This is a genomic window from Rhizobium sp. LARHSG275 (genome assembly GCF_052871115.1).
In genome coordinates this window covers 56,268-110,930 of sequence record NZ_JBIXJN010000007.1, presented here as the reverse complement: position 1 = coordinate 110,930, position 54,663 = coordinate 56,268, and the positions used below count along the sequence as shown (strand labels likewise).

The following is a 54,663-nucleotide window of genomic DNA, read 5'->3' as shown; positions in this document are numbered from 1 at the left end:
GCAAGTTCATCGACGACGGCGGCATCGGCCGGGTGACCTCGGGCGCCTGTTACGTGATGAGCCCCGGCATGGAAATGTGGCATCCGAACCCGGATTTCTTCTTCCTGGCGGGCGGTGGCCCGATCCTCGATCTCGGCCCTTATTACATCGCCAATCTGATCAACCTGATCGGACCGGTGAAGCGGGTCGGCGGCATGACCTCGATGGCGTCGCCCACCCGCACGATCACCAGCGCGCCGCGCAATGGCGAGATCATCCCAGTCAAGACGCCGACGACGATCCAGGCGCTGCTCGAATTCGTCAACGGCGCCACGGTGACGCTGACGGCGAGCTGGGACGTCTGGTCGCACCGCCATGCCAATATGGAGCTCTACGGCACCGACGGTTCGCTCTACGTGCCGGATCCGAACTTCTTCGGCGGCGTGGTCGAGGCAAGCGGCCGTGACAAGGACATCAAGCCGCTCGATGCCTGGGAGCATCCATTCGGCAAGATCAATCAGGAAAACCCGAGCGGATCGCGCGCCAACTACCGCACCGCCGGCTTGGCCGACATGGCGATGTCGTTGATCGAGGGCCGCGATGCGCGCTGCTCGCTCGACCGCACGCTGCACGGCGTCGACGTCATGACATCGATCCTGAAATCGGGCGAAGAGGGCCGTTTCATCGACCTGACCACGACCTGCACGCAGCCGGCCGCCCTCGGCATCGAAGAAGCGCAGGCGCTTTTGAAGTAAGGTGAGGCTTGATTTGGGCTTGGCTAAAGCCGGTCCCGGATCATCATGGCACCACGCTAGTGTCGTCATCCTCGGGCTTGTCCCGAGGATCTACTGATGGCGCGGCAGATCCTCGGGACAAGCCCGAGGATGACGGTGTTTGAGGGCAGGGCCTGCCATCAGGCAATGTCAGTATGCGAAGTCGTCGAGAACACGCGCCATATGCTTGCCGTACGGATGCGCTTGATCCAATAGTGCCGGCGCGCTTGGCCTGACATGAGGGCGGCGACGTTTTTAGCTTTCGACCGCCGCTCTAGGCGGATACGAAAGAGAAGCAATTTTTATAAGTTGAGGAGACATTCAGATGAGCTGGCAACCGGCCGCAGACCGCTATTCGAAAATGAAATATAACCGCACGGGCCGTTCCGGCCTGAAGCTGCCGGCCGTCTCGCTCGGCCTCTGGCACAATTTCGGCGGCGACACGCCGCATGACCGAAAGATCGACATGTGCCGCACGGCCTTCGACCTCGGCATCACCCATTTCGACCTCGCCAACAATTACGGCCCGCCGCCCGGCAGTGCCGAAACTGCCTTCGGCGAAATCCTGCGCACCGAATTCGTCGGGCTTCGCGACGAGTTGATCATATCATCCAAGGCCGGCTACGACATGTGGCCTGGCCCTTACGGCGAATGGGGCAGCCGCAAGTATCTGATCGCCTCCTGCGACCAGAGCCTGAAGCGGATGGGCCTCGATTATGTCGACATCTTCTATTCGCACCGCTTCGACCCGGAAACGCCGCTGGAAGAAACCTGCGGCGCGCTCGATCATATCGTCCGTTCCGGCCGAGCGCTCTATGTCGGCATTTCCTCCTACAATTCGCAGCGCTCGCGAGAAGCCGCCGCAATCCTCAAGGAGCTTGGTACGCCGTGCCTGATCCACCAGCCGAGCTATTCGATGCTCAACCGCTGGGTCGAGGACGACAGGCTGCTCGATACGCTGGATGAGATCGGCATGGGCTCGATCGTCTTCTCGCCGCTTGCCCAGGGCATGCTGACAACGAAATATCTCGGCGGCATTCCCGAAGACAGCCGCGCGGCGCAGAACCACTTTCTCAAGCGCGACTACATCCGCCCCTCGATCATCGACAATATCCGCAAGCTCAACGAGATCGCCGAAAGGCGCGGCCAGACGCTGGCGCAGATGGCGATCGCCTGGGTACTGCGCGGCGGCCGCGTGACCTCGGCGCTGATCGGCGCCAGCCGCTCGTCGCAGATCGTCGATTGCGTCAAGGCGCTCGACAATCTCGATTTCAGCGTCGAGGAACTTGCCGAGATCGACGTTTATGCCCGCGAGGCCGACATTAACCTCTGGGCCAAGTCGGCCGAACGCGACTAGTCATCTCAGGCCCGGAGGCAAGTCTTCCAGGCCTTTTTCTGCTATAATCTGACGTACGTACAGCAAAAAGCACCGCTGGTCGGAGGAGACCCTGTCATGATCCGCAACCCCATCCTGCCCGGGTTCAACCCCGATCCGTCGATCTGCCGCGTCGGTGCGGATTATTACATCGCCACCTCGACCTTCGAATGGTATCCCGGCGTGCAGATCCACCATTCGCGCGACCTGGTGAACTGGACGCTGGTGCGCCGGCCGCTGGAGCGGCGATCACAGCTCGACATGCGCGGCAATCCGGATAGCTGCGGCATTTGGGCGCCGTGCCTGTCCTATGCCGACGGGCAGTTCTGGCTGGTCTATACCGACGTCAAACGCTACGACGGCAATTTCAAGGATGCGCCGAACTACATCGTCACGGCACCTACGATCGAGGCCGATTGGTCCGAGCCGGTCTATGTCAATTCCTCCGGCTTCGATCCCTCGCTCTTCCACGACGATGACGGCCGGAAATGGTTCGTCAACATGCAGTGGAACCACCGCACCGAAAGCTATGGCGGCTCGCCGAAATCGCCGGCCTTTGACGGCATCCTGCTGCAGGAATGGGATCCGGCGACAAAGGCGCTGAAGGGTCCGATCAAGAACATCTTCGCCGGCAGCCCGCTCGGCCTCGTCGAAGGACCGCATCTCTTCAAGCGCAACGGTTGGTATTACCTGACCACCGCCGAGGGCGGCACCGGCTACGACCACGCCGTCACCATGGCGCGGTCGCGTGATATCGATGGGCCCTATGAGATGCATCCGAACATGCATCTCATCACCTCCAAGGATCATCCGGGCGCAGTGCTGCAGCGAGCAGGGCATGGCCAATATGTCGAGACGCCGGAGGGGGAGGCCTATCACACCCATCTTTGCGGCCGGCCGCTGCCACCGAAACGGCGCTGTACGCTGGGGCGCGAGACGTCCTTACAGAAATGCGTCTGGCGCGACGATGACTGGCTCTATCTTGAAAACGGCACCTCAGTGCCCGATGTCGATGTGCCGGGCCTCTTTGGCGCGGTGCCGGTGGAAAAGCCGATGCGCAGCGAATACAGCTTCGATGGCGGCACGCTGCCCGCCGATTTCCAATGGCTGCGGACGCCAGAGCCCGCGCGCATCTTCAACCTGACGGATCGTCCCGGCCATCTGCGCCTGATTGCGCGCGAAAGCATCGGCTCCTGGTTCGAACAGTCGCTGGTTGCCCGCCGCCAAGAGCATCACAGTTTCCGTGCCGAGACCGTGATCGAATTCTCGCCCGACACCTACCAGCAGGTGGCGGGGCTGACGCATTACTACAACCGTCACAAATTCCACGCCGTCGCCGTGACGCTGCACGAAACACTCGGTCGCTGTGTGACGATCCTCTCCTGCAACGGCGACTACCCGAACGGACGCCTGAGCTTTCCCGCCGAAAGCGGCGTGGCGATTGCCGCCGAGGGCCGTGTCCAGCTCGCCATGGAAATCCGCGAGAACGACCTGCAATTCTTCTGGCAGACCGAAGGCAAGGGCGCTTGGCAGCCGATCGGTCCGGTCCTCGACGCCGGTGTGATCTCAGACGAGGGCGGACGCGGCGAACATGGCTCCTTCACCGGCGCTTTCGCCGGCGTGTTTGCCTTCGATACGTCAGGCCGGGCGAAGATCGCGGATTTTGACTGGTTCAATTACGACGAGCTGTGAGGCGCGCCCCCTGTTGCATTCACCCGCGGTGGACCACGGAAAGAACGAGGTGCTGAACAAAAAAAGAAAGCCGGCGCAAGGCCGGCTAAGACGAACGCGGCTGAACAGGGGATACTGGCCGGTTCCAAGCACTTCGTGACTGAACAATAACTCTCACTACATGCCGAGGCAGCAAAAATGGGGCGCAACGAGAACACCCGGAGACGGCTCCGCAAAGGGGTGGGCGGCGGGGCGGATGCCGGTGCTGACCTCGGCTCTCTTATCGGGCACGAAGATCACCGGATGATGACATCTGAAGCCGGTCGCTGCCTTTCTTTCGCCGGCCAACCGCTTCGGCGGGCCAACTGTGTTGGCAGCGCGCGAATGCAGTGTTCATAGGCTTAAGGATGTTAAAGCGTTACAAAGGGACTATATAGCGGGCCGAAGTAACCTCCGAGAATCCACAAGAGTCCTGTATGACCCCCATCATTTCCGTTCAGAACCTCACCAAGACCTATGCCAATGGGTTCGAGGCCCTGAAGGGCATCAACCTCGACGTCGAAAAGGGTGAGATTCTGGCGCTGCTCGGGCCGAACGGTGCCGGCAAGACGACGCTGATCTCGATCATTTGCGGCATCGCCAATCCGAGCGGCGGCCGGGTACTGGTCGCCGGCTCCGACGTCGTGAAGGATTTCCGCACCACCCGCGGGATGATCGGGCTGGTGCCGCAGGAGCTGACGACCGATCAGTTCGAAACGGTGTTCAATACGGTGAGCTTTTCGCGCGGTCTGCACGGCAAGAAAGCCAATCCTGCCCATATCGAGAAGGTGCTGCGCGCGCTCTCGCTCTGGGACAAGAAGGACAATATGCTGCGCCAGCTCTCAGGCGGCATGAAGCGGCGGGTGCTGATCGCCAAGGCGCTATCCCATGAGCCGGATATTCTTTTCCTCGACGAGCCGACCGCCGGCGTCGACGTGACGCTGCGCAAGGACATGTGGCATGTCGTCGAAGAGCTTCGGGCCTCCGGCGTCACCATCATCCTGACCACCCATTATATCGAAGAGGCCGAGGAAATCGCTGACCGCGTCGGCGTCATCAATGGCGGCGAATTGCTGCTCGTGGAAGAGAAGGCGGCGTTGATGGCCAAGCTCGGCCGCAAGCAGCTCATCCTCGATCTCACAGAACCGCTCGACCGACTGCCGGATTGTTTTGCCGGCAATGGACTGACGCTGGAGGCAGACGGCAACCGCCTGACCTATGATTTCGACACTGACGACGAGCAGGAAAGCATTGCGGCTCTGCTGACCCGGCTCGGCGAGAACAATATCCATTTCAAGGATCTCTCGACGCGGCAAAGCTCGCTTGAGGACATCTTCGTGGCGCTGGTGGGAGCGAGCAAATGAACGTTGAGGCCGTCAAATCCATCTATTTCTTCGAGATGGCGCGCACGCGCCGCACGCTTCTGCAGAGCGTCATCTCGCCCGTGATCTCAACTTCGCTCTATTTCATCGTCTTCGGTGCCGCTGTGGGATCACGTATTCAGGAGGTGGAGGGCGTGTCCTACGGCGCCTTTATCACGCCCGGCTTGATCATGCTGACGCTGCTCGGCCAGTGCGTCAGCAACGGCTCCTTCGGCATCTATTTCCCGAAATTCACCGGCACGATCTACGAGGTGCTTTCGGCCCCGGTGGCGATGACTGAGATCCTGCTCGGTTATGTCGGGGCGGCGGCGACCAAGGGCATGATCATCGGCTTCATCATCCTCCTGACTGCCAATCTCTTCGTTGATGTCAGGATCGAGCATCCCTTCATGATGATCCTATTTTTCCTGTTAACGGCGATCACCTTCAGCCTGTTCGGCTTCATGATCGGCATCTGGGCCGGTAATTTCGAGCAGCTGAACCTCATTCCCATGCTGGTCGTGCCGCCGCTGACCTTCCTCGGCGGCAGCTTCTATTCCGTCAGCATGCTGCCGCCGTTCTGGCAGGCGGTCAGCCACCTCAACCCGGTGCTCTATCTCGTCAGCGGCTTCCGCTGGAGTTTTTACGGGATCGCCGATGTCAATCCGGCGATCAGCCTGGCGATGATCACGATGTTTCTGGTGATTTGCCTGGGAACACTCGCCTGGATCTTCAAGACAGGTTACCGGCTGCGGAACTGATCCGGCCCTCAGGAAGTGCGGCAATTTCAATATGAAAGATTGCTCAGCAAGACGTTATCGGTCATGGGGCAATCTGATGGTCGGCAGCAGTGTGCTTGGATGCCTCGCAATCGCATCCATCTATTTGCCTAGCCCCGCAGCAAAGTCTCTCGCAGAAGCCGCCGATGATGATCGGCCAGAGTGAATTCATTGCGAAACTCCTGTCGCACCCATGGGTCGAAGGCCTCGCCTCGCGCGAAGGCCGGTCGAACATGCGGTGCCACCAGACTACAGCGCCGCGCGTCTTTTCAGACGCGCAAAGGACGCTGTAGCACTTTGAATTGTTGCATAATTCCGTAAATCGATTCCGATTTAAGGAATTATGCGGCAGGAGTTTCTTTTTGCTCTTTGTGGTCTGTTGTTCTTGGGCTCAAGCTGCCAGATCCCGGTCGTCGCCGTAAAGCGGCGGAGCCGAATTAATCGCGCATGCGGAGTTCGTCGGTCCGCATCTGCAGCGAGCCCAGCGTTTCCAGGAAGCTCATGCCGAGCAGGCTCTGGTCGAGCCGGCCATCCTCGGAGACGCTGGCTGCGACATTGTTGCGGATGATCGGGCCGATCGCCACCTGGTCGAGGGTGACGGGTGCTGCGCGGCCGCGGCCGTTGGCGGTCATGACAGTCATGGAATAGGTGAGGCGGGAGAGGTCGATGCCGATCCTTTCGGCATCTTCGCGCGACAGCGCCACCATGCTGGCGCCGGTATCGACGAGCATCTCGATCGTCTGGCCATTGACCACGACATCGGCTTCGAAATGGCCGTTCAGCAGCTTGTGCAGAATGATTTCCTGGCCGCCCTCGCTTGTCGTGACGACAACGGCACGGCCGGGAACGAGGCCGGCGAGCAGCCTGTTGCCGACGCCGAGTGCTTCCTGGCGATAGAGATAGACGGTCACGAGCGCCAGGATGATGACCAGCCAGATCATCATCTGGCGCATCGTTTCGCCGACGCTGCGCCGGCTCGCCCAGATGCCGGCCGATAGCATCAGCGCGATCGGCAGCAGGTAGACGACACGGCCGAAGTCATCACTCTGCAGGCCGAGGATGCGGCTGTTGTCATTGTTGACGATCAGCACGGCAAGGCCGATGCCGATTACGACGAGGAAGACGGTCAAACGAATCATAAAGGCCGCTCCGGCCCGGCGACGAGGCTTGATTTCATATGGTTCGACACCGTGGCGGCGCTTGCGAGCCTTGGCGGCAGCAGTGCCATGATCCGTCTTCGCTCGGTGTCGGAGTAGCTCGTCCAGCTGCCGATTTCCTCAAGAGTCCGGCCGCATCCGGCGCAAAATCCGGTGGCTGAAACGAGAGTGCAGAGGTGAATGCAGGGTGTTTGCATGAAGGATATATCGGAGTTTCAAAGAGCCGTGGCAAGGGCGCAAAGAGTGGCGATCTCGCAAATCTGCTGCGTCGCGCCCAGCGTATCGCCGGTGTGGCCGGCAAGCTTGCGGCGGATGAAAGCGGTGAAGGCAAGACCTGCGATGCCGGTGGCGAGCAGGCTTGCGATGAGCGGCCGCAGGCCGAAAGCCGGCCAGATCAGAAGCGTTGCGACGAGGCCGGCCGAGGCGAGCGCAAACTGCATCGCCGCCTCGTCCGGCTGGCCGGTCGAAGCGGCTACGCCATCGGCCTTTGCCGGCGGCAGCCGTTGCCAGTGCCAGGCGATGGCGCCGCGACTGAGTGCCGCAACGGCGGGAATGGCAAGGGCGGCAGCTAGCGGCGAGGAATGGCCGGCGATAGCGGCAAGCGCGGCTGCGCGGATCGCGAAGGAGAGGATCAGCGCTATCGCGCCATAGGTGCCGATCCGGCTGTCCTTCATGATGAGGAGGCTCTGCTCGCGGCTCTTGCCGCCGCCAATGCCATCGGCCGCATCGGCCAGGCCGTCCTCGTGCAGCGCCCCGGTCACGATGACCTGAACGGAAAGCGCGATCAGGGCCGCCATCAGCGGATCGGCGCGCAGCCCCAAAAGCAGGAGCAGGGCGAGTGCGGGGACGAAGCCGATGACGATGCCTGCGAGGGGAAAGGCGCGCACCAGCCGGCCAAGTCTGCCGTCATAGCTTTTGAACAGCGATTGCGGCAGGGGAATGCGGCTGAGGAAGGCGACGGCGCGGGCGGTATCGACCGCATGATCCTTGATCTTCATTCTACTTCGTTCCGGCCGGAGGCCTCGGCTTATGGTCGCGGCGGCGCTTTTGGAGTTGTTCGCCTCGTCCGCCCGCTTTAAGAGAGTTGCCACCCGCAAGGAAGCTGATTTGCGTGGAAAAAACAAGAATACCCGGATTCATAGGAAAACCGCACAAATGAGCGTTTCAGGCCTGCCGTTCGACGATTTCCGTACCTTGCTCCGCGACCTGCCGGGGCCGGATGCCCGCGCGCTGGTGGCTGCCCGCGAACGCGACGCGCAACTGACCAAGCCGCCGGGCGCGCTCGGACGGCTCGAGGAGATCGCCTTCTGGCTTGCAGCCTGGACGGGCCGCACACCCGCCGTCAATCGGCCGCTGGTGGCGATCTTTGCCGGCAATCACGGTGTCACCAAACAGGGCATCACGCCCTTTCCGCCGACGGTGACGCAACAGATGGTCGAGAACTTCGCGGCCGGCGGTGCTGCGATCAACCAGATCTGTGTTGCCTATGATCTCGGGCTGAAAGTCTTCGACCTGGCGCTCGATTATCCCACCGGCGACATTACCGAAGAAGCAGCGCTTTCCGAGCGCGATTGCGCCGCGACCATGGCCTTCGGCATGGAGGCGATCGCCGGCGGCACCGACCTGCTTTGCATCGGCGAGATGGGCATCGGCAATACGACGATTGCGGCGGCGATCAACTATGCGCTCTACGGCGGTTCGGCGCGCGACTGGGTGGGACCCGGCACCGGTTCGGAAGGCGAGATGCTGGAGCGCAAGATCGCGGCGGTGGAAAAGGCAGTTGCACTGCATGGTGACCATCTCGACGATCCGCTCGAGATCATGCGCCGGCTCGGCGGCCGCGAGATCGCGGCGATGGCCGGCGCCATTCTTGCCGCCCGCATGGAGCGCATCCCGGTGCTGATCGACGGTTATGTCGCGACCGCAGCGGCGGCGATCCTGAAAGCCGCCAATCCATCCGCGCTCGATCACTGCCTGATCGGCCATGTCTCCAGCGAGCCCGGACATTTGCGCTCGATCGAGATGCTCGGCAAGACGCCGCTTCTGGCGCTCGGCATGCGGCTCGGCGAAGGCACCGGTGCGGCGCTTGCCGCCGGTATCGTCAAGGCGGCTGCGGCCTGTCATTCCGGCATGGCGACCTTCGCCCAGGCCGGTGTGTCGAATAAGCATTAAGGCCGCGGTGGGCGCCGGTCCGCACGCGTTCGCTTGCGCGTCTCAAGTGGATTCGGTATTTGCGTATTCGCTCATCAAAGAGGAGACGGCAAAGCCTCTCCCGGTCGGCGATGCAACGGGAAGAGGAGAGGGCATCTTGACGAAGCCTGCGGTGACGAAAGAGAGCGGACTTCGGCATTTCATCGCCGCCGCCAGCTACTCTTGGGCGGGCTTCTTGCGGGTGCTGAAAGAGGCGGCCTTCCGCCAGGAACTCGGTTTCTTCGTCGTTTCGATCGCGGCGCTGGCGCTGGTGGGAGCGACTGCGGGCGAGATCGTCGTCGCGGTGCTTCTGTTTCTCGGGCTCTTTTCGATGGAGGCGATGAATACCGCCGTTGAAGAGGTGATCGACCGGATTTCGCCGGAGATTTCAATCGTCGGCAAACATGCCAAGGATCTCGGCTCCTTCGCGGTGACCTGCATGATCGCCGCCTGCAGCCTCTATCTCGGCTTCGTCCTCGGCAAGCACCTGTTCTTCGGATCCTGATGATTTCACACTGGATCGGCCTGAAGTCATCCGGATCCAGGTCTAAAAATTGGAGCATGACGTTGCCCGAAAACCGCTCACGCTTTTCGGCATCATGCTTTAGCTGAATCAGGCAAAGCTTTTGCGTTTGCGCGCGATGGCCTGAGCCTCCTCGACGGCGGGCAGGCTCTGGAGCACGCGCTTGGCGGGCAGGATGGCGATGACTTCGGTGCCCTCGCGCAGCTTCGATTTCAGCAGGAACTGTCCGTCATGTTTGGCAAGGATCGCCTGGACGATCGGCAGGCCGAGGCCTGTACCCTGTTCGGCGCTCTTGATGGCGATCGAGCCCTGGCCAAAGGCCGACAGGACGACGGGAATCTCTTCTTCCGGAATACCGGGGCCGTTGTCCTTGATCGAGATGTACTGTCCGCCGCCAGCTGTCCAGCCGACCTTGACGTGGATCTCGCCGCCCTGCGGCGTGAACTTGACGGCATTGGAGAGTAGGTTGAGAACCACCTGGCGCATCGACTTCTCATCCGCCCAGATGGCCGGCAGCTGCCGCTCGAACTGGTCCGAAATGGCAATGTTCTTGGCGCGGGCGCGCAGCTGGACCATGCCGATGCAATCTTCGGTGATATCGAGCAGCGAAATCGCCTCCTCGCTCAGTTCGTATTTGCCAGCCTCGATGCGCGACAGGTCGAGGATCTCGTTGATGAGATCGAGCAAGTGCTGGCCGGAGCGGTGGATATCGCCGGCATATTCCTTGTAGGTCGGATTGGCGAGCGGTCCCATGACTTCGGCCGACATCACCTCGGAAAAGCCGAGGATGGCGTTGAGTGGGGTCCTGAGCTCGTGCGACATGGAGGCAAGGAAGCGCGACTTGGCGAGGTTTGCCTCCTCAGCGCGGCGGCGAGCCTCGTCCGACATCGATTTCGCCACTTCCAGCTCGGCGATCAGGTCGTCCTTCTCCGACTGATAGGAGAGAATCCTGAGGTTCGACTTGAAGAGCCGATCGCTGATATAATTGAAGAAGACAAGGGTGGTGGTGAAGGCCCCGGTCAGGCTGATCTCGAGGAGGTCGCGTGACAGGCCGCTCTTGGCGGCGAGTGCCAGGACCGCAGGTGAAAAGGCAGCGAGCACGGCCGGCGTCAGCATGAAGTTCGACATCGCCGTGACGGAGAGCGCAATCAGCAACGTCGCGCCCTTATAAAGAATGAAGCTCGACGGCTCGCAGGTGTCGCAGCCCTGCAGCGCAAAGACGGCCCAGCAGCAGCCGAGGAGGAACTGGCCGGAGAGCAGCAGCCGGCGCCATTTGCGGGCGCTGTCGGAGGTAATCTCCTGCCGGCGCGCGCGCCTTGCGAGCAGGATATTGCCAGCGTGACAGGTGAGCGTCAGCAGCGCCCAGAAGAGCAATTGCGTGTTCTGGGTGAAATAGACGCCAAGCGCGGTGATGATGACGACGAAGAGCGGCATGATCGTCGCGCTCTGCAGCACCGACGCCACATACATCTTGAGCACGTCAAGATCGAAGGAGGAATTGGACGCGTGACCGGACTGAAGACGTTCGCGCGTCTGCCGCACGGCCTTGGAAACGGCCTTGTTGCGGTGACTGCGCGACCTGTCGACGATGATCTTGTCGGTCGATGTGCTTACGCCGGTACTCATGTGCACGTTGAAACTTCATCCCAGGGTGGATAAGAGCTTAACCGACAATTCTTAAGAAGATGTTTGCCATCTTTGCCAAGGATTTGTTTTTTAAGGAGGCGAAAGCGTGACAAGGGGCCTGCGCCTGATTCGCGACGGCGTGACCGCTTTTGCTCTGCTGGCGCTCGTGGCGCTGATTGCTGCCAAGCTCAACGATGCAGCAAAAATCGAGCGTACCGGCGCCTTTCATGCTGCCGACGGCGACAGTCTGACATTGGGAGACGAACGTCTGCGCCTCGAAGGCGTCGATGCGCCGGAGCTCAACCAGAGCTGCGAGCGGGCGGGGAAAGCCTGGGCCTGCGGGCACGCGGCGCGCGCGGCGCTGCAGGAGATGGTGCTGGCATCGGGAACACTCTGTCAGGGCAGCCGGCGTGACCGCTACGACAGGCTGCTCGTCATCTGCCGGAGCGGGGCAGGCGGCGACATCAATGCCGCCATGGTGCGCGAGGGCATGGCCATTTCCTATGGCGATTATGGCAAAGAGGAGGCCGAGGCGAGAGCTCGGAAGGCAGGCCTCTGGGCCGGAACTTTCGAGCGGCCGCGCGACGTGCGCGATCATGCGCGCCAGAGGTCTGGTTTCGACGGCGCCTTGCGCTTCATCGCGCAGATCGTCGGATGGGAGTAAAGTCATGACCGACGAAGCCATGCTGGAGACGCTCCGGCGGGAGATCGCCTCCTGTCGGATCTGTCGTGACGCACCGGCGAAAGGCCCCGAACACCGGCTGCCGCACGAGCCGCGGCCGGTGGCGGTGATCTCGTCGAGCGCGCGCATCCTGATCGCCGGGCAGGCGCCGGGGCTTCGGGTGCATGAGAGCGGCCTGCCATTCGACGATGCCTCGGGCGACCGGTTGCGGTCATGGCTTGGTGTTGACAGGGCAAGCTTCTACGACCGCGGGCGATTCGCCATCGTGCCCATGGGCTTCTGCTTTCCTGGCTATGACGACAAGGGCGCCGATCTGCCGCCGCGGCGCGAATGCGCGCCGTTCTGGCGGCAAAGAGTGATCTCAGCCATGCCGCAAATCGAACTGGTGCTGGTCATCGGCCAATATGCGCAGGCCTGGCATATGGCCGGTGAAAGGCGGGACAATATGACCGAGACGGTGCGAGCATGGCGTGACTGTCTTCTGTCCGACCGATCGCCGGCCGTGCTGCCGCTGCCGCATCCGAGCTGGCGCAACAGCGGCTGGCTGAAGCGCAATCCCTGGTTCGAGAAAGAATTGCTCCCGGTCTTGCAGGAACGGGCGAAAACGCTGCTTTCCTGAAACAAAATTCTTTTAGTTGCGCGGAATCGAGTTATACAAAGAAAATAATTCGAAAGGACTGTTGTGCGCATGGACCGCCTCGACCGAAAAATACTGCGTCTTCTGCAAGAAGATTCGACGCTTGCCGTTGCCGATCTTGCCAAGAAAGTGGGTCTCTCGACGACGCCATGCTGGCGGCGCATCCAGAAGATGGAAGAAGACGGCGTCATCAAGCGCCGAGTCGCCATCCTCGATCCGGAAAAGGTCAATACCAAGGTCACCGTCTTCGTGTCGATTCGCACTGCCACCCATTCGATCGAATGGCTGCGCCGCTTTTCCGAGGTGGTCGCCGAATTCCCCGAAGTGGTCGAATTCTACCGGATGAGTGGCGATGTCGATTATCTCTTGCGAGTCGTCGTGCCCGATATTGCCGCCTATGACGCCTTTTATAAGCGGATGATCGCCAAGATCGAGATTCGCGACGTTTCCTCCGCCTTTGCGATGGAGCAGATCAAGTATTCGACGCAGCTGCCGCTCGACTACATGATTCTCGATAATGCCAAATCCAACGAGGATTGAGGCCAAGCGTGCGGCCGTGACCGCACGCGACACTGCAAAGTCCAGCGCGGCCTCATGCCAGGCGTGAGTCTGCGACCTCGGATATGCCCGTTAGAGGCGACTTGTGACATCCAAGCTGCACGTAGGAATGCCAGTTGGCGTGGCCGGGCTTAGGCATGTGCGGTCCCTCGACTGAAAAAAAGCCTCAAAAATAGCGAAAAAACGCTCAAATCGAACCAAATTCCTGGAAAAATGAATAGCCTGGTAAGGATTCTGGGGTTATGGTCGATGAAACCAGTGGGCGATATGTCATAATTTTGTCTCATTGGTATCGAATTCAGAACACCATGATCTAAACCGCCACCTTGTTTGTGCTTGTTAGCCGACGGTAGAGTTTATGCGCTTCACCAGTATGTTCGACGGGGTCGGACGGTGGAGAATTTGACAATGGGGTATAGCGTGTGCGGCTTGCGATGGAAGATTTCCGTCGCGGGGCCGTTTGGCGTGTTTTTCGCCTAATATTTGAAATTGTTGTATAAAAATCACGTTGCCGGGGAAAGTAGCCTGTGAGAACCCATCTGGCGTACATCGAGAATTGCTTGATAGAGCCTTGTATGTGAAGACGGTTTGGCGGTTCGATCGATCCGCACGCCGAGATGGCTGTTCAAACTGGGCCGGCTTCAAATCGACTACCCGATCTGAAGCCAGCCCCGATCGACAAAGGAATGGATTGGTAAATGAACATCAGAATGGTTTTGCTTGCATCAGCAGCAGCATTTGCTGCATCGACGCCGGTTCTTGCAGCTGACGCTATCGTTGCTGCTGAGCCGGAACCGGTTGAATATGTTCGCGTCTGCGACGCTTACGGTACCGGCTACTTCTACATCCCGGGCACCGAAACCTGCCTCAAGATCGAAGGCTACATCCGTTTCCAGGTTAACGTCGGCGAAGATGTCGGCGGCGATTCGGACTGGGATGCCGTCACCCGCGGTCAGGTTCAGTTCACGGCCAAGAGCGACACCGAGTATGGTCCGCTGACCGGCGTCATCGTCATGCAGTTCAATGCTGACAATGCCACCGATCAGGATGCCATCCTCGACTCCGCTTACCTCGACGTCGCGGGCTTCCGCGCCGGTCTGTTCTACAGCTGGTGGGACGATGGTCTCTCTGGCGAAACCGACGACATCGGCTCGGTCGTAACGCTGCACAACTCGATGCGTTACCAGTACGAAAGCGGCACCTTCTACGCCGGCCTCAGCGTCGACGAACTGGAAGACGGCGTTTACAAAGCCGGCGAAGAAGCTAACAACGTTGGCGTTGCCTTCGGCGTTGGCGGCACTGCCGGCGCATTCAGCTACCAGGTCACTGGCGGCTGGGACTTCGACAACGAAGATGGCGCAATCCGCGCAATGGGTACGGTTGACATCGGCCCCGGCACGCTCGGCCTCGCCGGCGTATACTCTTCCGGCCCGAACTCCTACTACTCCTCGGCTGAATGGGCTGTTGCTGCCGAATACGCAATCAAGGCAACCGACAAGCTGAAGATCACGCCGGCCGTTCAGTACTACGGCAACTACTTCGGCGGCTCCAAGGTCGTTCCGGATGACTTCGACGGTCTCGGCGATGCCTGGAAGGTCGGTCTGACGGTTGATTACCAGATCGTCGACAACTTCTACGCCAAGGCTTCGGTTCAGTACCTCGATCCGGATGATGGTGACGACTCCACGACGGGCTACTTCCGTCTGCAGCGTTCGTTCTAATCCACTTGGTGGATATGCTCCCGGTCCTCGGACCGGGAGCAGTTAAATCAGTTTCTGATCCGAGTGACCTCCGATCAGCTACGGGGACGGGTCCGGTCTTCCCTGCCGGACCGTCCTTGCAGCGTTTTTGACGCGCAGTCTTTCAGGATTGTCTTTCAGGTGAGCCGAAAGGTACGTTGCTTATCGCATCGGCATTTTGTTAGCCTCGTTTATTGAGGCATCCCCGTTTTCGATTTTTCAAGCGAGCTGGATCGGCCGAGATATTGCCGTGCGGACGGCCGTCTTCGTCTGGATTGGCTGGCTTTGCGGCAACGGGCCGTGACAAGAAAGTCCAATGCCGATAATGTGATTACAGCTTTTTGGGAGAGAGGATACAACCCTTGCTGGGGGCTGGCATTCATTCTTACTCTCGAATAGCTTGTTCTTATGGACGATCTCAACGATTACTATTATTTCGCCGCTGTCGTCTCCAGCGGCGGTTTCGCTTCTGCAAGTCGCGATCTCAAAATACCACGTTCGAAACTCAGCAGGCGGGTCAGCCGTCTCGAGGATGGGCTTGGCGCAAGGCTTATAGAACGCTCGACGCGTCACTTCCGGGTGACAGAGATCGGCCAAGCTTTTTACGAAAGATGCCAGACCATCCTGCAGGAGGCCGACCGCGCCAAGTCGATCGTCACCGAGGCCCAATCCGATCCGCAAGGCGTGGTGCGGATGGGGTGCCCGCTCGCTCTCGTCGACATCTCGGTCGGGGGCATCCTGCCTGAATTCCTGGAACGTTACCCGAAGATCAAGCTGCAGATCATCGGCTCCGACCGGCGCGCCGACCTCATCAACGAGCGGATCGATCTCGAGGTGAGGGCGACCAACGAGCCGGAGACGCAGACGAGCCTGACGATGCGCAAGCTCGACCGGGCGCGACGTATCCTGGTCGCAAGTCCCTCGCTCGTCGAGCGTACCGGCAGTTTGAATTGCGTTGACGAGCTCGTCGACCTTCCGACGCTGGCAATGACGTCATGGGTGTCGTTCCACACCTGGGAACTGGTCGGTCCGAATGACGCCAAACAGGTAATTCGTCATCAGCCGCGGCTCACCTGCCGCAGCATGACCGCCATCCTCGACGCGGCCCGGGCCGGTCTCGGCTTCGGGCTTCTGCTCGAAAGCGCCTGCGAGGCCGATCTCCAGGCTGGCAAGCTGGTGCGGGTGCTGCCGGAATGGCAGTCGGAGGAGAGCCAGTTCTACATCGTTTTTACGACTGCCAAGGGCATGCCGCCGGCGGTGCGGGTGCTGATCGATTTCCTGGTCGAAAAATCCAGACAGCATTGACGAAGAGGCGAGCGGCTTCAGCCTGAAGCGCGTCGCAATCTTTCAGAATCGCTCCTTGCGCGCTTTGGGGCTTTATTTTCCGCATTTTGTTGTCGCAACGGCTGCACAGTTTTGCGCGACATGCTTTGGGCGCCGACATCCGCCTTATCTCAAGCGCGCCAGCAGCTTTTCGCCAGCCAGCTCCCGGACGGCATCCTTGCCGATCCAGCGGGCGGTTCTATCGGGGCTTTCCGTCAGGGCCCTTGCGAGTGCCAGCGCCGGCGCATGGCAGGCCAGGTTGCGCTTGCCGACATTGCGTAGCGCCCAATTCACCGCTTTGCGCACGAAGTTTCGGGGGTCGCCGGAATGAGCCTTGATCAGCGGCAGCCAGGCAAGAATGGTGGCGTCGGGGTCCTTTTTCCGGTGGACGGCACCGCCGGCAATCATGGCGAAGGCTGTGCGTCGGACGAATTCGCGCTCGTCGGCAGCGAATTCCCAGATGAGTTCGTCCAACCGGGCATCGACGAAGAGATCGGCGGCGCAATCGACGATCTCCCAGGAGTTGAAATCATCGGCCCAATTTTGGGCTTCTTCCGTCGTCAACCGCTTCGGCTCGGCTGTGTAGAGGGCGAGCAGGCGGGCTTCGCGAATATCGCTTCTCCAGAGCTGCATTGCCCTGACGTGATCCTTCCTCGCCTGTCTGGCGACCGCCCTGATATCGGGATTGGAGATACCGAGGGCGCGATCGGTGACGATGCCGAAGCGCGCCATGCCGGCAACATCCTCCTCCGAGCGCAGCCTTTCGAGATGCGCGATCAATTCGGCCGCATCGGAGGAGGGGCCGATCATTTCTCCAGGCGGGCAAGCAGCGAGGATGTATCCCAGCGATTGCCGCCCATTGCCTGCACGTCGCCATAGAACTGGTCGACGACGGCGGTGACCGGCAGTTTGGCGCCGTTGCGGCGGGCTTCGGTGAGCACGATGCCGAGATCCTTGCGCATCCAGTCGACCGCGAAGCCGAAGTCGTATTTGCCTGCGTTCATGGTCTTGTGGCGGTTTTCCATCTGCCAGGAGCCGGCTGCACCCTTGGAGATCACCTCGACCACCTTTTCTATATCGAGGCCGGCGCGCTTGCCGAAATGCAGCGCTTCGGCAAGTCCCTGGACGAGGCCGGCGATGCAGATCTGGTTGACCATCTTGGTCAACTGGCCCGAGCCTGCCGGCCCCATCAGACCGACCATGCGGGCATAGGCTTCGATGACAGGCCTGGCGCGTTCGAAGACGACCTCGTCGCCGCCGCACATGACGGTCAGGACGCCGTTTTCAGCGCCGGCCTGGCCGCCGGAGACGGGTGCGTCGATGAAATCGACACCTTTTTCCTTTGCCGCGGCATAAAGTTCGCGGGCGACTTCAGCGCTGGCGGTGGTGTTGTCGACCAGCACCGAACCGGGCTTCATGCCGTGTAAGGCGCCGTTCTCGCCCAATGTCACCGATCGGAGATCTTCATCGTTGCCGACGCAGACGAAGACGAAATCGGCGCCAGCGGCGGCCTCGGCCGGAGTAGGGGCCGATTTGCCGGAGAATTTCTCGGCCCAGGCGGCGGCTTTTGCCGGCGTGCGGTTATAGACGGTGACATCGTGGCCGCCTTTCGTCTTCAAATGCCCCGCCATGGGGAAACCCATGACGCCGAGACCGATGAACGCGACTTTTGCCATATGTCCTATCCTTTTCCTCAACTGCAGGCCCGAGGATTAACCGAAACGGCGGGAGCAGAAAAGCCCGTGAAGACGGACTTCCTTGCGATTGACGCATATGAGGCTGGCTACCGTTCGGCCCGAGCCTTAGATTGGAGGGAAGGCATTATGTTCCGGGGTGACATGAGCGAAATTCCGACGATCAAGCCGCGGCGCAAAGGCCGCAACGGAATGCAGGCGATGCTTATTCCATCGCAGCAGATGGTCGCAAAGCAGATTCGATCGGCACCGGAAGGTGTCCTCACCGAAGTCAGCCTCCTCCGCCGCCGTCTCGCCGCTCAATATGGGGCGGACGCCTGTTGTCCGGTGACCGTGCAGCGGCATTTGCGTGCGATCGCCGAGCTGTCCTTCGGCGCGCTGGAGAAGGGCGAGCCGGTTTCGACGGTTACGCCCTATTGGCGCATGGTCGATCCCGCAAGCTGCTTGCGAAGCGTCTTGCCGGCGGCCCCACCTTCATCCACGAGCGGCTGGCCGCGGAAGGTCGGGATTGAGCCGGGATAGTCGGCAGTATAGGGGACGCGCGAAAAAATTCCGCTCAAGGGCGATTTCCGGGCCGCAAAATTCCAGCTAGGGCGGAATCTTGCAAATAAAGTTGTCGATAGATTTCATCATCATGGCATTCATCACTGACAGGGTCGACCAGCCGAAAACAGGCCCGGCACCAAAAAAAGGGGAAAGTCATGATTTCACGTCGACAAACGCTCGGGCTTTTCGCAGCCGCTGCGGCCACGGCAATCCTGCCGGCTGTCCGGCCGGCACGCGCTGCCGCCAGCGAATTCCGAATCGGCTGGCAGAAGAACGGCGTGCTGGCGCTCGCCAAGCGTCGCAGCGCACTTGAAAAGCGGCTTGCCGATCACGGCATCACCGTCAGCTGGTCGGAATTCACCTCCGGCCCGCCGCTTCTCGAAGCGCTGGGCGCCGGCGCTCTCGATTTCGGCGCGACCGGCGATGTGCCGCCGCTCTTTGCCCAGGCCGGCGGGCAGCTCTATTATGTCGGTCTCTACACGGGCAGCCCGGCAGCCTCGGCTATCCTCGTGCCCAAGGATTCGTCCATCAAGACGCTTGAAGACCTCAAGGGTAAAAAGGTCGCTTTCAAGCGCGGCTCCAGCGCGCATAATGTAACCGTGAAGGTTTTGCGCAAGGCAGGCCTGAAGCCCGAAGATGTCGAGCAGCTCGATCTTTCGCCGCCGGATGCCGCCGCTGCGTTCAAGAATGGCAGCATCGACGCCTGGTCGATCTGGGATCCTTATCTGGCGATTGCCGAAGCTGATCCGGAGACACGTATCCTGACGACCGCTGAAGGAATTGTCGATTCCTATAGCTTCTTCCTTGCCAATCGCGATTTCACCGATGCCAACGGGCAAGTGGTCGTCGACGTGATCGATGAGCTTGCCAAGGTCGGGAAGTCGGCACAGAGCAATCTCAACGAAACGGTCAAGGAGCTTTCCGAAATTACCGGCGTGCCGGCCGACACGACGCGCGTGACATTGACGCGCAAGGGCGCCGATCTCGGCAGCGTCTCGACCATCACCGATGCCGCCGCCGCCTATCAGCAGGCCCTCGCAGACGAATTCCATGGGCTCGGCATCCTTGCGAAGAAGCTCGTAACCGGCGATATCGTCTGGCGTCCCAAGACGAGCTGATTTTCCGCCCGGTGCCAAGATTTCCGCGAGGCGGCATGGAGAGGGCCTGCATGCCGCTGAACCGGAAAAATATTCTCCAAAACGAATTACAATAGCAAATTGATATTGTCGATCTAATTACTTGTCTATGTCAGTATCCTCTCGATCGGAGCGGACACCGAAAAGTATCGGCCAGCCGCCATCCGATCGACAGGGACATTTCAGATGCTCACGCACAGACAGACAGCCGGCCTTACTACAGCCTCCGCTACCACCACCATGATCCTCCCAAGCATCCGTGCGGCGGCGTTATGCGGGCAGACGGTCTGTGCGTCGTCACGTGCAGAGAGCCATCTCGACCGCGAATTCCGTAGCTAAAGGACCGTCTTCCATGACCACCACCTCCCAAACAGGCACATCTGAGCCCATCAATTTCCTCTGGTTCATCCCGACATCGGGCGACGGCACCTATCTCGGCTCCTCCGAGCTCAACCGCGCGCCGGAAATCGGTTACCTCACGCAGATCGCCCAGGCCGTCGACCGGCTCGGCTATTCCGGCGTGCTGCTGCCGACCGGGGTTGCCTGCGAGGAGTCCTTCGTGACGGCGGCAGCCCTTGCCGCCAAGACCGAGAAGCTGCAGTTCCTGGTGGCAATCCGCCCCGGCACGGCGTCGCCTGCCTATTACGCGCGTCTTGCAACGACGCTCGATCGTATCTCCAATGGCCGGCTGCTGCTCAACATCGTCGTCGGCGGCAGCCCGGCGGAGCTCGCCGGCGATGGCATCCATCTCGAGCATGACGAGCGCTACGCCCATGCCGAAGAGTTCTTCACCGTCTTTGAGGAACTGCTGGAAAAGGGAACGGCAAGCTTCGACGGCAAATACATCAAGGCGACCAATGCGCGTCTCGGCTTTCCCTCGGTGCAGAACCCGCGCCCGCCGCTCTATTTCGGCGGTTCGTCGGATGCCGGCATCGATTTCTCCGTCGGCCGTGTCGACAAGTACCTGACCTGGGGCGAGCCGCCGGCACAGGTTGCCGAGAAGATCGCCTACGTGCGCAAAGCCGCCGGCGAACGCGGCCGCGAGGTGAGCTTCGGTATTCGTCTGCACTTCATCGTGCGCGAAACCGATGATGAGGCATGGGAGGCGGCCGAGCGGCTGATCCGCCATCTCGACGACGATACGATCCGCGAGGCGCAGGAGCGCTTCGTCCAGGAGTCCGACTCGGTCGGCCAGAAGCGCATGGCCGCCCTTCATGGCGGGCGCCGCGACAAGCTCGAAGTCTCGCCGAACCTCTGGGCCGGTGTCGGCCTGGTGCGTGCCGGTGCGGGCACGGCGCTTGTGGGATCGCCGAAGACGGTGGCTGCGCGCCTTCGCGAGTATCAGGAGATCGGCATCGATACGGTGATCGGCTCCGGCTATCCGCATCTCGAAGAGGCCTATCGCGTCGCCGAGCTGCTTTTCCCCGAGCTCGGCATTACCCGCAACCAGCAGCGTCTGGGTTTCAACAACGAGTTCGGCCGCAAGCAAGTCTTCGCAGGCGGAAGCCATGGCGGCAATCTGAAAGTCGTCTCCGGCTCCTGATCTCGAACGAAGACGCAGAGCGTGACGCCGTCGCAAGCCGCTTAGGGCTTGCGGCATCCTTCTCCCGATAAGCGCGAGGACAATGCATGTCGACTTTCGATACTCCGTTCGTACGGTCGGTCACCTCCGAAAAGGCCGGGAAGGCGGGGTTCCGCCTGCCACTGCCCGGCCTGGAGAAGTTGACGCCCTATGTGGTGCCGGTGGCGATCGTGGCGTTCTGGCAGCTTGCCTCCTCGGCCGGCTGGATCTCGTCGCGCATCATGCCGTCTCCGGCGGATGTCGGCCTCGCCTTCTGGTCGACGACGGTTTCCGGCCAGTTGCCGAATGACGTGCTGGTGAGCGCCGGCCGCGCCTTTGCCGGCCTTCTCGTCGGCGGTTCGATCGGCTTCCTGCTCGGTATCGCCAATGGCGTGTCGCGCATTTCCGAGCAACTGACCGATACGACGCTGCAGATGCTGCGCACCATTCCGCACCTGGCAATGATCCCGCTCGTCATCCTGTGGTTCGGGATCGGCGAAGAATCGAAGCTGTTTCTCACCTCGCTCGGCGTGCTCTTCCCCGTTTACCTCAACACCTATCACGGCGTGCGCAATGTCGATCGCGATCTGATCGAGATGGGCAAGGTCTATGGCATGGGCAACTGGACGCTCTTCCGCAAGGTGATCTTTCCAGGCGCGCTGCCGTCGATCTTCGTCGGCCTGAGATATGCGCTCGGCATTATGTGGCTGACGCTGATCGTATCGGAATCGATCGCAGCATCCTCAGGCATCGGCCACATGGCCAACAATGCCCGCGAATTCATGATGACTGACGTCGTCGTGCTCGCCCTCGTCATCTATGCCGTGCTCGGCAAGCTTGCAGATGTCATCGCCCGGGTTCTGGAGAGGCGGCTGCTCGCCTGGAACCCGGTCTATCAGAAATAGGAGAGACGCCATGACATCGATCGCGCATGAGCGTTTTCACGCCGTCGCCGAAGAGCCAGCTTATGCGCGCGAAAGCGCACCCGCGGCCGGTCGTAGTGCGCCCGCGGCGATTAGCCTGACGGGGCTTGAAAAGAGTTTTGGGGCCAACCGCGTGCTGCGCGGCGTCAATCTGCATATTCCGGCCGGCCAGTTCGTCGCCGTGATCGGCGAGAGTGGCTGCGGCAAGAGCACGCTGCTGCGCATCCTGATGGGCCTCGACGAGCCGAGTGCCGGCGCGTTGCATTTCGAGGATGCCGATGGCGCGCAGGCGAGACCGAACGCGCGCATCGTCTTCCAGGAGCCGCGGCTGCTGCCTTGGCTCAGCGTCGCTGACAATGTCGTTGTCGGGCTCGGAGACGGCATCGACAACCGGGCTGCGGCGAAGGCGGCGGAGAACGTGCTTGCCGAAGTCCAGCTCGGCGAAAAGACCGGGGAGTGGCCGGCGCGGCTTTCCGGCGGGCAGCGGCAGCGCGTGGCACTGGCGCGGGCGCTGGTGAGCCGGCCGGGCGTGCTGGCGCTCGACGAACCGCTCGGCGCGCTCGATGCGCTGACGCGGATCAGCATGCAGGAACTCATCAACCGTGTCTGGCGCGAACTCGGCTTCACCGCCGTGCTCGTCACCCATGATGTCAGCGAGGCGGTGCATCTGGCCGACCGGGTCATCGTGCTCGACGACGGGCGGATCGCACTCGATCTTCCCATTCCCTATCCGCATCCGCGCCGGCACGGCCATCCTGGCCTTGCCGAGCTGGAGGGCCGACTGCTTGCCGCGATCCTCGGCACCGACAGCGGCGGTTGATCCCAAGGCTATTGGCGACGCTACATGCCTCGGCATAGGCGAGGCGTGTCCGCGCGAGCATGCATGCCCGATGGCGAAAATGTATAGCCGCTTGGGTATGTGAAATTCACCACCTCTGCTACGCGCACCAGATTCAGCAATACTATTTTGCTCAAGTTGTTTTGCGTCCGGCTTGACACACTCATACCTCCATGGCTATACGTAAATCCATAGCCAACGGGGTATTGATCATAGATGTCGGACACCCAAGACGTGCTCTTCAGGACGCTCGCCGATCCGACCCGGAGGGGTCTTTTCGAACGGCTGTGCCGCGAAGGAGAAAAGACGGTCGGGGCTCTGACGGCTCGGGCCGGGGTCTCGCAACCGGTCGTCTCAAAACATCTCGGAATCCTGAAACAGGCCGGATTGGTGCGTGATCGTCACGAAGGTCGCCAGACGCATTACAGCGCGCAGCTCGGTGCGCTGGCGCCGCTGGTCGACTGGACAAGTGAGATGGCCGGCTTTTGGCAAAATCGATTTGACCAGCTGGAAGATCTACTGAAAAGGATGGACCAATGACCGAAATATCCACCGAGACTCGTTCCGTCGTCGTCGAACGAGAAATCCCCTTTCCGCCGGAAAAGATCTGGCGCGCGCTCACCCAGCCACATCTGATCGCGGACTGGCTGATGAAGAACGACTTCGTGCCGGTCGTGGAACACCGTTTCAAGCTGAGCGCGGATTGGGGCTCTGTCGATTGCCAGGTCCTGGAAGTCGAGCCGAACAAAACCCTATCTTACACCTGGGCTGCCTATGATCTCGCGAGCGTCGTCACCTGGACTCTCACGCCCACAAGCGCGGGCACGCAGCTGCGTATGGAGCAGTCGGGCTTCCGACCGGATCAGCGGCAGGCCTACGGAGGCGCCAGGAGCGGGTGGGAGCGGTTCTTTGCAAATCTCGAGCAGGTCCTGGCGCGAGTAGAGTGAGGCCGCGCCCAAACGGATCACGCCATCCGCTTCGTCTCGTTTTCGCAGGAGGCTCCGTTGAATTGGAATAACCGGCTTCGGCAGATCCACCGTTGGCTGTCCATTGCCTTTACGCTAGCCGTCATAATTAATATCATCGCGATGGTGCAGGAGAAATCATCCGTCTGGGTGGGGATCATGGCGCTGCTGCCGCTGACCTTGCTCCTGCTCACTGGTCTCTACTTGTTCGCGCTGCCGTATGCCACCAAGTGGCGCAGCGCGGGACGCAGCGGAGGGTAAGAGTGAAGGCAATGTCCGGGAAGACATCCAAGACCGCAGCGAAGTTTACGAAGAAGACAGCTGCCACGCCTAATACCGCTGGGCCGACCCTTCTCTCGGGCGGCAACCCTCAGATCGCCAAGGGCTACGGCGACGCTCCCGTGCAAGCCTACATCGCCGCCATGCCGGGCTGGAAAAGCGACATCGGGCATCGCCTCGATGCGCTCATCACGCGCACGGTGCCGGGGGTGTATAAGGCCGTGAAATGGAACTCGCCGCTCTATGGCATGGAAGGGCAGGGCTGGTTCCTCGGTGTCCATTGCTTCGCGAAATACATCAAACTCGCTTTCTTTCGTGGCACGTCGCTCAGTCCCATCCCGCCCGGCGAGTCGAAGCAAAAGGAAGTGCGTTACTTCCACATCCATGAGGAAGACCAACTCGACGAGGCTCAGCTCGCCGCCTGGGTGGAGCAAGCCAGCCAATTGCCCGGTGAACGAATGTAAGCGGATGCGTCGATTTAAAGCGTTAGAGCGTCCTTTGTGCGTCCAAAATGACGCACGGCGCTATAGGTCATCAGCACTTAAGGGATGGAGGAGCGATATTGATGAAGAAAGCCATGGCAACCATGAAGAAGAGCGGCACCAGCGAAGAGAAAGACGGAGACTCTCCTTCTCGTTTGATCGACGCGAGAATCGAGGAGTTGAGTGATTGGCGAGGCGAGACGCTCGCCCGGGTCCGAACTCTGATCCGGCAGGCCGAGCCCGACGTGATCGAGGAATGGAAGTGGAGAGGCGTTCCGGTGTGGGAGCATGCCGGCATCATCTGCACCGGCGAGACCTACAAAAGCGTGGTGAAGCTGACCTTCGCCAAGGGCGCATCGCTGGAGGACCCTTCAGGCCTCTTCAACTCCAGCCTTGACGGCAATACCAGGCGCGCCATCGATTTCCATGAGGGCGATGAGATCAACGAGCAGGCATTGAAGGCGCTCGTTCGCGCCGCCGCCACACTCAACACATCAACGCGGGTTGCCGCTCGCCCCGCCGGCGCCCGAAAAAAACCTAGCAGCGCTTGAGTTTGGCAATATCGCCTGAAACGCGTCGCACCGAACTTGATTTGGCGACATGTGTCAGTGGATCGGGCTTTCCTCGCGCTCGAGGAAGAGTTGCAGATTGTCGAGGCCGATTTCGGTGCCCTGGAGGCGAGCGCCGTTGTCAGCGTAGCCGTCGAGGAAGACCACCTGTTCGGTGAAGACCATTTTCGTGCCGCCGGGTTCGGCTTCAAAGGCGACGGTTGTGAGCGATGCGGAGATGCGGCTTTCCCCAAGCTTCATCTCATAGGCATAGATGATGCGGGCATCAGGCACGATATCGATGTAATGGGCATCATAGGCGTGAAGAAGGCCGTCAGTATCGGCGACGTAGTTCCGTTCCGTGCCACCGGGGCGGAAATCGAGCTCGTAGTCCAGCGGCACCCATTCGCCATGGCAGGCGAACCATTGCCGTTTGGATTCCGGTGTTGACCAGGCGCGGAAAGCGCGGGAAATCGGCGCCTTGAGGAGACGTTCGATGACCAGAGTTACGTGTTCGGCGGATCGTGTCGTCATTCGGGAAGGCTCTCCGTTTCATTGGCGAGAAAGTGGTCCAGCCTGTCGAAGGTGGTCGTCCATTGGATCTTCCGCTGCTCCACCCAGCGCTCCACGGCGGCAAGCGCGTCCTGCTGCAGGCGGTAGGTGCGCACGCGACCGGCCTTTTCGGAAAGGACAAGACCGCTTTCCTCCAACACCTGCAGATGTTTCAGCACCGTCGGCAGGGCAACGGCAAGCGGCGCCGCCAGTTCGGTGACGGAGGCGGGGCCGCGACCGAGCCGGTCGATCATACCGCGGCGGCTGCGGTCGGAGAGCGCGTGGAACATGCGGTCGAGATTAGTCTGGCTCTCGATCATCCCGCTGCATCCCGAAAGCGCGCCGGAAGCCTTTCCTTATAGGGATAGAATTTGAAGTAGGGGCGTGCCTCTTCCAGCACCCGTCGAAAGGATGGCCGGGCGAGCAGCCGATCGTAATAAGCATGAAGGTTCGGCTGCTCCGAAGTGAAGGGCATCAGCGTCTCGGCATAGAAGAGCGCTGGGGCTGCAGCGCAATCGGCCATGGTGAAGCCGTCGCCCGATATCCACGGCTTATCGGCGAGTTGCTTTTCGATCATTGAGTAAGCGGTGGCAAGCGTTGCCTTGGCGGCCTCAACCTCGCGTTCGTCGGCCGTGCCCTCTGGGCGCATGTGGTTACTGACCAGCGTCTGCATAGGTGTCTGGACATAGAGATCGAAGAAGCGGTCCCAGAGACGGACCTGCAGCGCCCGGTCGATCTCCGGCGGCAGCAGGCGAACGGGGCCGGGATAATATTGCTCGAGATATTCGATGATAATCGATGTCTCGGGAATGGTGCTGTCGCGCGCCTCGTCCCGCAGCAGCGGCATCTTGCCGATCGGCCAGAAGCGGAAGAGATCGGCGCGCGAGCCTTCGTCGGAAAGATCGACGATGCGATTTTCGAAGGGGGTGCCGTTTTCATAAAGCGCGATCAGCACTTTGTGGCAGAAGGAGGCGAGCGGATGCCCATAAAGCACGAGCGACATGCGGCGACCTTTCCTATCATTGCGGAAAACTTTACCAATCGACTAACTATCAGCTTGTGAACCATCGCGCAACAGATACTTCGCCAACCGCGAAAGTATTCCGTCAGCCAATATACCGGGCGATCACCAGATGGCCGGGTGTCGGCTGGCCGTCTTCCATGCGCACGTTGATATCCGATATTTCGACGAGTTCGAAACCCGTGGCCGTCAGGCGTTCTCTCACATAGGCGTCGGCATGGGCGAAGCGCTGGTGCGGGCCGACCATATAGGCGCGGCCGGCGAGTATTTCCTCGGGCAGGGTTTCCGAGGAGAAGATCAACAATCCGCCCGGCGTCAGGTTCTCGGCGGCGCCGAAGAACAGCGGTTCGAGCGCGCCGAGATAGGGCAGCACATCGGTGGCGGCGATGATGTCGAAGGCTTCCTCGTCGTTGTCGTCGAGGAAATCTTCGACCTCGGCGACGAAGAGCGTCTCGTAGAGATCCTTCTCATGGGCGATCTCGACCATCTTCTCCGATATGTCGATGCCGGTCATATCGGCGCAGAGGTCGCGCAGCGCGCCGCCGGTGAGGCCCGTGCCGCAGCCGAGATCGAGCAGCCGCTTGAACGGTCCAAGCTGCAGCGCCTGCAGGCGCTGGCGCACCAGCATCGGCACATGATAGCCGAGCTGCTCGACCAGCACGTCCTCGAAAACCTCGGCATGCTGGTCGAACAAGGTCTCGACATAGGCGTCGGGCGCTTTGACCGGCGTTTCGCCGCGGCCCATCGCGGCAATGCGCACGGCCGCACCGCCGTGATCGTCGGGATCGATTGCCAGGACTTCCTGATAGGCTGCAACGGCGGCATCGACATCGCCGGCCTTTTCCAGCGCCAGCGCGCGGTTATAGGCCTCGCCAAGAGCTTCTTCGTCGATCTTCTTTGCCATCGCAGTCCGTCGTCCTTTTGTTTCAGGCCGTCCTTTTGTTTCAGGCATGCGTCTAAGACGGCTTTCGATGTTTTGCAATGGCGCGATTGCGGGCGCAGAATGGCCGAAAAGACGACCAAGGGAGGAAAGGCCATGAAAACGGAGCCAGAGAGGACATCATCGGCAAGGGAAGGAGAGGCCGGCCGGGCATTCCTGCTGCCTAGTACACCAGGCGAGATCACCAACACGCTCAGCCATTATTACCGCGGTGAACTCGGGCGGATGACGAGCTGGCGCGACCGCATCGACCGGACGTCCAACTGGGCGATCACCGTGGTCGCCGCACTCCTCTCGGTGTCGCTGTCGACGCCGACCTCGCATCACGGGGTGCTGCTGTTCGGGATGATGCTGGTGACCCTGCTTCTGATGATCGAGGCGCGGCGCTACCGCTTCTTCGATATCTATCGCGCCCGCATTCGCCAGATCGAGCGCTGCTATTTCGCGCAAATCCTGGCGCCCGACGCCAATGCCGGCAGCGAATGGGCGGTTGTGGTCGCCAGCAGCCTGCGCAAGCCGCGCTTCCTGCTCAGCTATCAAGAGGCGATGCACCGCCGGCTCAAACGCAATTACGGCTGGATGTATTTCATCCTGTTGCTCGCCTGGTGCCTGAAGATCTCGACGCCGAAACTGCAGACGGAAGGCATGCCGGCGTTGCAGGCGCAGTCATGGAGCTACGTCATCGACAATGCCGCACTCGGGCCGGTTCCCGGCCTTGCGGTCATTGCCATCGTCGTCGCCTTCTATCTCGGCATTCTCGGTTTCGCGCTTCGCCGGGATCGCGACGAAGGCGAATTCGGCCATGGCGAGGCGCATGTCTGACGCGGTCGGAACATATCGCCCGAACCGTTCACACTTTCGGCATTATGCTCTAGAGCCGATCAGTGCAGGATGAACTCGCCCTTCAGTGCCCGCCACTCGGTTGGCGAGATCAGCTTGCGGTGGATGTAGCGCACCGAATGCAGTGGCCCGTCCAGCTTCTCTTCCCAGAATTTCAGGAAGCCGCGCATTTCGGGAAAGTCGGGGGCGAGGTCGTAATCCTGCCAGACATAGGTCTGCAGGATCACTGGGTGGTCCGGCAGATGATAGAGGATCTGGGCGGTCGTCAGACCATAGCCCTTCAGTTGTTTTTCCATGTCCTTGTGCATCGTATTCCAATTCTTCTTGTTCCCACTCGCGCGCTTATTAGCGCTAGATGATATGGAAACATGCGAGTGGTTAACGGAAGCTTTGCAGATACTTCGTAAAATGACAATTTATTTTTAATATCAATGGCTTGGCAGCAGCGTTCCGAGAGTGCTGCCAATTGGCTCTTGTTTGATGAATGCCGTTGTCCCAAAGCCGCGACACAGTTTTCGGCGTCACGCATCAGCGCTTCAGATGCCGGGTCAGGCGGCGCTCGAACCAGGCCCAGAGATGACGCAATGCCTCGACGATGGTGAGGTAGAAGATCGCCGCCCAGAGATAAGTCTGGTAGTCGAAAGTGCGGGAGAAGGCATAGCGGGTTTCGCCCATCAAGTCGAGCACGGTGATGATGGCGACGACCGCCGAGCCCTTGATCAAAAGGATGATCTCGTTGCCGTAAGGGCGAAGTGCGACGATGAGAGCCTGCGGCAAAATGATCTTGCGGAAGGCGATGAACTTGTGGATGCCGAGAGCGGCGGCCGCCTCGTGCTGGCCATGCGATACGCTTTCGATTGCGCCGCGCAGGATTTCCGCCTGGTAGGCCGCGGTATTGATGGTCATGGCAAAGAGGCCACAATACCAGGCATCGCGGAAGAACCACCAGATGCCGACGGACTCAAGCTGCGGCCGGAATACGCCGAGGCCGTAATAGACCAGGAACAGCTGGGCAAGCAGCGGTGTGCCGCGGAAGAAATAGATGTAGCCGTAGGCCAGCGCATTCAGCAGACGGTTCTTTGACATGCGCGCCACGGCAAGCGGCAGCGATAGGATGGCGCCGCAGATGACGGAAATGAAAACGAGACTCAGCGTGACCCCGAGGCCGTGGAGGTAACGCGGCCCGTAGCGGATGAATTTTTCCGGATCCCAGCCATTGATGACGGAAATGACGAGAAGTGCTGCCAGCGCAGCCCAGATGGCCACGAGAATATAGCCGGCCATGCGGGCCGGCGTCATCGGCTTCATCACCGCACGGGGCGCGGGCTGCGGTTGGATCAGCGTTTCGGCGTAGCTCATCGACGGATCTCCGAACGCTTGGCCCAACGCTCGACATAGACGAGCAGAAAAGAGGAGAGGATGGCGAGCACCAGATAGAGGCAACAGGCAAGACCATAGAAAAAGAAGGGTTCTTTGGTCACCCGCACCGCGACGCTCGTCTGGCGCAGGATATCGGCAAGGCTGATGATCGAGACGTAGGAGGTGTCCTTCAGCAGCACCATCCAGAGGTTCGTCAGGCCCGGCAGCGCGATGCGCACGAGTTGCGGCAGGACGATGAGGCGTAGCGTACGGCCGCGATGCAGCCCAAGCGCGTCGCCTGCCTCATATTGACCCTTGGGAATGGCGCGGAAGGCCGATAGCAGTACTTCCGAACAGTAGGCGGAGAAGACGACCGAAAGCGCGATGACGCCGGCGAGGAAGGCGTTGATCTCGATCGGCGGCCCATAATAACCGACGAAGCTCAGCAGAGACTGGATCAGCATCTGCATGCCATAGTAAATGATGAAGAGCGTCAAAAGCTCCGGCAGGCCGCGGAAGATCGTCGTGTAGATGCCGGCCGCCAGCCGCAGCGGCTTTTCCTCCGACTGCTGGCCGAGCGCTACCAGGAAGCCGATGGCGAGGCCGATCGGCAGGGTGACGATCGCCACCGAAACGGTGACTTGCAGGCCAAGCGCGATCTCGTCGCCCCAGCCGGTATCGCCACAGGCAAGGATCGTCGACCGACCCATCCAAGTGAAGATGCCAACGGGTCCGCACAGCGGATCGAAAATGTGCACAATCCAGCTCCAGAAGGAGCCCAGCGCGGAAAATAATCCGCCCATGCGAGAATTCCCCTCACGGCTTTTGCCGTTTTGATCTTGCCATCTTTGTCAAACAAAAATGGCGGAAGAGCAAGCCTTCCGCCATTACCTTCACCCGCCAGATAACGATTTTCTTATTCGCCGTAAACGTCGAAGTCGAAGTACTTGTCCTGGATCTTCTTGTATTCACCGCTGGCGCGGATCGCAGCGATCGCCGTGTTCAGCTTTTCCTTCAACGGGTCGCCCTTGCGGATGGCAATACCTGCGCCGTTGCCGTTGATTTCCTTGTCGACCGGCAGGGTCGTCAGAATCTTGCAGCAGGCGCCGGCGTCGGACTTGACCCATTCGGAAAGAACGACGACGTCGTCGATGACGGCGTCGACGCGGCCGCTGGCAACGTCGAGCTTGTATTCGTCAGCAGTCGGGTAGAGCTTGAGCTCGGTGTCGGCGAGATGCTTCTCTGCGTAGTTGGCGTGCGTCGTGGAGGTCTGCGCGCCGATCACCTTGCCCTTGAGGCCGGCGACGTCCGATATCGTCGAATCCTTCGGCACGGCAATGGCCGGCGGGGTGTTGTAGTACTTGTTTGAGAAGTCGACGAGCTTCAGACGCTCCGGCGTGATCGACATGGAGGAGACGATCATGTCGAACTTCTTGGCGTTGAGCGCCGGGATGATGCCATCCCAGTCGGTGCTGACGAAGGTGCATTCGGCCTTCATCTCAGCGCACAGCGCCTTGGTGATGTCGATGTCGAAGCCTTGGATCGTGCCGCTGGCGTCGACGAATTCGAAGGGCGGATAGGTCGAATCGGTGCCGATCACATATTTCTCGCCATCGGCCATGGCCGATCCGGCAAAAAGGGACATCGCCGCGATCGAGGCTGCCGCGAAGATACGGGTAGGGTTAAGCATGAGGATCCTCTCTGTTGGTAGCCGTCGCTCCTTTTTCTCTTGGGCTGACGGCCGCAGTTCAACGGTGCTGAGACCGCCTTGCGGCGATAATCAGACTTTTTTTCATGGAATTGCAACACAAATCCCATCGCAATTGGGCGGTGCAAATAGCAGGCGAGATGAACGTCGGCAGACTGCAACATTCACGCGAGGTTAATCCGCGGCTTCCTAGAACTGGAACAAATCGGCGGCTCGGCGATTGCCACTTCGCCGTTCCGCCTCATTGCGACGCTAGGGGCGGAAGCAGGGCCTGTCGGCCTTCAGGAAGCTCAAACAGGATCGAGGAAACCCGATGGGCAAGAAATCAAGTTTGTTTGCGAGCGCAGCCTTCCCGCTGCTATCCCTCTCGCTGGCGCTGCAGCCGGCATCGGCAATGGCCGCCGCGCGCGACGTCGCGACTCAGGCTCAGGCCGTGCGGCAAGTCGAACAAGGCAGTTTCGAGGTGGCGCAGGATGCGCCTCAGGATGCGCCTTCCGAGGAGGAGTTGCTGAAGAAGAAGCGCAAGCAGAAGGAAGAGGCTCCGGCCGAAAAGCCGCCGGCCGCCGAGCAGCCGAAGGAGGCGCCCGCCGAGAAGCCGAAGGCCGAGCGCAAGGAGGCGCCGGCGCCCGAACCCAAGGCAGAGCCGGAACCGCCGAAGGCCGAAGCGCCGAAGGAAAAACCGGCCCCGCAGGCCGAAAGCAAACCCGAGCGGAAGGCCAAGCAGGAAGCCCAACCCGAGGCCAAGCCGGAGGCCGCGCCGCAGCAGGAGCAGCCGGTAACGCAGGAGAAGCCGAGAAAGCCGAAGAAGCAGGCCGAGCCGGAGGTTCAGCCGCAGCCCGAACAGCAGCCGGCGGCAAAGGAAGCGCAGCCGGAGACGGAGCAGGCGCAGCCGGAAGCCAAGCCGGAAGGCGGCAAGCGGGCCAAAGGGCAGGACAAGGCCCAAGGCAAGGATAAAGGCAAGGGCAAGGCGGAGACTGCGGCTCCCGAAGCCGTGACGCCGGCCGAGGAGCAGGCCAAACCCGAAGTCAAGCCGGAGGCAAAACCCGCCGCCGAAGCACCGGCTGAGAAGAAGCCGGCAAAGGGCGAAACGGCAGTACCCGCGGCTAAGCCGACCGAAGGCAAGGCAACTGAAGATAAGGCAACCGAAGGCAAGCCGACCGAAGGCAAGCCGACCGAAGATAAGGCGGCGGTACCAGAGGCCGCACCCGCCGAAAAGCCGAAGGACGGCACCGCGGCAAAGCCTGCCGGTCAACAGCCTGCCGGTCAACAGCCCGCCGGCGAACAGCCGGCTGCGCCCGCGACTGACACTGCGCAGCCACTGCCCGATGCCAAGGGCGGCCAGCAGGTGGAGCAGGCCATTCCGGCGCCGGAAAAAGTCTCGCCCGAAGAGCTGGAGCGCCGCAAGAAGATTGCCGCGGATCCGGCCAAGAGCAACGAGACCGTCGTGCTGCCGGTCGAGAACGGTGCGGCCGTGCTCGACAGCGACAAGGATGCCGACCGCAGCAAGGGCCGGGAAGGTCGCCGCGACCGCGACAAGATGCGCGCCGAGACCCAGGAGGTGAAAATGCCGACCTCGGATGCGGATGCGCAGGCCGCCACCGGCGCCAAAGCGCCGGCGCCGGTCAAGCTCGAAGCGGTGACCAGCGAGAAGGGCAGGAAGCTTGACGAGCGACCGCAATTCGTCCGTCCTGACGGCGCGCAGGTCAGCGACAGCCGCGACGACAACCGCGTCATCATCCAGTACGACAACAGGACGATCGTGCGTGGCGACGACGACAGGCGGTTCCTGCGCGACGGCGAACGGCCGAGCTACGAGGAGCTGTCGGGCGATCGCTACCGCGAGACGATCGTGCGGCCGGAAGGCTATCGCATCGTGACGATCCGTAACCGCTACGGCGACATCATCCAGCGGTCGCGCGTCGATGCCCGTGGACGCGAAGATGTGCTCTATTATTCGCAGGACCTCTACGACGATCCGGACCGCGACTATTTCGAAGATCCGGGTGCCGACCTGCCGCCGATGCGGCTGCGCGTGCCGCTCAACGATTACATCATCGATACTCGCAGTGACCCGGACCGGGATTATTACGAGTTCCTGAGCGAGCCGCCCGTCGAGCCGGTGGAGCGTGTCTACTCGCTTGACGAGGTGAAGTATTCGGCCCGTATCCGCGACAAGGTGCGCCGCATCGACCTCGACACGATCACCTTCGCGACCGGCAGCGCCGATATCCCGATGACGCAGGCGCGCACCCTGCGCAAGGTTGCCGACGCGATCAGCCAGGTGCTGAAAAAGGATCCGAGCGAAACCTTCCTGATTGAGGGTCATACGGATGCCGTCGGAACCGATCAGAGCAACCTGGTCCTCTCCGACCAGCGGGCGGAATCGGTCGCGAACGTGCTTTCCGACGTCTACGGCATCCCGCCGGAGAACTTGGCGACCCAGGGCTATGGCGAGCAATATCTGAAGGTCAACACGTCGGGCCCCGAACAGGAAAATCGCCGCGTTACCATCCGCCGCGTGACGGCACTGGTTCGGCCGGTGGCTGCCAACCGGTAAATATCGTTGCCCCTCCCCATTCGTGGGGAGGGGCATTCCGTCCTTGCGTCTGTTCTTCCGATCGGTGACCGGAAGTCAGATGAGATGGTCACTCGCCAGCTTGCTTGGCGGCCGTTTCAATGGCGTCGGCGACCTTTTCTGGCTGGGATGCGAAGACGGCGTGGCTTGCCTTGATTTCAGTCACGCCGCTGCCGGCACGTTTTGCCATGTCACGTTCCAGCTCGGGGTTGATGGAGCGATCCTCGGTGGCGACGATCGACCAGCTTTTCTTGGTCCGCCATGCCGGCTGGGCGATCTTGGCGGAGAATGCCTGCTTTGCGGCGAAGACCTGTGACTTTGCCATGAAGTCGGCTTCGGCTCGTGGAAGGTCGGCTGCGAAATCCGCGGCGAAGGCACCCGGATCGAGATAGAGATATTTGCCGTCCTTCGTTTCCTTTATATCCATGCTGCCGGCGGGCTTCGAGCTGGCGAGGCTGAGCAGGCTTTCTCCCTTGTCGGGCTGGAATGCCGCGACATAGACCAGGCCCGCGACCGTGGGATCGTTGCCGGCTTCGGTGATGACCATGCCGCCATAGCTATGGCCGACGAGCAGGACCGGTCCGTCCTGAAGGTCGAGAACGCGCTTGGTCGCCGCCACATCGTCGTCGAGCGAGGTGATGGGCTGTTGGACAATGGTGACGTTGAAGCCGCGCTTCTCGAGAATGTCAGTCGCCTTGCGCCATCCCGAACCGTCGGCCAGCGCGCCGTGGACGATTACGATGTTCTTGACCGCGGCAGCTTCCGCCGCGAATGCGATGGCGGTCGTGGCAAAGGCAAGGGCTGCGGTGAAAATAAGACGTTTGTTCATGGGTATCACTCCTTTGGGTCGTTGTTGATGATTGGGATAGTGATGCGTTTCAGGTTCAGCCGAATGTGAAGGCGTAAGCCTGCACGCCGGGATCGAGGAAGCGGATCTCGAAGTTGCGGGCGGCGACCGCGCCGGACTGGCGGACGAGTTGATAAAGCCTCGTCGCGGTCACCGTGCCGTTGCCATCGGCATCGACGTCTGACCCGTGATCAGGCCCTGGCGCCTCGCCGTCGATCTTCACCTGGAAGCGGATCGGCTTGTCGCCGGCGCCAGGCCCAAGAACGAGATGCAGATCGCGGGCGCTGAAGCGATAGGTGATGCCGCCGCCCGGCTGATCAAGCGTCGCCTGATCCCGGCCGACGATCCAGGTTCCAGACAGGCCCCAGCCATTGAGGCCGGGTTCGGCGATCGAATAGTTTTTCGCCGTGTCTGCCTGCAGCCCTTCGGGAGAGGCGAAGTTCGCCGCCTGTTCGTAGCCGAGATAGGTTTCGCCGGAGCGGATATTGCCGAGATCAGGACCTGCTTCCACGCCCTTGGCATCCGGCACGACCGGCGCACTCGCCGTCGTTTGGCTGCCGGCTTCGCGCAGCAGGTCCTGAATGGCCTTTTCGGTCCTGTTGTAATTGCCTTCGCCGAAATGGTGGTAGCGGATCTGGCCCTTGGCATCGATCAGATAGGCGGCAGGCCAGTAGCTGTTTTCGAAGGCGCGCCAGATGCTGTAGTCATTGTCGATCGCAACGGGATAGCCGATCTGGAAGTCGCCGATTGACTTCTTGACGTTGTCGATCTTCTTCTCGAAGGCAAATTCCGGGGCGTGGACGCCGATCACCACGAGACCCTGATCCGCATATTTTTCGGCCCAGGCCCTGACATAGGGGATGGTACGAATGCAGTTGATGCAGGAATAGGTCCAGAAGTCGACGAGCACGACCTTGCCTCGCAGCTGTTCCGTGGTGAGAGGCTCAGAGTTCAGCCATTCGACCGCGCCGTCGAGCGAAGGGGCGGGGCCTTCGACGGGCAGGTCGCTACGAAAGGGCTTCTTCGCGTTAGCTGCGGCGATCATCACCTCGTTGCTCGCCAGCTCGGAAGATGGGCCACTGAGCGGCTTTGTATGCAGCCTGTCGAGCACGGCCTGTTCCAGCGATGCAGTCCTGGCGTAGGAGAACCGGGCGAGCAGGCTGGTATCAAGGCCGAGCGCGATGACGGCGACGCCCGCCAGTACGGCAGCGCCGAGCACCTGGCGAATCCGCTCGCCAAACCCGAGGGAGCGCTTCATCGCGGCAAAGAGCTTGCCGCCGACAACCAGGGCAACCGCAAGCGAACTTGCAGCACCAGCGGCATAAGCGATCAGCAGCAAGGTCGTCTGCAGATTGGCGCCCTGCAACGCAGCTCCGGTCAGCACGAGGCCGAGGATTGGACCGGCGCAGGGGGCCCACAGCAGGCCGGTGGCGACGCCGAGAAGAAGCGCGCTCTTCACGGTCGTGGTGCCGCGCCCGCCGCCGGTGGCGTTCATAAGATTGTTGCCAAGGTCGACGACTGGCCGGGCAAGCGTGCTTGCGAAACGCGGCGAAAGCAGACTGGCGCCAAAGAGCGCAAGCAGGACAATGGCGGCAAGGCGGCCATATTCGTTGGCGCGAATGGCCCAGCTGCCGCCGACTGCGGCCAGTGTGGCGACCAGCGCGAAGGTGGTGGCCATGCCCGCCAGCATCGGCAGCGTGCTTCTGACGAAGGGCTGCCCGGCGCGGGCGAAGACGAAGGGGAGGATGGGGAGGATGCAAGGGCTGAGGATCGTCAGCGCGCCTCCGAGATAGGCAATGATCAGAAGTGTCATCATCGTTTCCTTTGAAACCGATTGATCGGGCTCTGGACGGCGATGGGCCTGAACCAGCAACGGCGGGGATATGGCCGGGCGGACGTATCCCCGATGTGTCGGGTTTGGCGGGGAAATGTACCGAAGTGTCGGGATAGGGCGGCGGCGATACAAAGCGATACAAACTGCCGCAGTGGGGACGAAACGGCTGCGGCCAACGCGACCACTTGCTGAGGCAGCGCAATTGTATCGGAATGTATCCAGGCGGCCGGAAGCTACATCCGCATTCAAAAAACGGTTGCTTGCGACATATCGGGGATACAAGTAGAGCGCTTTTTCGCGACCGTGATCCATTCGACAGGAGAGACCGATGTCAGAGCAAGTCAATCATCACCGCCGCCGTTTCTTCGGCATGACGGCAGTCGCCCTTGCGGCGGTCGAGTTAGGCGTGGCCGGCACGGCCGCCGCTCAGTCGGCGCCCGCCGCATCCCTGCCTGATGTAAAGGCCGGAACCAACACGTCTTTCGAAACGCTGAAACAGGTCAAGGCCGGCGTGCTCGATATCGGTTATGCCGAGGCGGGGAAGGCGGATGGCCCGGTCGTATTGCTGCTGCATGGTTGGCCCTATGACATCTACAGTTTCGTCGATGTCGCACCGCTGCTTGCCTCGGCAGGCTACAGGGTGATCGTGCCTTATCTGCGCGGTTACGGGACGACGCGCTTCCTGGACGACGGCACACCTCGCAACGGCCAGCCGTCAGCGCTCGCCGCCGATATGATCGCGCTTCTCGATGCGCTCGATATCGAGAAGGCCGTGATTGCCGGTTACGACTGGGGCGGGCGGACCGCCAATATCATGGCGGCGCTCTGGCCCGAGCGCTGCAAGGCGATGGTTTCGGTGAGCGGCTACCTGATCGGCAGCCAGGAGGCCAACAAGAAGCCGCTTCCGCCGAAGGCCGAACTTGCCTGGTGGTATCAGTTCTATTTTGCCACCGAACGCGGTCGTCAGGGATACGAGAGCAACACCCATGATTTCGCAAAACTCATCTGGCAAACGGCATCGCCGAAGTGGAACTTCGACGATGCGACATTCGACAGATCGGCCGCTGCCTTCGACAATCCCGACCACGTCGCCATCGTCATTCACAATTATCGCTGGCGCCTGGGGCTTGTCGAAGGTGAGGCCAAGTACGATGCCTACGAGACGACGCTCGCCGCAACGCCTGTCATTTCGGTGCCGACCATCACCATGGAGGGCGATGCAAACGGCGCACCGCATCCCGAGCCTTCCGCTTATGCCGGAAAATTCTCCGGAAAATACGAGCATCGCACGATCGGCGGCGGCATTGGCCACAATCTGCCTCAGGAAGCGCCGCAGGCTTTTGCGCAGGCGGTCATAGACGTCGATCGCTTCTAGGTCGACGATGCCGGTTGCAGAGCCGCGTTGCTCCGGCCGGCGGAATATGCGTAGCTCGCGTCTGTCGCTTCGGCCGGGAACGAAGCGACCGGCGCGGCCGCTTCTATCATTGGGGAATAGGGAAATATGGATCATGTCGATCATATCCTGATCGTCGATGACGATCGCGAAATCCGCGAGCTGGTATCGGGCTATCTTGAGAAGAACGGGTTGCGCACGAGCGCTGCCGCCGACGGGCGGCAGATGCGCAGTTTTGTCGACGCCAATGCCGTCGACCTGATCGTTCTCGACGTGATGATGCCCGGTGACGACGGGCTGGTGCTCTGCCGTGAACTGCGCGCCGGCCGGCACAAGGCGATCCCGATCCTGATGCTAACGGCTCGCACCGACGAAATGGACAGGATCCTCGGGCTGGAAATGGGCGCCGACGACTATCTTCCCAAGCCCTTTGCTGCGCGTGAGCTTCTTGCCCGCATCAAAGCGGTGCTGCGGCGGACGCGCATGTTGCCGCCCAACCTGCAGATCAGCGAGGCCGGACAGTTGCTAACTTTCGGTGCCTGGCAGCTCGATACGGTCGCTCGGCAGCTCCTCGACAGGGACGGGACGGCGATTGCGCTCAGCGGCGCCGAATACCGTCTGCTTCGCGTCTTCATCGATCATCCGCAGCGGGTTCTCAATCGCGACCAGCTTCTCAGCCTGACACAGGGTCGCGACGCCGATCTCTTCGATCGCTCGATCGATCTGCTGGTCAGCCGCCTTCGTCAGCGGCTGGGCGACGATGCGCGCGAACCGACCTATATCAAGACGGTGCGCAGCGAAGGCTATGTGTTTTCGGTTCCGGTCGAAATATCGGAGCCGCGCCAATGAAGGCAGCGATACCCTCGCTTTCGGGTCTGACATGGCCGCGCACACTGCGGTCGCGGATCTTCCTGATCCTGCTGATCGGACTTGCCTTGGCCTACGGTCTGTCCTTCAGTGTGCTCTATATGGAGCGGTACATGTCGGCCAAGGCGGTGATGCTCGGCACGCTGGAAAACGACGTGGCAACATCGATCGCCGTTCTCGATCGGCTTCCTCCCGCGGAACGCGGCGACCTGCTCGACCGGCTGAGCCGCGGCAATTATCGTTTCGTGCTCGGACCCGGCCTTCCCGGCGTGCCCGACACATCAAGCAAAGGGGCGGAGATCTCAGGCAAGATCGAGGAGGCGATCGGGCATCGCTTTCCGATCCGTATCGAACGGATTCCAGGCGATGTGAACCGATTGCAGGCGCATCTGACGCTGAGCGACGGAAGCCCTTTGACAATCGACGTCACACCGAAGGGCGTCATGCCGATCGCCGCGTGGCTGCCTTATGTCTTCGTCGTCCAGATGGTGCTGCTCATTCTCTGTACCTGGTTTGCAGTTCGCCAGGCGATCCGGCCGCTCGGCGAACTTGCCGCCGCCGTCGATGCTCTCGATCCGAACAAGGACGGTCCGGCTTTGAGCGAGGCGGGTCCGAGGGAGGTCGCGCATGCGGCGCGAGCTTTCAACGCGATGCGGGAAAGGATCGCCCATTATCTCGAAGAGCGCGTCCAGATATTGGCGGCAATCTCGCATGACCTCCAAACGCCGATCACCCGCATGCGGCTGCGCGCCGACATGGCGGAGGAGTCACCGGAGAGGGACAAGCTGGTGCATGATCTCGGCGAGATCCAGCGCCTCGTCCAGGACGGCATAGCCTATGCGCGCAGTGCGCACGGCAATGGCGAGAAGAATGCCCGCATCGATCTCGCCTCGTTCATCGACAGCATAGCCTACGACTACCAGGACATCGGAAAGGCCGTTACGGTCGTCGGCCTAGTTCAGGGGGCTGCCTTTACCAAGCCGCATGCCCTTCGCCGCATTCTGTCGAACTTCATCGACAATGCGCTGAAGTTTGCCGGCGCCGCCGAGATCAACGTCGAGCGCAGCCCAGAAAACGATATCGTCATCACGATTATGGACCGTGGGCCTGGAATCCCCGACGAGATGCTCGAGGCCGCCATGCAGCCTTTCTTCCGGCTGGAGCAATCCCGCAACCGGGAGACCGGCGGCACCGGTCTCGGTCTTGCGATCGCCCAGCAGCTGACGGCCAAGATCGGTGGGTCGCTCCGGCTCTATAATCGCGCCGGCGGCGGTCTGGCGGCGGAAGTCACCATTCGTTGACATCGGCGGTCACCGCAAAAATTCGAGATGCTTGTATGCAAGGATGTCTTCGATATCGGATGCTACGCTTTGTGACATTCCGGGCGATTTCGGAAACATGGCGGATATATCCGTCGGTCAAACCACACTCTGTCAATCCGGCCGCGCAGCGCGGCCAGTCGCGTGCAGCGACGCAACACAAGGAGTGTTCCATGACAAAGATCGACAAGGTTCTCTATACCGGCAAGATCCACACGACGGGCGGGCGCGACGGCGCGTCGCATAGCGACGACGGGCAGCTTGATATCAAGCTTTCGCCTCCGGGCAGCAACCGTGCCGGCACCAATCCCGAACAGCTCTTCGCCGCCGGCTGGTCTGCCTGCTTCATCGGCGCGATCGGCATTGCTGCGGGCAAGCTGAAGGTCAAGCTTCCTGCAGATGCCGCCGTCGACACCGAGGTCGATCTCGGGGCGACCGACGGCGACTATTTCCTGCAGGCTCGCCTCAAGGTCAGTATGCCGGGCATCGAAGCGGATCTGGCAAGGGCGCTTGTGAATGAAGCGCACCGCACCTGCCCCTATTCGAAAGCAACCCGCGGCAATATCAATGTTGAATTGAGCGTTGCCTGACTGATGGGATCGATCGCCAAAAGGAAACATGACGAGGCCGGTCGGGCCTCGTCGATGGGGGAACCAATGAGACTGATGATGATCTGCATTCTGGGGGCGACGATTTTCGCAGCGCCCTGCATCTACGATGTAAGCTCACGGGAGCCGTCGCCGCTCGCGGGCCTCGTGACGGCGGCATCCGCAGCTTCATCCTCGGCGGAGCAGCCGCCGCTCCAGCTGCTCTTTTAGATTACCAGGGAGAAAGACAGTGAAACTCTACCAGAACGAAATTTCCTCGGCGACATCTCGAGTCCGCATCGCGCTCGCCTTGAAAGGCCTGACGGCCGAAGCGCTGCCGGTCACCATTCTCGGCGAAGATTCCGAGAGCCGGCAGGCCGGATATCGCAGTATCAATCCGCAGGGGCTCGTGCCGGCCTTGCTGACGGATAGCGGCGTTCTCCTCACCCAGTCGCTGGCGATCGTCGAATATCTCGATGAGCTTCAGCCTAGACCGCCGCTATTGCCTGACACCGCGGAAGGCCGGGCGCAGGCGCGGTCTATCGCGCTTGCGATCGCAGCCGAGATCCACGCGCTGTTGCCGCCGCGGATCGGCCTGCATCTTCGCGCCACGTTCCAGGCTGATGCCGATGCCATCATCGCCTGGGATCGTCATTGGGTGGGCGAGGGAATGGCGGCTGTCGAGACGATGATCGCCGGCCGCAGGCAAGGGGTCTTCGCCGTCGGCGATCGCCCGAGCATTGCCGATATCTTCCTGTTCCCGCAGTCGATCGGCGCCCGTCGCCTCGGCTTCGATCTCACCCGATGGCCCAATATCGCCGAGATTGTCACCAAGCTGGAGGCGATACCGGCTTTTCGGGATAATGCGCCGGCGCCAAGGAAATGATGCGATTGATGAAGACGCGGCCGCAAATGACTGCGGCCGCTTTTCTTCTGGTGTTGGGACGAGACGTCGCTTTGACGGCCCATCGGCCGCTTCTCAGCGATTGACTCTTGCCTGCAGATGCGCGGGATAACGATCGCCTTCCACCTTGATCGTGGCGAGCGCGCTTTCGATGCTGGCGAGATCCTCGGCCGTCAGTTCCACCTCAGCGGCCTGGATGTTCTCCTCGAGGCGATGCAGCTTGGTGGTGCCGGGGATCGGCACGATCCAGGGCTTCTGCGCCAGCAGCCATGCCAGAGCCACCTGGGCCGAGGTGGCCTTCTTGCGCGCGGCAATCTCCGCGAGAAGATCGACGAGCACCTGGTTGGCCTTTCGCGCCTCCTGAGAAAAGCGCGGCACGACGTTGCGGAAATCCTTGCTGTCGAAGGTGGTCGTCTCGCTGATCGCGCCGGTGAGGAAGCCCTTGCCAAGCGGGCTGAAGGGCACGAAACCGATGCCGAGTTCTTCAAGCGTCGGCAGGATCTCCTGCTCGGGCTCGCGCCACCACAGCGAATATTCGCTCTGCAACGCCGCCACCGGCTGGACGGCATGGGCGCGGCGGATCGTCCGGGCGCCTGCTTCCGAGAGGCCGAAATGCCTGACCTTGCCTTCAGTGATCAGTGCCTTGACCGTGCCGGCGACATCCTCGATCGGAACATCGGGGTCGACTCGATGCTGGTAGAAGAGATCGATGACATCGGTCTTCAAACGCTTCAACGCCTGGTCGGCCACCGTCCGGATCTGCTCCGGCCGGCTGTTCATGCCGCTCTGGCCGCCATTGGCATCGAAGTTGAAACCGAATTTCGTAGCGATCACCACCTCCTCGCGGAAGGGCGCGAGCGCTTCTCCCAGAAGCTCCTCGTTCTTATAAGGGCCATAGGCCTCGGCCGTGTCGAAGAAGGTCACGCCGCGTTCAAACGCCCGCCGGATCAGTGCTGTCGCTTCCTGAATATCCGTCGCCGGGCCATAACCATAACTCAGCCCCATGCAGCCGAGACCGATGGCCGAGACTTCCAGTCCGCTCTTTCCAAGTTCACGCTTCTGCATAGACGTTTCCCTTGCTAACCTTGGTATTGCGTGTCGGTGACATGCTCCATCCAGTCGACAACCTTGCCGTCGAGCTGCTCCTGGATGGCGATATGGGTCATTGCCGTCGTCGGCGATGCGCCGTGCCAATGGCGTTCACCCGGTGCGAACGAGACGACGTCGCCGGCGCGGATTTCCTCGACGGGGCCGCCTTCGCGCTGAACACGGCCGCAGCCGGATGTGACGATCAGCGTCTGGCCGAGCGGATGAGTATGCCAGGCGGTACGGGCGCCGGGCTCGAAGGTGACGCTGGCGCCAGCCGCGCGTGCCGGGCTGGTAGCCGCAAACAGCGGATCGACACGCACACTGCCAGTAAACCATTCCGCTGGCCCCTTGGCCGAAGGCTGCGAACCGCTTCGTTTGATATCCATCTTAGTCTTCCTTTCAATGTCGGGGCAGACATGTCCACTCAAGTAGCAAGGTATCTAGCGCGTGCGCCTGGTCGCGATTAGATGGTATAAACGGCAAGAACCCATGAGAAAGTTTCATCAATGCCGCGCCCCGTCGTCAATGACCTCATCGCCTTCCTCGCCATCGCGCGCGCTCAAAGCTTCACCAAAGCGGCGGGCAAGCTCGGTGTGTCGCAATCGGCACTCAGCCACACCATCCGCGGGCTCGAGGAGCGGCTTGGATTGCGATTGCTGACACGCACGACGCGCAGCGTCGCGCCGACGGAGGCCGGCGAACGCCTGCTCCTCTCCATCGGTCCGCGGCTCGACGAGATCGAGAGCGAGCTGGCTGCCTTGAGCGCGTTGCGGGAGAAACCGGCAGGCACCATTCGCATCAATGCCGGCGAGCATGCGGCGGATGCCGTCCTCTGGCCTGCCTTGGAAAAGCTGTTGCCCGATTATCCTGATGTCAATGTCGAGATCATTGTCGACTACGGTCTGACTGACATCGTCGCGGAGCGCTACGATGCAGGGGTGCGGCTTGGAGAACAGGTGGCGAAGGACATGATTGCGGTGCGTATCGGCCCTGACATGCGCATGGCCGTGGTCGGCGCTCCGGCCTATTTCGACACCAGGCCAAAGCCGATGACGCCGCAGGACCTCACGGATCACAATTGCATCAATCTGCGTCTGCCGACCTATGGCAGCGTTTATGCCTGGGAGTTCGAGAAGGACGGGCGCGAACTCAGGGTTCGCGTCGAAGGGCAATTGGTTTTCAACAATATAGCGCTGCGGCTGAATGCAGTACTGGCAGGCATCGGGCTCGCCTACATGCCGGAGGACTTGGTTGCGGCACATATTGCCGACGGGCAGCTGGTGCGTGTCCTCGAAGATTGGTGCCCCCCGTTTTCCGGCTATCATCTCTACTATCCGAGCCGCAGACATACGTCGCCGGCATTCGCCCTCGTCGTCGATGCGCTTCGATATCGGGGTTAGATCGCCGATCCCAGCCCCGGATCAGCACGTCGGGATCATACGCGCTTGACTATTTGACATTCCGTCGGTCGCCACTAATTCCCGGTATAAACCGAAGGAAACAATGAATGAATACTGCGATACCTGCCATGAAAGCCCGGACTGGAGTGTCCGGTTTGGACACAATTCTGGCAGGGGGCCTTTCGCCAGGGCACGTGTTTCTCCTGGAGGGAAATCCGGGGGCGGGCAAGACAACGATTGCGCTGCAGTTCCTGATCGAGGGTGCGCGGCTTGGCGAGCAGGGGCTCTACGTCACCCTTTCCGAAACCGAGAGTGAACTCCGCGCCGGTGCCGCATCGCACGGCATGGTGATCGACGGCAATATCGAGGTCTTCGAGGTCGTGCCTCCGGAAAGCCTGCTGGATGCCGACCAGCAGCAGAGCCTGCTTTATTCATCAGACCTAGAACTCGGAGAGACGACAAAGGAGATCTTTGCCGCTTTCGAGCGGATTAAGCCAAGTCGCGTGGTTCTCGACAGCCTGTCGGAGATAAGGCTTCTAGCTCAAAGCTCGCTGCGCTACCGCCGCCAGATCCTTGCGCTCAAACACTACTTTGCCCGGCAGGGGGCGACAGTCCTTTTGCTCGATGATCTGACGTCCGACGTGCTTGATAAAACTGTGCATAGCGTCGTTCATGGAGTCATCCATCTTGAGGAGATGGCGCCGAGCTATGGCGCTGAGCGCCGCCGCCTCAGGATCACGAAATACCGTGGGCAAGCCTTCCGCGGCGGTTTCCACGATTTCACCATTCAAACTGGCGGCGTCGTTGTCTTTCCACGTCTCGTCGCCGCCGAACATCGCTCGAGTTATGTCCGTGACGAGTTATCCTCAAATATTCCGGAACTGGACCTCCTATTAGGCGGTGGGTTGGAGAGAGGTTCCAGTACGCTTATCCTCGGTCCATCCGGTACCGGTAAGAGTACTTTCTCATTCCAATTCTTGGTCGCGGCTGTTGCGCGTGGCGAGAGAGCGGCGGCCTTCATCTTCGACGAAGAGCTTGGCCTGCTTTTTACGCGGCTCAAGGCGCTCGGAATCGATCTCGAGACGCTCAGGAGCAGCGGTCTAATTCACATTGAACAGCTCGACGCCGCTGAACTGTCACCAGGTGAATTCGCGCATCGCGTGCGCGAGTGCGTGGACGAGTCGAATGCCAAGACCGTCATTATCGATAGCATCAACGGCTATCAAGCATCCATGCCGGATGAAAATTCGCTGATCCTTCACATGCATGAGTTGCTTCAATATTTGAACAGGCAAGGCGCCAATACCTTCCTTACCGTTGCACAGCATGGGCTTGTCGGCGACATGAAGGCGCCTGTCGACGTGACCTATCTTGCGGACACAGTCATACTGCTGCGCTACTTCGAGGCTGCGGGGAAGGTGCGGCGAGCGGTCTCGGTGATCAAGAAGAGAACTGGGCTGCATGAGGATACAATCCGAGAGTATCGTATCAACAGTTCCGGGTTGACGTTCGGGGATCCTCTGGTCGGGTTCCAAGGTGTGCTTCGCGGCGTTCCCGAATTTGTTACCGGCGCAGAGCCACTCCTATCGACTGATGGCGGGGGTCGCGGCAATTCCTAACTCCGTAAAGCCGAAAGCATTGATCTATGCTCCCGCCGGACGCGATGCCCAGGTGGCGGTATCGCTAATCGAAGAAGCCGGCCTATCATCGATTGCGGCTGCCAACCTGAATGTCTTTGCCTCTTCACTGAAAGATGACATCGCACTTGGCGTGCTGACCGAAGAGGCCGTTCGCTGGAGCGATTTGAAGCCGATTGCCGCCTGGGTCTCCGCCCAGCCAAGCTGGTCGGATCTGCCATTCATCGTGCTTACCACGCGCGGCGGCGGGCCTGAACGAAATCCGGCCGCTGCCAGGCTTTCCGAGGTTCTCGGCAACGTCACCTTCCTGGAAAGGCCGTTCCACGCGACCTCCTTCATCAGTATTGCGCGAACCGCGTTAAAAGGGCGCCTGCGCCAATATGAGGCTCGAGCTCAGCTCGAGGCTTTGGCCGAGGGCGAGCGACGGCTGCAGACGGCGCTTGCAGCCGGTCGTCTTGGGGCGTGGGAGCTGGAGCTATCCTCGATGGCCTTATCAGCCTCGGCCACCTGCAAAGCGGTTTTCGGCCGCAGTCCGGATGAGGATGTCACACGCGACGACCTCATCGCAAGCATCCACCCCGACGACCGGGATCTTGTGCTGGAACGCCTGCGCCGGACGATTGATACTGGACGCGACTATTCGATCGAGCACAGGACGATCTGGCCGGATGGATCGCTGCATTGGACCGAGGTCCATGCGCAGCTCTATTCCGACAGATATGGTTCCGCCAGGAAACTCGTCGGGGTCTGCTCCGATACTACCGCCCGCAAGACCATCGAAAAAAATCTAAGACGGCTCAATGAAAACCTCGAAGAGCGTGTGCGGGAACGGACCAAAGAAGTTGACGCCGCTCACCAAACGCTGCTCGAGGAAGTCGCCCAGCGTGAAAGGGCCGAGGAGCAGCTTCGCCAATCGCAAAAGATGGAGGCGATCGGCCAGTTGACCGGCGGCGTTGCCCACGATTTCAACAATCTGCTAATGGTCGTTCTTGGAAATCTGGAGCTGCTCGGCAAGCATGTTGCCGGAGATGCCAAGGCGACGCGTCTGGTTGACGGGGCGCTTCAGGGCGCGCGGCGCGGAGCTGCTCTGACGCAACGGCTGCTGGCTTTTGCCAGACAGCAGGATCTGCAGGTCAAGCCCGTCGATCTGGCCGAACTGGTCTCCGGCATGAAAGATCTGCTGCGGCGCTCGGTCGGATCCTCGATCAGCATCGAAATCAATATGCCGACAAGCCTGCCGCCGGCACTTGTCGATGCGAACCAGCTCGAATTGGCGCTGCTTAACCTGGCGGTCAATGCCCGCGATGCGATGCCGGACGGAGGGACGCTGTCCATCTCGCTGCGCGAGGAAAATGTTGCCGGCGATAAGGGTGATCTCGGGGAAGGGCTCTATCTTGTTTTGGCGGTGGCCGACTGCGGCACCGGCATGGACGCGGAGACCCTGAAGAAGGCCGTCGATCCGTTCTTCTCGACCAAGGAACTCGGAAAGGGCACGGGCCTGGGCTTATCGATGATCCATGGACTTGCCGTTCAGCTCGATGGCGCACTTCGTCTGACAAGCGAGCTTGGGGTGGGAACGACCGCGGAATTGTGGCTTCCGGCGACGGCCTGGCGAACAGAGGTGCCGGCCGAGTCGGAGGTGACTGTTGAGCAAGCCGCATCCAGACTGAAGATCCTCCTGGTCGATGACGACGCCTTGATCGCCATGAGTTCGGTCGACATGCTTGAAGATCTCGGCCACGAGGTCGTCGAAGCAAATTCCGGCTCGCAGGCACTGGAACTGATCAGCAGCGGTCAGCATTTCGACCTTGTCATCTCTGACTATTCGATGCCTGGTATGACCGGCGCACAGCTTGCCCAGGCCGCGCGGGACATTTATCCGGCGTTGCCGATCGTGCTGGCGACAGGTTACGCCGATCTTCCCTCTGGCACCGATATCGATCTACCGAGATTGGCAAAGCCCTATAATCAGGCTCAGCTCGCCAAGGAAATCGCCAAGGCGATGGCACGCGAAACGGCTCCGCTTCCTAGATCCGGCGGCGGCGACGCAGGTGGTTCAAAGCCTCGCCTGTCCAAGGCCAACGATGTCAGTGATGAAATCGGCGATGGCGCCTGTGTCGTCTAGATCGAAGACCGGCAGGGCCGTATCGATTACGGCATGATCGGCGGCGATGGCGCAGATATGGGGATCGCTCGGCGCCAGCGGTTCGCGATTGGCCGCCTCCAGGCGGCGGGCCTCGATCTTCGGGATCGGCTCACGCTTGTAGCCTTCGATCAGCACGAGGTCGCAGGGGGCGAGGCGGGCGAGGATTTCCTCGAACTGAGGTTCAGGCGCGCCGCGCAGCTCGTGCATGATGGCGTAGCGGGTGCCGGAGACGATGGTGACCTCGTGGGCGCCGGCCTGGCGGTGGCGGTAGCTGTCGGCCCCGACCTTGTCGATGTCGAAATCATGATGGGCGTGCTTGATCGTCGAGATCTTGTAGCCGCGGCGGGTGAACTCCGTCACCAGCCGGACGGCGAGACCCGTCTTGCCCGAGTTCTTCCAGCCGGCGATGCCGAAGATTTTCGGTGCGGTCATCCGCGAAGGGCCTCCAGCCAGCGTTCCGCCTCGACGAGATCGTCAGGCGTGTTGATGTTGAAGAAGGGATCGAGCAGGCTGGCACGGGTCGGATGCAGCGGGAACGCCACTTCCGTAACGTCATGCCGTAACAGGAAGTCACGCACACGCCGCTTCTCGTCGCTGGCGATCCAGGTTTCGAGATCGGCGGCCAGCGTCACTGGCCAGAGCCCGAAGACGGGATGGCTGCGGCCCTCGGAGGCGGCAATGGCGACTTGCGAGGGATGCTCGACCGCCGCCGCCAGCCGGGCGACGAGATCGGCCGGGAAGAACGGGCAATCGACCGAGACCGTCACGACATGGGTGATCGAGGGCAGGCCGGCGGCATAGGCCATCGCCGCATGGATGCCGGCCATCGGCCCGGCCTTGCCGGGAAAACGGTCGGGAACGACAGGCACGTCCCCGGCGGCGGCATCGGCATTGACCGCGACGAGCAAGGCCTGCTGCGAGAGCCGGGTCAACACATGGCGGAGCAGGCTCTCGGTCCCAAGCATCACGCCTGCCTTGTCGCGGCCCATCCGCTGCGAGCGGCCGCCGGCCAGCACGACGCCTGCTATGTGAGATTTATCCAACGAGAATTCAGCCATCATCCTTCCTCAGCCATCATCTGCTTCAGACCGGCGCGCGCGGCGCGGATTCCTGCGCGATCGGCGACACACGGCGCTTGGCCTCACGATAGAACGTATAGAGGCCGGAGGCGATGACGATCGCAGCCCCGACGAGCGTCCAGCTGTCAGGCACTTCGGCGAAGAAGAGGAAGCCGAGCAGAGAGGAAAAGATCAGGCTGGTATAGCGGAACGGCGCGACGAAAGAGATTTCGCCGGTGCGCATGGCGACGATGACCGACTGGTAGCCGACGAGCACCAGCACCGATGCGAGCACGAGATGCCCAAGGGCGCTAGCGCTGACCGGCTGCCAGCCGCCGAGCACCGGAATGAGCAGCGCGCCGAAGAAGGAGGCTGATATGGCGGTGATGACGGTTATCATCAGCGAGGGAATCTCCGGACTGATGCTCCGGGTGGCGAGATCGCGGCCAGCCGTCGTCAGCACAGCGGCGACGCAGAGGAGGGCGGCGGCTGTGAAACCATCAGGGCCGGGGCGGATGATGATCATCACGCCGACAAGGCCGACAAGGATCGCCGACCAGCGCCGCCAGCCGACCGGCTCGCCGAAGAAGAGCGCCGCCCCGAAGGTCACGACCAGCGGCAGCGATTGCAGGATCGCCGAGGCATTGGCGATCGGCATCATGCCGAGCGCGGTGATATAGGTGACGGCGGAAAGCGTCTCGCAGATGATCCTGAAGATGATCATCGGCTCTAGCATGATGCGCCAGGAACGCAGCGCGCCCATTTTCCAGGCGATCAGATAGACAAGCAGGCTGGTGAAGAGGCCGCGCAGGAACATGATCTCGCCGGCGTTCATATAGGCGATCACCGATTTGGACAGAGCGTCGCTTGCAGAAAAGCCGGCCATCGCCATGCTCATACAGATGGCGCCCTCAGTATTGCGTGACCGCGGCATGAAGAGATTCCCGTTACCTGTGCGCTCCTTTTAATCGCGAAGATTCATCAAGGGAATCGGATGAATGTCACACAAAGCATAAATCGATGATGCGGTGCACAATGGTGCTGACGTCGACGCAGGCGCGTCGGTGGAGATCGCGACAAATCACCGTTTGATAAGGTGAATTCCGATACTTCCAGCGCAGCGATCAAGGTTCAAACCTGTCCCGCGGTGGCTGACGCTCAGACCGACATCGTCGGTCGTAAGCGGTTTTTCTTTTCCTGCGCGGGAAACGGGTGGCTGCATCGCCTGATGTTTGAGATCTCAGATGCCGCAAAACGAAGGAGAAACCGACATGACACTTCTGAACGGCAAGATCGCCATCATCACCGGCGCAAGCTCCGGAATCGGCCGCGCGGCGGCGAAACTCTTTGCGTGGGAAGGCGCCAAGCTCGTGGTCACCGGCCGGCGACAGGACGCGCTTGATGCCGTCATTGCCGAAATCGAGGCGGAAGGCGGGCAGGCCGTCGCCATATCAGGCGATGTCAGGGACGAGGCGCTGCAGGCAAGGCTTGTCGAGACGGCGGTCTCGCGCTTCGGCGGGCTCGATATCGCCTTCAACAATGCCGGCGTCATTGGCGAGATGGGGCCGGTGACAGGGCTTTCGCTGGAGGCATGGCGCGAGACGATCGAGACCAACCTCACCGCCGCCTTCCTCGGCGCCAAGCACCAGGCGGCGGCAATGGGAGCGCGCGGGGGATCGCTGATCTTCACCTCGACTTTCGTCGGCCACACCGCCGGAATGCCGGGCATGGCCGCTTATGCCGCCGGCAAGGCGGGGCTTATCGGCCTCGTGCAGGTGCTCGCCGCCGAACTCGGGAGGCAGAACGTTCGCGTCAACGCACTGCTGCCCGGCGGCACAGACACGCCGATGAGCATCACCAACGCGCCGGACGCCACGCCGGAACTGCTCGCCTTCGTGGTGGGACTGCATGCGCTGAAACGCATGGCGCAACCCAAAGAGATCGCCAATGCAGCGCTCTTCCTGGCCTCCGACATGTCGAGCTTCGTGACCGGCACGGCGATGCTGGCGGATGGCGGGGTTTCGATCAGCCGGACTTGAGGCGGACAAACGAAGTGCCGTCAGAGTCATCACTGCGGCACGTTCTTTGTTGCGGCGGCCTATGCCGCCGCAACAAAGGCATCGATCAGGCGACTTCGCGGACGTCTTTTGCCGCCTGGCGTTCGAGATAGGCAACCAGATCCTCGATGGTGACGAGCAGGAGGTTATGGCGTTTTGCAAAAAGGATGAGGTCGGGGAGCCGCGACATGGTTCCGTCGTCATTGGCGACTTCGCAGATGACGCCGGCCGGGGTCTTTCCGGCGAGGCGGGCGAGATCGACGGCAGCTTCGGTGTGGCCAGGGCGGCCGAGCACGCCACGGGGGTTGGCGCGCAACGGGAAGATATGGCCGGGGCGAGCGAAATCGGAGGGCTTTGTGCGATCGTCGACCAGGGCGCGGACAGTCGCGGCGCGATCGGCTGCCGAGATGCCGGTCGTTGTGCCCTTGAGATAGTCGACCGAGACCGTGAAGGCGGTTTTGTGCGATTCCGTATTGTTGGGCACCATCAGCGGGATATCGAGCGCATCGAGACGCTCGCCTTCCATGGCGATGCAGACGAGTCCGCGAGCATGGGTCATCATGAAGGCGATTGTTTCAGGTGTGACCGCTTGGGCGGCGACCACGATATCGCCCTCGTTTTCCCTGTCCTGGTCGTCGACGACGACGACCATCTCACCACGGGCAATGGCTGATATGGCATCTTCAATTCTTGCGATAGTCATGCTGTCTGGCCTTTCAAGGGTTATGTCAGCGGGCTGACATGGTCTGCTCGGCTCAATCCGTGAGCGAGCCTTCTGCCCTTGGGCGAACAAACGTCAGCCGACTCCGGGATGGAGTGCGACTGCCCGTGTTGTCCTCTTCCATCCGGACTATACCGTCGGCTCCGGCATCTCACCGGATCTGCTGACCTTCCGGCAGGAGGTGCCGGAAGCGCTCGCGGGCTCCAGGATTGCTCCTGATACCGCCGGTGGGGAATTACACCCCGCCCTGAGAACATTTCAAAGATAGAATCAAAAACAGGCGGATGGCAAGGTCACTCGACGGGGCAAAAATGCAAAGCTGCCATGACGCCGATGGACACACTGTTCACATGGAGGCGACGACCGGGTCGCCTTCCGCGCTTCGTTGGTGGTTTGATGTTTGTTTCAGGTCGTTGTCTCAAAGCCGCTGCGCACTTTTGGGCGACCTGCGTCAGGACATGATCAGGCCGCCGTCGACATTGATCGTCTGGCCGGTGATATAGGCGGCGTCCTCGCTGGCGAGGAAGGTCACCAGGCCGGCGACGTCTTCGCCAGAGCCGGCCCGTTTCATCGGGATGCCTTCGACCCATTCCTTCATCAGCTCGCCGGGGGCGTAGTTGCCGAGCAGCTTGCCCCAGGCCTGGTCGTTATAGGCCCACATGTCGGTCTCGATGATCCCGGGGCAGAAGGCGTTGACGGTGATCTTCTCGGTCGCGACTTCCTTGGCCAGGCTCTGGGTAATGCCGACGACGCCCATTTTCGAGGCGGCATAATGCGGCGTGTAGATGAAGCCGTCGCGGGCCTGGCCGGAAGCGGTGTTGATGATGCGGCCGCCGCGCTTGTGCTTGCGCATCCTTGATATCGCCTCCTGGGCGCAGAGGAAGACGCCCTTGGTGTTGACGGCCATGACCTTGTCCCATTCGTTTTCGGTCAGGTCCTCGACGCGGGCAATAGTGATGACGCCGGCATTCTGGATCGAGACGTCGACCGAGCCGAATTCCTTTTCGGCGGTATCGTAGAGGGCGGTGACGCTCGCCTTGTCGGTGACGTCGCCGATGAAGGAGACCGCCTTGCCGCCTTCGGCCCGGATCTGTTCGGCGACGCCGTGAACCAGGTCCTCGTTGGCCGAGACGACGAGATTGGCGCCCTCGCGTGCAAATCGTCTAGCGATGGCGGCGCCGATGCCGCGGCTACCCCCGGTAATGACGACGGTCTTCTGCTCAAAGCGTTTCATGCTCTTTCCTTGTCCATCGATAAACAGAAAATCTGGGTGCGATCTATCATGCGATCATTGTTGGAGCTCAACTGATCCTCGGGAATTCGGACCGCCGATGACGACCCGAGCCCTCCTTCCGTTCGATCAGCGCGAAGGGCGGGCAGACCGCGATATCGCACGCCGTCGTGCCCGTTAGTCCCTTCAGCGCCTCGATCTCAGCCAGGGAGGAAGCGAGACCGGTCACTTTCCAGCGGCGGTAATGAGCTTTCTCATCACCAGCAGCAGAAACCGCCGTCGACGAGAAGATCGACGCCGGTCACGAAACTTGCCGCATTCGACAGCAGGAACACAGCCGGACCGACCATCTCGTCGACTGTTGCCATGCGCTGCATCGGCGTCTGCTCTTCGAAGAGCTTGGTCTGGTGGACCATCTCCGGGCGGGTGTTCATGGGCGTTGCCGTGTATCCGGGGGAGATGGTGTTGACGCGAATGCCGCGGTCGACCCATTCCATCGCCATAGACTTCGACATATGGATCACGCCCGCCTTGGAGGCGTTGTAGTGCGCTTGGTTCAGCCCCCGGTTTACGATCACACCCGACATGGAGGCGATGTTGACGATGGAGCCGCGTCCATTCTTCAGCATGGCGCGGGCCTCGGCCTGGCAGGAAAGAAAGATGCCTTTGAGGTTGATATCCATCAACGTCTGATATTGGTCCTCCTCCATCTCTTCCGCCGGGTTCGCGTTAGCGATGCCTGCAGCGTTGACTGCAAGCGTCAGCGCGCCGAGATCCGCTTCGGTCCGTGCCACGGCCTCTCCAAGGGAAGACTTGCTCGTGACATCCGCCGCGATCTGGATCGAGCGGCGGCCGGCGGCGCGAATATGTTCAGCCGTCTTGACCAGTCCGTCGTCGGTTCTGCGGTCGAGCAGCGCCACGTCGGCGCCGCATTGCGCAAGGCCGATGGCAATACGCTGACCAATGCCGCTGCCGGCTCCGGTAACGATGGCAACCTGGCCGCTGAGATCGAAAAGCTTCGGGGCGTTCAGAGTGATGTCGGACACCGCTCTTCCTTTCTCTGTCTGTTTAGATGGTCGCTAGCTCCATGACCGAAACGTCGTTTGCCTGGTCACGATTGAGAATCCCCGCCTGCTTGCCTTGCGCAAGCACGAGAATGCGATTGGAGACTCCAAGAACCTCTTCGAGGTCAGA

At 61.1% G+C, this 54,663-nt stretch carries 57 protein-coding genes, 1 pseudogene and 1 riboswitch (2 of these 59 running past the window's edge); of the genes and pseudogenes, 33 read left to right on the top strand and 25 right to left on the bottom strand.

From position 1 onward, the window contains the following. The 5 genes from ACIPSK_RS10965 to ACIPSK_RS10945 all read left to right on the top strand — a co-directional run. Positions 1–734 carry the 3' portion of a Gfo/Idh/MocA family protein gene (locus ACIPSK_RS10965; protein WP_162117693.1) on the top strand. It extends 400 nt beyond the left edge of the window, so only the last 734 of its 1,134 coding nucleotides appear in the window; its start codon lies beyond the left edge, outside the window; its stop codon occupies positions 732–734. Positions 735–1,077: 343 nt separating this feature from the next. Next, entirely contained in the window at positions 1,078–2,109 is a 1,032-nt protein-coding gene (gene mgrA / locus ACIPSK_RS10960; RefSeq protein WP_162117694.1) for an L-glyceraldehyde 3-phosphate reductase, read from the top strand. 96 nt (positions 2,110–2,205) lie between these two features. Continuing rightward, positions 2,206–3,819 (top strand): glycoside hydrolase family 43 protein, encoded by a 1,614-nt coding sequence (locus tag ACIPSK_RS10955; RefSeq protein ID WP_017964637.1) that lies wholly within the window; start codon positions 2,206–2,208, stop codon positions 3,817–3,819. A 455-nt stretch (positions 3,820–4,274) separates the two neighbouring features. After that, entirely contained in the window at positions 4,275–5,201 is a 927-nt protein-coding gene (locus ACIPSK_RS10950) for an ABC transporter ATP-binding protein (RefSeq protein WP_162117695.1), read from the top strand. Continuing rightward, positions 5,198–5,959 carry an ABC transporter permease gene (locus ACIPSK_RS10945; protein WP_162117696.1) on the top strand — a complete coding sequence of 254 codons (762 nt, stop codon included), beginning with the start codon at positions 5,198–5,200 and terminating at the stop codon, positions 5,957–5,959. Before ACIPSK_RS10950 ends, ACIPSK_RS10945 begins: the two co-directional genes overlap by 4 nt. A gap of 455 nt (positions 5,960–6,414) precedes the next feature. Here ACIPSK_RS10945 and ACIPSK_RS10940 read toward each other — a convergent pair whose 3' ends face one another. From ACIPSK_RS10940 to ACIPSK_RS10930, 3 genes are read right to left on the bottom strand one after another with little or no spacing between them, the layout of a single operon-like run. Then, entirely contained in the window at positions 6,415–7,116 is a 702-nt protein-coding gene (locus ACIPSK_RS10940; RefSeq protein WP_162117697.1) for a TIGR02281 family clan AA aspartic protease, read from the bottom strand. Further along, the gene (locus tag ACIPSK_RS10935; RefSeq protein ID WP_162117698.1) at positions 7,113–7,331 is read right to left on the bottom strand and encodes a DUF1289 domain-containing protein; all 219 of its coding nucleotides are present in this window, start codon (positions 7,329–7,331) and stop codon (positions 7,113–7,115) included. The genes ACIPSK_RS10940 and ACIPSK_RS10935 overlap by 4 nt, the downstream gene beginning before the upstream one ends. An 18-nt stretch (positions 7,332–7,349) precedes the next feature. After that, the gene (locus tag ACIPSK_RS10930) at positions 7,350–8,132 is read right to left on the bottom strand and encodes an adenosylcobinamide-GDP ribazoletransferase (protein WP_162117699.1); all 783 of its coding nucleotides are present in this window, start codon (positions 8,130–8,132) and stop codon (positions 7,350–7,352) included. Positions 8,133–8,289: 157 nt separating this feature from the next. Between ACIPSK_RS10930 and cobT the strand changes: the two genes are divergently transcribed. Together cobT and ACIPSK_RS10920 are read left to right on the top strand one after the other, a co-directional pair. Beyond that, positions 8,290–9,306 (top strand): nicotinate-nucleotide--dimethylbenzimidazole phosphoribosyltransferase, encoded by a 1,017-nt coding sequence (cobT, locus tag ACIPSK_RS10925; protein WP_017964630.1) that lies wholly within the window; start codon positions 8,290–8,292, stop codon positions 9,304–9,306. Positions 9,307–9,442: 136 nt separating this feature from the next. Next, positions 9,443–9,829 (top strand): diacylglycerol kinase, encoded by a 387-nt coding sequence (locus tag ACIPSK_RS10920; RefSeq protein WP_026154182.1) that lies wholly within the window; start codon positions 9,443–9,445, stop codon positions 9,827–9,829. A gap of 108 nt (positions 9,830–9,937) precedes the next feature. Here the strand turns inward: ACIPSK_RS10920 and ACIPSK_RS10915 are convergent, their stop codons facing one another. After that, positions 9,938–11,473, bottom strand: coding sequence for a sensor histidine kinase (locus tag ACIPSK_RS10915; RefSeq protein ID WP_162117700.1), 1,536 nt, complete (start codon positions 11,471–11,473; stop codon positions 9,938–9,940). 106 nt (positions 11,474–11,579) lie between these two features. Here ACIPSK_RS10915 and ACIPSK_RS10910 point away from each other — a divergent pair, with 106 nt between their 5' ends. The 5 genes from ACIPSK_RS10910 (at position 11,580) to ACIPSK_RS10890 (ending at position 16,394) form a co-directional block, all read left to right on the top strand. Next, a complete protein-coding gene (locus ACIPSK_RS10910; protein ID WP_162117701.1) occupies positions 11,580–12,137 on the top strand; it encodes a thermonuclease family protein in 558 nt (185 codons plus the stop codon). Positions 12,138–12,141: 4 nt separating this feature from the next. Beyond that, positions 12,142–12,774 carry a uracil-DNA glycosylase family protein gene (locus tag ACIPSK_RS10905; protein ID WP_017964626.1) on the top strand — a complete coding sequence of 211 codons (633 nt, stop codon included), beginning with the start codon at positions 12,142–12,144 and terminating at the stop codon, positions 12,772–12,774. Positions 12,775–12,843: 69 nt separating this feature from the next. Then, positions 12,844–13,332 carry an Lrp/AsnC family transcriptional regulator gene (locus ACIPSK_RS10900; protein ID WP_003540387.1) on the top strand — a complete coding sequence of 163 codons (489 nt, stop codon included), beginning with the start codon at positions 12,844–12,846 and terminating at the stop codon, positions 13,330–13,332. 716 nt (positions 13,333–14,048) lie between these two features. After that, positions 14,049–15,071 (top strand): porin, encoded by a 1,023-nt coding sequence (locus ACIPSK_RS10895; protein ID WP_017964625.1) that lies wholly within the window; start codon positions 14,049–14,051, stop codon positions 15,069–15,071. A 426-nt stretch (positions 15,072–15,497) separates the two neighbouring features. Beyond that, on the top strand, positions 15,498–16,394 hold the full coding sequence (locus tag ACIPSK_RS10890) for a LysR substrate-binding domain-containing protein (RefSeq protein WP_162117702.1): 897 nt from the start codon (positions 15,498–15,500) through the stop codon (positions 16,392–16,394). A gap of 144 nt (positions 16,395–16,538) precedes the next feature. On the opposite strand, the gene ACIPSK_RS10885 is transcribed toward ACIPSK_RS10890, so the two are convergent. Next, positions 16,539–17,222, bottom strand: a complete 684-nt coding sequence (locus ACIPSK_RS10885; protein WP_162117703.1) for a DNA alkylation repair protein — start codon at positions 17,220–17,222, stop codon at positions 16,539–16,541. Continuing rightward, positions 17,219–18,088: an NAD(P)-dependent oxidoreductase gene (locus tag ACIPSK_RS10880; RefSeq protein WP_162117704.1), complete on the bottom strand. Its 870-nt coding sequence runs from the start codon at positions 18,086–18,088 to the stop codon at positions 17,219–17,221. Before ACIPSK_RS10880 ends, ACIPSK_RS10885 begins: the two co-directional genes overlap by 4 nt. 162 nt (positions 18,089–18,250) lie before the next feature. Here ACIPSK_RS10880 and ACIPSK_RS10875 point away from each other — a divergent pair. The 10 genes and pseudogenes from ACIPSK_RS10875 to ACIPSK_RS10830 all read left to right on the top strand — a co-directional run bounded on the left by ACIPSK_RS10875 (position 18,251) and on the right by ACIPSK_RS10830 (position 25,387). Then, a pseudogene (locus ACIPSK_RS10875) lies at positions 18,251–18,618 on the top strand (hypothetical protein). Between the two features lie 189 nt (positions 18,619–18,807). Next, on the top strand, positions 18,808–19,770 hold the full coding sequence (locus ACIPSK_RS10870; protein ID WP_162117705.1) for an aliphatic sulfonate ABC transporter substrate-binding protein: 963 nt from the start codon (positions 18,808–18,810) through the stop codon (positions 19,768–19,770). 370 nt (positions 19,771–20,140) lie between these two features. Then, positions 20,141–21,331: an FMNH2-dependent alkanesulfonate monooxygenase gene (gene ssuD / locus ACIPSK_RS10865; protein WP_162117706.1), complete on the top strand. Its 1,191-nt coding sequence runs from the start codon at positions 20,141–20,143 to the stop codon at positions 21,329–21,331. 86 nt (positions 21,332–21,417) lie between these two features. After that, entirely contained in the window at positions 21,418–22,254 is an 837-nt protein-coding gene (ssuC, locus tag ACIPSK_RS10860) for an aliphatic sulfonate ABC transporter permease SsuC (protein ID WP_162117707.1), read from the top strand. Between the two features lie 10 nt (positions 22,255–22,264). Further along, positions 22,265–23,092, top strand: a complete 828-nt coding sequence (locus ACIPSK_RS10855; RefSeq protein ID WP_162117708.1) for an ATP-binding cassette domain-containing protein — start codon at positions 22,265–22,267, stop codon at positions 23,090–23,092. A gap of 234 nt (positions 23,093–23,326) precedes the next feature. Continuing rightward, complete coding sequence (locus tag ACIPSK_RS10850) at positions 23,327–23,650, top strand: ArsR/SmtB family transcription factor (RefSeq protein WP_017964617.1); 324 nt, start codon at positions 23,327–23,329, stop codon at positions 23,648–23,650. Then, on the top strand, positions 23,647–24,057 hold the full coding sequence (locus ACIPSK_RS10845; protein WP_162117709.1) for an SRPBCC family protein: 411 nt from the start codon (positions 23,647–23,649) through the stop codon (positions 24,055–24,057). Before ACIPSK_RS10850 ends, ACIPSK_RS10845 begins: the two co-directional genes overlap by 4 nt. 57 nt (positions 24,058–24,114) lie before the next feature. Further along, positions 24,115–24,336, top strand: coding sequence for a hypothetical protein (locus ACIPSK_RS10840; protein ID WP_162117710.1), 222 nt, complete (start codon positions 24,115–24,117; stop codon positions 24,334–24,336). Between the two features lie 11 nt (positions 24,337–24,347). Further along, positions 24,348–24,818, top strand: a complete 471-nt coding sequence (locus tag ACIPSK_RS10835) for a DUF1801 domain-containing protein (RefSeq protein ID WP_162117711.1) — start codon at positions 24,348–24,350, stop codon at positions 24,816–24,818. A 101-nt stretch (positions 24,819–24,919) separates the two neighbouring features. Beyond that, positions 24,920–25,387, top strand: a complete 468-nt coding sequence (locus ACIPSK_RS10830; RefSeq protein WP_162117712.1) for a DUF1801 domain-containing protein — start codon at positions 24,920–24,922, stop codon at positions 25,385–25,387. Positions 25,388–25,441: 54 nt separating this feature from the next. Here the strand turns inward: ACIPSK_RS10830 and ACIPSK_RS10825 are convergent, their stop codons facing one another. The 4 genes from ACIPSK_RS10825 to ACIPSK_RS10810 form a co-directional block, all read right to left on the bottom strand. Beyond that, positions 25,442–25,918, bottom strand: a complete 477-nt coding sequence (locus tag ACIPSK_RS10825; protein WP_162117713.1) for an SRPBCC family protein — start codon at positions 25,916–25,918, stop codon at positions 25,442–25,444. After that, complete coding sequence (locus tag ACIPSK_RS10820) at positions 25,915–26,256, bottom strand: ArsR/SmtB family transcription factor (RefSeq protein ID WP_162117714.1); 342 nt, start codon at positions 26,254–26,256, stop codon at positions 25,915–25,917. Before ACIPSK_RS10820 ends, ACIPSK_RS10825 begins: the two co-directional genes overlap by 4 nt. Beyond that, positions 26,253–26,939 carry a glutathione S-transferase family protein gene (locus ACIPSK_RS10815; protein ID WP_162117715.1) on the bottom strand — a complete coding sequence of 229 codons (687 nt, stop codon included), beginning with the start codon at positions 26,937–26,939 and terminating at the stop codon, positions 26,253–26,255. The genes ACIPSK_RS10820 and ACIPSK_RS10815 overlap by 4 nt, the downstream gene beginning before the upstream one ends. Positions 26,940–27,042: 103 nt before the next feature. After that, positions 27,043–27,861 (bottom strand): class I SAM-dependent DNA methyltransferase, encoded by an 819-nt coding sequence (locus ACIPSK_RS10810; RefSeq protein ID WP_162117716.1) that lies wholly within the window; start codon positions 27,859–27,861, stop codon positions 27,043–27,045. A 132-nt stretch (positions 27,862–27,993) separates the two neighbouring features. Between ACIPSK_RS10810 and ACIPSK_RS10805 the strand changes: the two genes are divergently transcribed. Beyond that, positions 27,994–28,719 (top strand): DUF2270 domain-containing protein, encoded by a 726-nt coding sequence (locus tag ACIPSK_RS10805; protein ID WP_162117717.1) that lies wholly within the window; start codon positions 27,994–27,996, stop codon positions 28,717–28,719. 59 nt (positions 28,720–28,778) lie between these two features. Here the strand turns inward: ACIPSK_RS10805 and ACIPSK_RS10800 are convergent, their stop codons facing one another. The 4 genes from ACIPSK_RS10800 to ACIPSK_RS10785 all read right to left on the bottom strand — a co-directional run bounded on the left by ACIPSK_RS10800 (position 28,779) and on the right by ACIPSK_RS10785 (position 31,786). Next, positions 28,779–29,045: an usg protein gene (locus ACIPSK_RS10800; RefSeq protein ID WP_017964607.1), complete on the bottom strand. Its 267-nt coding sequence runs from the start codon at positions 29,043–29,045 to the stop codon at positions 28,779–28,781. A 220-nt stretch (positions 29,046–29,265) separates the two neighbouring features. Continuing rightward, entirely contained in the window at positions 29,266–30,096 is an 831-nt protein-coding gene (locus ACIPSK_RS10795; RefSeq protein WP_162117718.1) for an ABC transporter permease, read from the bottom strand. Then, entirely contained in the window at positions 30,093–30,899 is an 807-nt protein-coding gene (locus tag ACIPSK_RS10790) for an ABC transporter permease (protein ID WP_162117719.1), read from the bottom strand. The genes ACIPSK_RS10795 and ACIPSK_RS10790 overlap by 4 nt, the downstream gene beginning before the upstream one ends. Before the next feature lie 113 nt (positions 30,900–31,012). Beyond that, entirely contained in the window at positions 31,013–31,786 is a 774-nt protein-coding gene (locus ACIPSK_RS10785) for a transporter substrate-binding domain-containing protein (protein ID WP_162117720.1), read from the bottom strand. Positions 31,787–32,117: 331 nt separating this feature from the next. On the opposite strand from ACIPSK_RS10785, the gene ACIPSK_RS10780 reads away from it, so the two are divergent. Beyond that, positions 32,118–34,361 (top strand): OmpA family protein, encoded by a 2,244-nt coding sequence (locus tag ACIPSK_RS10780; protein ID WP_222279328.1) that lies wholly within the window; start codon positions 32,118–32,120, stop codon positions 34,359–34,361. A gap of 88 nt (positions 34,362–34,449) precedes the next feature. Here ACIPSK_RS10780 and ACIPSK_RS10775 read toward each other — a convergent pair whose 3' ends face one another. Both ACIPSK_RS10775 and ACIPSK_RS10770 read right to left on the bottom strand, forming a co-directional pair. Continuing rightward, on the bottom strand, positions 34,450–35,208 hold the full coding sequence (locus ACIPSK_RS10775) for an alpha/beta fold hydrolase (RefSeq protein ID WP_162117722.1): 759 nt from the start codon (positions 35,206–35,208) through the stop codon (positions 34,450–34,452). A 55-nt stretch (positions 35,209–35,263) separates the two neighbouring features. Beyond that, on the bottom strand, positions 35,264–37,039 hold the full coding sequence (locus ACIPSK_RS10770; protein WP_162117723.1) for a cytochrome c biogenesis protein DipZ: 1,776 nt from the start codon (positions 37,037–37,039) through the stop codon (positions 35,264–35,266). A 349-nt stretch (positions 37,040–37,388) separates the two neighbouring features. On the opposite strand from ACIPSK_RS10770, the gene ACIPSK_RS10765 reads away from it, so the two are divergent. From ACIPSK_RS10765 to maiA, 5 genes are all read left to right on the top strand, one after another. Continuing rightward, positions 37,389–38,435: an alpha/beta fold hydrolase gene (locus ACIPSK_RS10765; protein WP_162117724.1), complete on the top strand. Its 1,047-nt coding sequence runs from the start codon at positions 37,389–37,391 to the stop codon at positions 38,433–38,435. 126 nt (positions 38,436–38,561) lie between these two features. Then, positions 38,562–39,302 carry a response regulator gene (locus ACIPSK_RS10760; protein ID WP_162117725.1) on the top strand — a complete coding sequence of 247 codons (741 nt, stop codon included), beginning with the start codon at positions 38,562–38,564 and terminating at the stop codon, positions 39,300–39,302. Continuing rightward, on the top strand, positions 39,299–40,621 hold the full coding sequence (locus ACIPSK_RS10755; protein ID WP_162117726.1) for a sensor histidine kinase: 1,323 nt from the start codon (positions 39,299–39,301) through the stop codon (positions 40,619–40,621). Before ACIPSK_RS10760 ends, ACIPSK_RS10755 begins: the two co-directional genes overlap by 4 nt. 191 nt (positions 40,622–40,812) lie before the next feature. Next, positions 40,813–41,229: an organic hydroperoxide resistance protein gene (locus ACIPSK_RS10750; protein WP_162117727.1), complete on the top strand. Its 417-nt coding sequence runs from the start codon at positions 40,813–40,815 to the stop codon at positions 41,227–41,229. Between the two features lie 247 nt (positions 41,230–41,476). Next, positions 41,477–42,112, top strand: coding sequence for a maleylacetoacetate isomerase (gene maiA, locus ACIPSK_RS10745; RefSeq protein ID WP_162117728.1), 636 nt, complete (start codon positions 41,477–41,479; stop codon positions 42,110–42,112). Between the two features lie 93 nt (positions 42,113–42,205). On the opposite strand, the gene ACIPSK_RS10740 is transcribed toward maiA, so the two are convergent. Both ACIPSK_RS10740 and ACIPSK_RS10735 read right to left on the bottom strand, forming a co-directional pair. Next, positions 42,206–43,195, bottom strand: coding sequence for an aldo/keto reductase (locus ACIPSK_RS10740; protein ID WP_162117729.1), 990 nt, complete (start codon positions 43,193–43,195; stop codon positions 42,206–42,208). A 14-nt stretch (positions 43,196–43,209) separates the two neighbouring features. Further along, the gene (locus ACIPSK_RS10735) at positions 43,210–43,605 is read right to left on the bottom strand and encodes a (R)-mandelonitrile lyase (protein ID WP_162117730.1); all 396 of its coding nucleotides are present in this window, start codon (positions 43,603–43,605) and stop codon (positions 43,210–43,212) included. A 120-nt stretch (positions 43,606–43,725) separates the two neighbouring features. Here ACIPSK_RS10735 and ACIPSK_RS10730 point away from each other — a divergent pair, with 120 nt between their 5' ends. The 3 genes from ACIPSK_RS10730 to ACIPSK_RS10720 all read left to right on the top strand — a co-directional run bounded on the left by ACIPSK_RS10730 (position 43,726) and on the right by ACIPSK_RS10720 (position 48,381). Continuing rightward, positions 43,726–44,619 (top strand): LysR family transcriptional regulator, encoded by an 894-nt coding sequence (locus tag ACIPSK_RS10730; RefSeq protein ID WP_162117731.1) that lies wholly within the window; start codon positions 43,726–43,728, stop codon positions 44,617–44,619. 107 nt (positions 44,620–44,726) lie between these two features. Continuing rightward, the gene (locus ACIPSK_RS10725) at positions 44,727–46,238 is read left to right on the top strand and encodes an ATPase domain-containing protein (RefSeq protein ID WP_017964592.1); all 1,512 of its coding nucleotides are present in this window, start codon (positions 44,727–44,729) and stop codon (positions 46,236–46,238) included. Then, entirely contained in the window at positions 46,213–48,381 is a 2,169-nt protein-coding gene (locus ACIPSK_RS10720; RefSeq protein ID WP_162117788.1) for a hybrid sensor histidine kinase/response regulator, read from the top strand. The genes ACIPSK_RS10725 and ACIPSK_RS10720 overlap by 26 nt, the downstream gene beginning before the upstream one ends. On the opposite strand, the gene mobB is transcribed toward ACIPSK_RS10720, so the two are convergent. From mobB to ACIPSK_RS10705, 3 genes are read right to left on the bottom strand one after another with little or no spacing between them, the layout of a single operon-like run. Next, complete coding sequence (mobB, locus tag ACIPSK_RS10715) at positions 48,313–48,834, bottom strand: molybdopterin-guanine dinucleotide biosynthesis protein B (RefSeq protein ID WP_162117732.1); 522 nt, start codon at positions 48,832–48,834, stop codon at positions 48,313–48,315. The two genes, ACIPSK_RS10720 and mobB, sit on opposite strands and share 69 nt — an antisense overlap. Next, entirely contained in the window at positions 48,831–49,460 is a 630-nt protein-coding gene (gene mobA / locus ACIPSK_RS10710) for a molybdenum cofactor guanylyltransferase MobA (RefSeq protein WP_162117733.1), read from the bottom strand. Before mobA ends, mobB begins: the two co-directional genes overlap by 4 nt. A gap of 25 nt (positions 49,461–49,485) precedes the next feature. Beyond that, the gene (locus ACIPSK_RS10705; protein ID WP_162117734.1) at positions 49,486–50,394 is read right to left on the bottom strand and encodes a DMT family transporter; all 909 of its coding nucleotides are present in this window, start codon (positions 50,392–50,394) and stop codon (positions 49,486–49,488) included. A 337-nt stretch (positions 50,395–50,731) separates the two neighbouring features. Between ACIPSK_RS10705 and ACIPSK_RS10700 the strand changes: the two genes are divergently transcribed. After that, entirely contained in the window at positions 50,732–51,499 is a 768-nt protein-coding gene (locus ACIPSK_RS10700; RefSeq protein ID WP_162117735.1) for an SDR family oxidoreductase, read from the top strand. Between the two features lie 85 nt (positions 51,500–51,584). Here the strand turns inward: ACIPSK_RS10700 and ribB are convergent, their stop codons facing one another. The 4 genes from ribB to ACIPSK_RS10680 all read right to left on the bottom strand — a co-directional run. After that, a complete protein-coding gene (ribB, locus tag ACIPSK_RS10695; RefSeq protein ID WP_162117736.1) occupies positions 51,585–52,220 on the bottom strand; it encodes a 3,4-dihydroxy-2-butanone-4-phosphate synthase in 636 nt (211 codons plus the stop codon). 126 nt (positions 52,221–52,346) lie between these two features. Further along, positions 52,347–52,497, bottom strand: a riboswitch (FMN riboswitch). A 192-nt stretch (positions 52,498–52,689) separates the two neighbouring features. Beyond that, entirely contained in the window at positions 52,690–53,472 is a 783-nt protein-coding gene (locus ACIPSK_RS10690; RefSeq protein WP_017964585.1) for a glucose 1-dehydrogenase, read from the bottom strand. A 254-nt stretch (positions 53,473–53,726) separates the two neighbouring features. Further along, positions 53,727–54,515, bottom strand: coding sequence for an SDR family oxidoreductase (locus tag ACIPSK_RS10685; RefSeq protein ID WP_162117737.1), 789 nt, complete (start codon positions 54,513–54,515; stop codon positions 53,727–53,729). Between the two features lie 22 nt (positions 54,516–54,537). Beyond that, on the bottom strand, positions 54,538–54,663 hold the final stretch of the coding sequence (locus tag ACIPSK_RS10680; RefSeq protein ID WP_017964583.1) for a sugar ABC transporter ATP-binding protein. Its footprint extends 1,353 nt past the window's final position; 126 of the gene's 1,479 nt are visible here — the last part of the coding sequence; the start codon falls outside the window, past its right edge; the stop codon is at positions 54,538–54,540.

Bases quoted from the DNA above. Each gene is read 5' to 3' on its own strand.
- mgrA (WP_162117694.1), top strand. From the start codon at position 1,078: ATGAGCTGGCAACCGGCCGCAGACCGCTATTCGAAAATGAAATATAAC.
- ACIPSK_RS10955 (WP_017964637.1), top strand. From the start codon at position 2,206: ATGATCCGCAACCCCATCCTGCCCGGGTTCAACCCCGATCCGTCGATC.
- ACIPSK_RS10950 (WP_162117695.1), top strand. From the start codon at position 4,275: ATGACCCCCATCATTTCCGTTCAGAACCTCACCAAGACCTATGCCAAT.
- ACIPSK_RS10945 (WP_162117696.1), top strand. From the start codon at position 5,198: ATGAACGTTGAGGCCGTCAAATCCATCTATTTCTTCGAGATGGCGCGC.
- ACIPSK_RS10940 (WP_162117697.1), bottom strand. From the start codon at position 7,116: ATGATTCGTTTGACCGTCTTCCTCGTCGTAATCGGCATCGGCCTTGCC.
- ACIPSK_RS10935 (WP_162117698.1), bottom strand. From the start codon at position 7,331: ATGCAAACACCCTGCATTCACCTCTGCACTCTCGTTTCAGCCACCGGA.
- ACIPSK_RS10930 (WP_162117699.1), bottom strand. From the start codon at position 8,132: ATGAAGATCAAGGATCATGCGGTCGATACCGCCCGCGCCGTCGCCTTC.
- cobT (WP_017964630.1), top strand. From the start codon at position 8,290: ATGAGCGTTTCAGGCCTGCCGTTCGACGATTTCCGTACCTTGCTCCGC.
- ACIPSK_RS10915 (WP_162117700.1), bottom strand. From the start codon at position 11,473: ATGAGTACCGGCGTAAGCACATCGACCGACAAGATCATCGTCGACAGG.
- ACIPSK_RS10905 (WP_017964626.1), top strand. From the start codon at position 12,142: ATGACCGACGAAGCCATGCTGGAGACGCTCCGGCGGGAGATCGCCTCC.
- ACIPSK_RS10900 (WP_003540387.1), top strand. From the start codon at position 12,844: ATGGACCGCCTCGACCGAAAAATACTGCGTCTTCTGCAAGAAGATTCG.
- ACIPSK_RS10895 (WP_017964625.1), top strand. From the start codon at position 14,049: ATGAACATCAGAATGGTTTTGCTTGCATCAGCAGCAGCATTTGCTGCA.
- ACIPSK_RS10890 (WP_162117702.1), top strand. From the start codon at position 15,498: ATGGACGATCTCAACGATTACTATTATTTCGCCGCTGTCGTCTCCAGC.
- ACIPSK_RS10885 (WP_162117703.1), bottom strand. From the start codon at position 17,222: ATGATCGGCCCCTCCTCCGATGCGGCCGAATTGATCGCGCATCTCGAA.
- ACIPSK_RS10880 (WP_162117704.1), bottom strand. From the start codon at position 18,088: ATGGCAAAAGTCGCGTTCATCGGTCTCGGCGTCATGGGTTTCCCCATG.
- ACIPSK_RS10870 (WP_162117705.1), top strand. From the start codon at position 18,808: ATGATTTCACGTCGACAAACGCTCGGGCTTTTCGCAGCCGCTGCGGCC.
- ssuD (WP_162117706.1), top strand. From the start codon at position 20,141: ATGACCACCACCTCCCAAACAGGCACATCTGAGCCCATCAATTTCCTC.
- ssuC (WP_162117707.1), top strand. From the start codon at position 21,418: ATGTCGACTTTCGATACTCCGTTCGTACGGTCGGTCACCTCCGAAAAG.
- ACIPSK_RS10855 (WP_162117708.1), top strand. From the start codon at position 22,265: ATGACATCGATCGCGCATGAGCGTTTTCACGCCGTCGCCGAAGAGCCA.
- ACIPSK_RS10850 (WP_017964617.1), top strand. From the start codon at position 23,327: ATGTCGGACACCCAAGACGTGCTCTTCAGGACGCTCGCCGATCCGACC.
- ACIPSK_RS10845 (WP_162117709.1), top strand. From the start codon at position 23,647: ATGACCGAAATATCCACCGAGACTCGTTCCGTCGTCGTCGAACGAGAA.
- ACIPSK_RS10835 (WP_162117711.1), top strand. From the start codon at position 24,348: ATGTCCGGGAAGACATCCAAGACCGCAGCGAAGTTTACGAAGAAGACA.
- ACIPSK_RS10830 (WP_162117712.1), top strand. From the start codon at position 24,920: ATGAAGAAAGCCATGGCAACCATGAAGAAGAGCGGCACCAGCGAAGAG.
- ACIPSK_RS10825 (WP_162117713.1), bottom strand. From the start codon at position 25,918: ATGACGACACGATCCGCCGAACACGTAACTCTGGTCATCGAACGTCTC.
- ACIPSK_RS10820 (WP_162117714.1), bottom strand. From the start codon at position 26,256: ATGATCGAGAGCCAGACTAATCTCGACCGCATGTTCCACGCGCTCTCC.
- ACIPSK_RS10815 (WP_162117715.1), bottom strand. From the start codon at position 26,939: ATGTCGCTCGTGCTTTATGGGCATCCGCTCGCCTCCTTCTGCCACAAA.
- ACIPSK_RS10810 (WP_162117716.1), bottom strand. From the start codon at position 27,861: ATGGCAAAGAAGATCGACGAAGAAGCTCTTGGCGAGGCCTATAACCGC.
- ACIPSK_RS10805 (WP_162117717.1), top strand. From the start codon at position 27,994: ATGAAAACGGAGCCAGAGAGGACATCATCGGCAAGGGAAGGAGAGGCC.
- ACIPSK_RS10800 (WP_017964607.1), bottom strand. From the start codon at position 29,045: ATGCACAAGGACATGGAAAAACAACTGAAGGGCTATGGTCTGACGACC.
- ACIPSK_RS10795 (WP_162117718.1), bottom strand. From the start codon at position 30,096: ATGAGCTACGCCGAAACGCTGATCCAACCGCAGCCCGCGCCCCGTGCG.
- ACIPSK_RS10790 (WP_162117719.1), bottom strand. From the start codon at position 30,899: ATGGGCGGATTATTTTCCGCGCTGGGCTCCTTCTGGAGCTGGATTGTG.
- ACIPSK_RS10785 (WP_162117720.1), bottom strand. From the start codon at position 31,786: ATGCTTAACCCTACCCGTATCTTCGCGGCAGCCTCGATCGCGGCGATG.
- ACIPSK_RS10780 (WP_222279328.1), top strand. From the start codon at position 32,118: ATGGGCAAGAAATCAAGTTTGTTTGCGAGCGCAGCCTTCCCGCTGCTA.
- ACIPSK_RS10775 (WP_162117722.1), bottom strand. From the start codon at position 35,208: ATGAACAAACGTCTTATTTTCACCGCAGCCCTTGCCTTTGCCACGACC.
- ACIPSK_RS10770 (WP_162117723.1), bottom strand. From the start codon at position 37,039: ATGACACTTCTGATCATTGCCTATCTCGGAGGCGCGCTGACGATCCTC.
- ACIPSK_RS10765 (WP_162117724.1), top strand. From the start codon at position 37,389: ATGTCAGAGCAAGTCAATCATCACCGCCGCCGTTTCTTCGGCATGACG.
- ACIPSK_RS10760 (WP_162117725.1), top strand. From the start codon at position 38,562: ATGGATCATGTCGATCATATCCTGATCGTCGATGACGATCGCGAAATC.
- ACIPSK_RS10755 (WP_162117726.1), top strand. From the start codon at position 39,299: ATGAAGGCAGCGATACCCTCGCTTTCGGGTCTGACATGGCCGCGCACA.
- ACIPSK_RS10750 (WP_162117727.1), top strand. From the start codon at position 40,813: ATGACAAAGATCGACAAGGTTCTCTATACCGGCAAGATCCACACGACG.
- ACIPSK_RS10740 (WP_162117729.1), bottom strand. From the start codon at position 43,195: ATGCAGAAGCGTGAACTTGGAAAGAGCGGACTGGAAGTCTCGGCCATC.
- ACIPSK_RS10735 (WP_162117730.1), bottom strand. From the start codon at position 43,605: ATGGATATCAAACGAAGCGGTTCGCAGCCTTCGGCCAAGGGGCCAGCG.
- ACIPSK_RS10730 (WP_162117731.1), top strand. From the start codon at position 43,726: ATGCCGCGCCCCGTCGTCAATGACCTCATCGCCTTCCTCGCCATCGCG.
- ACIPSK_RS10725 (WP_017964592.1), top strand. From the start codon at position 44,727: ATGAATACTGCGATACCTGCCATGAAAGCCCGGACTGGAGTGTCCGGT.
- ACIPSK_RS10720 (WP_162117788.1), top strand. From the start codon at position 46,213: ATGGCGGGGGTCGCGGCAATTCCTAACTCCGTAAAGCCGAAAGCATTG.
- mobB (WP_162117732.1), bottom strand. From the start codon at position 48,834: ATGACCGCACCGAAAATCTTCGGCATCGCCGGCTGGAAGAACTCGGGC.
- mobA (WP_162117733.1), bottom strand. From the start codon at position 49,460: ATGGCTGAATTCTCGTTGGATAAATCTCACATAGCAGGCGTCGTGCTG.
- ACIPSK_RS10705 (WP_162117734.1), bottom strand. From the start codon at position 50,394: ATGCCGCGGTCACGCAATACTGAGGGCGCCATCTGTATGAGCATGGCG.
- ACIPSK_RS10700 (WP_162117735.1), top strand. From the start codon at position 50,732: ATGACACTTCTGAACGGCAAGATCGCCATCATCACCGGCGCAAGCTCC.
- ribB (WP_162117736.1), bottom strand. From the start codon at position 52,220: ATGACTATCGCAAGAATTGAAGATGCCATATCAGCCATTGCCCGTGGT.
- ACIPSK_RS10690 (WP_017964585.1), bottom strand. From the start codon at position 53,472: ATGAAACGCTTTGAGCAGAAGACCGTCGTCATTACCGGGGGTAGCCGC.